The following is a 57,671-nucleotide window of genomic DNA, read 5'->3' as shown; positions in this document are numbered from 1 at the left end:
AAACGTAACTACCTATTTTTCACATCTTAATTTGCCATATCGAAGCTTCATCACTGGTTCACTTTCGTTCAGCTCCATCAGTACTCACCTACAGGAATCGATGTTCCCATTTTTCCTTAACCGCTCACCACATCAGTGCTTCCACTAGATGCAGCGTAAGGTGGTTTGATAGCTGCTCCGGCAAGCCGCCATCGGAGGGCCTAGCTATTGATTTCTCAATAGTCCTCCATCCATTTCAAAGCATTCAACCTACTTTTAAGGTCGATTCAAGTCACACACGTTTTAGGGCTTTGCGTTCGGGCGGGTTTCGGAGCACAAAGTTTCAATTTATTACTAAAGTTCATTAGAAGTACAAGGCTCCAATTTTGCACGTCAGCCCGCCTGACGCAAAACCCGTGTTGGTGGCTGGGCTTCCTTTCATCGTCTCATTGATATGTTTTCGTGCACCCATTTTGCTTCTTCGTCTGGCGTTACTTTGTCTAACGTACTACTTATTCTGCTAAAAGTCGCTTGCGGAAAATCGTAAGGTTTGCTGTCGTCAAAATATGGTCCAACTACACCTAAAAACCATCCGTCTTTTGCAGCCCAATGCGGTTCGCTCACTCTGCATTTAAAAACTTCATAGTGAACAAAGTTATTTTGTCCGTCAAAGTCAAAGGTTACACGTTTAATATGTTCAATTTCGTCAGGGCAAGCATCAAGTTCAGTCGGAAACTCTAACCAATTTGCAAGATTACTTTCAGCACCTGAAATTAAATTATTGAACTCCTTCGGAAAAAGATTTGTCTTGTTGTGGTCTGCTAAAAGTTGAAATGCTGTCTGTCTGGTTAATATGTTTTTCGCAAATGGCAAAACATCATTTCCCGTAATTTCTTGTCCACTTTCAAGTTTGTCGTAGAGTTCTTTAACTCTATCAAAACGTTCTGCGTTGAGTTTGTTGTTCTGTCGTTTAACAGTTACAAGTCTGTAAACAGCAAAAACTACAATTGCTAAAACTATCAGTCCGATTATTATAAAAACTATTTTCATTCTTCGTTTATTTTGAATTTGTCTGTCTGTGAAGTGTCAGTTAGCCTTGCCACCAACGATTATATATACTTCGGAGGGGGATTTTCTAGCAGTTCAGTATCCGCCGAGAACCGTAATAGGATAATGAGAAACAGCCTGACTTACAACGACCACCCCCTCTGAGGTATATATGCTGTTATAGGGCGTTTTCCTGTTTTTCGTTTTATTGGTCTGCTTCATCGTCAGAGTACAATATATCTTTCGGCAACAGGTCATTCTGTAAATATTTAATATCCGATTTTGTCCAAAAATTAAAATTCATTAGTCCCATTGTTCCGCTGTCAAACCAATTTCCTTCTTTATCTTGAATTTGCAGTGTCCACTTATATGGTTTTCCATTTTTTGAAAACTCTTTAAGCCTTGCAATTCCTGTCAAACCGAAAACAAGTTGATGAAGCATTTCATTTGTCTCTTCTTCGGTGTTGTCATAGTGCCAATGAAAAGTTCCGAAATGGAGTGTGTTTTCTCGTTGATCGGTCTGCAACAAAATGTCAAATCCTTTGTCGTCACGGCAAAATATTTCGAGTTCACTTTCATTTTTCTTATTGAATTTAATGTCAGGATACTTGTTAAGTTTCTCAACTACTATGTCAATAATATTTTGTTCTGCCATTGGTTTGCTTTGTCAATTTTCTTGCATTCATTTTTTCGTTGTCGGGTCAAAGCCATACATGAAGTTGTTTAAATGTCCATCTGAACTTTCAAGTCCAACAATGTCCATTAGTTCTTCAAAGTAGCTACAAACTCTTTCTCTGTCTTCAGTGTCAAGTTGTAAGTATAATTCGGCAAATCTGTCAAGTCCGATTTTGATTGCATTTTGATATTCTTTGTCTGTTGCATTTCCTTTGTCTGCAAGTTTTTTAAGATCGTCTGCTGCAAGATTGATTTTTTCTGTCAAAACTGGCTTTAGACTTGGTTCACCTATTCCTGGATAAAATAGTTTGTCATCTTGTAGAAATTTTTCTCTGTTCTTAAACTCTTCAAATTTTGTCATTGCATTTTCTGGTGTTTTTATTTGTCCTTGTCCACAAGCTGTAAAAAGAAGTAAAGTCAGTGCAATTATTATGTTTGTTTTAAGTTTCACAGTCGTCTTTTTAAATGCCCTATAACACTTGTGTATACAGCATTCCCCTACCCTATTGCGTCTATATCACCATTGTCTATAGGTCTTCGGGGTTCTGACGACACCAAATTAAGGATTTCGGCGATACCATCAAGTGGGCTCTGGATGTTTTTGTTGGAAATGGACAACACATGGGTATAGATTTCTGTGGTCTTACTGCTCCCATGCCCCAGCAATGCCTGCACATATCGAAGATTTGTGCCCTGTTGGAGCAAGTGTGTCGCAAAGCTGTGCCGTAGGGTATGGACAGTTGCCCAAGGGTTGGAATTGCTTTTCTTGATTGCCCTACGAAACACCGCCTGAATACTGGTAGCAGAATATTGGCCCCCGTCCTGTCCCTCAAACAGCCAATAGGATGGTCTGTATTCCTTGTAATACTGTCTTAGCAGCACCAAAAGAAGGGGCGAAAGCACAGTTTTACGGTCCTTTTTATTTTTTGCCCCTTTGATAAAAATATAGCCTTCGTCAGAGTGGATATCCCGGCTCCGCAGGTTGATCGCCTCACTGATTCTTAACCCGGCGCTGTAGATCAGCATGAGTACCGCACGGTGCTTAAGGTTCTCCACGCTTTGCAGGATTGATTTCACCTCATCTTGGCTTAGAATATTAGGTAGCGTTAGGCTTTTCTTAGGTCGCTGGATCTCATAAACGGTACGCTCTCTGCCCAGTACATGCTCATAATACGCTTTAATGGCATTGATCAGTGTATTCTGGGCACTTTCCGAAATCCTGTATTTGGTGATCTGATGGTACACAAACCCCTCGATTTCTTCCTTGGTCACGTCAAGGATATTCCTGGTTTCAAAAAACGACAGAAACTTGGCCAGTGAGGAAATATAGTTCTTGACCGTGGACGGACTGTATGCTTTGAGGATAAGCTTTTGTTCCAGATCGGCCAATGCCTGCATGGACTGCCTATTCAGGTTTTTGGAGGGAGCAGGTACTTTTTTTTCAGCAGACCTGACTTCTGATTTACCCTGATACAACCGCATGAGCAATTCCCAGTTTTCCCTTGTATTGACTAAACTCCACAATTTTTGGGTTGGATGGTAAAAGCTGGTATTGATGCGCTTCAATTGCTCCCTTTCCAGTTTAAGGGAATAGGGTACAAAGATTTTTATCCGGCTTGCTTTAGGCAAGGGCTGATATATAATGATTTGAGCGGGACTTTCCATGGTTTTTTAATGCCAGTATAGCTTATCCTTTGAATTTAAGTCGGGAGCTAACCGTTTGTAGTCGTTTGTAAACGGTTGTTATCGCTTGCCAAAATGTATGGCCGATCACTTTTTCCAAATTCCAGGATCCGGAGTAATGGAAAATTGGATGAAACAATTCCCGGTAAATAACCTTAAAAAAGAGCCCTAAAGCTCCCCATAATCCGCAAAGGAATAATACCCTTCTTCAGCTAGAATCAAATGATCCAGTACCGGGATGTCCAGGATCTTACCGGCTTCTTTGATTCTTTGGGTCAGCCTTTTATCCTGCTCAGACGGCATTAGATTTCCCGATGGGTGATTATGGGCCAGTATTACAGCGCTTGCATTAGCCTTGATTGCTGCTGCATATACAAGCTTAACATCCACCACAGTCCCTGCTGTTCCACCCGAGCTGATGGTTACTATTCCCAGTACCCAAATGGCTCTGGATAGTAGCATTACTTTGAAGTCTTCAACAAACCCAATCCTTTCTTGATACCACTCCAAACCAATTTTCAAAATTCCATGTCCATAAATTTCGTGTACACCTAAAGCACGAATATTATTTAAAGTCTCTTTCTAAGCAGAAACACTAAAATTTACATGAAATTTACCATCTATTTCACCTAAAAAATGAGCATTCCCTTTTTCCGCAGTAGGATATGTTTTTATCAACTCTTTATGGGACTTAAGTGTCAAACCTAAATTAACTTTATATTTTTTTTTACCCATTAGGCAATAATACCCCATCTAAAGCCCTATAATATTGCTCTGGAGTCCAACGTGAATTCAGATATGCCCCGCTAAATGATCCTATTGAGATAGTCGATTTACTTGCGCTTCTCTTCCCATACCCGTCTGACCATAGAAAATCCCTATTCGTCCCCACTTGCCCGGTAGCCACTTCATTTTGGTTAGGATCCTCACTGTCGCTATGACTTGCAGTTCCTTGGTGAATAGTAACCGGCGCCATCCCATCCGGATCAATAAACCTCATCGGGTTATTAAATGCATAATTGTATGGGAAATGCCGTCTCATCTGCTCTGCCATAGGATCCGCTACAAACCATCTTCCAATAGCAGGATCATATAGCCTAGCTCCGAAGTCATATAGGTTAACCCCTAGGTGGCCGTTTGCCTCCCTCACTGCAAGCTGGCTTCCCGATACGCTGCGCTATCGGGACAGGCTCTCGCTAAAATGATCCTAAGGGATCATTTTTTAACGCTCAGCCCTCATTATAAAGATATGGATTCACTCCTGCCCTGCAAGCAGGCCCCTCGCACCGTCCTCACCATACTGATAGCCAAGACCAGAAAGCTCAACTCCCTAGGGATTCCCGATATCATTCCACTTCGCTTCTTTTATCGGGACAGGCTCCATGGGTTTCCTGGACAATCAATTGCCCTGTGCTCATAATACTGAACTGGTCGAACCTGCCTTTGCCGGTAGGCAGGCCAAACATCGTCAGAACTCTCATTGACCAAGTAGGTTTCTATATACCCATCCTTAGGTATGGCAATCTTTTTGACCAGTTCTTCATGCTTGTTTCTGCCTGCTTGGATAAGACCAGCCTCCACGCCTCCTGGCTCTTTGCTAAAACAGTCCACTGGACTGTTTCTTTACGCTCAGCCCTCCTGTTCATATAAAGTAGAATCTGCATCGTATAGCGCATACCCCATATAAGCCTCCGGTACCGGTTTCTGTCGGAGTTTTGTGATCACCAGTGCTACCACATTGGCAATGGCTATTTTGTTGGGTTCCACCGCATGTAGGTTTTAATCATATTCGGTGAGTTGTTTAACTTTAATTATTCGAACGCACTCCTGAAAAATAGGGTAAACGAATATCAGTGTAGACTAACAACAGGATGGGAACTCATTGCCCAAATATCCCAAATTTTCACTTTTTACATCTACGAGGCTTCCATTATCAAACATAAAATGAAATTTAACCAATCCATGATTTTGGTACCAGCAATACACTATTCCGTCAGAATCTTCAATAATAAGAGTACTTAAATCTATTATATCAAATCCTAACCCTATTAGAGTCTCTTTTTTATCTATTGGATTATTCAAAACAACAACCTCTAAATCAGTTAAATCCTGAATAATTACATAATCATCAAAGTTATTCGGGTTTGAAATAAAATAGCAATACTTATTAACTATCGACTTCTCTCCGTCCACATTAAACAACCTTACATATAAATTAAATGAATCCAAATTAATTAATTTTGATAAATAGTTGTTTTTGTCAGTTACTTTTTCGGAATTGTCCCCAAACAAACTCCAAGGATAAGCTTTAATAAAACTTTCCTGGGAATTCTGACGAAGCACTACGAAATTTGTTTTAGTAGAACTTTTATTATCAACAATATTGATCAATTCAGAATCACCCGAAGAGTCCAAAACACTTATTGTATAATCATCATAGATTTCACTTGGTGTAATACCAAGAAATTTATGAAAAAAATATCCTCTAGTACTGGTTTGAAAAATTCTATACATAGCCGAATTATACCCTCCATTAAAAAACCTAAACAGCATTCCTCCACAGGCCGTGATACATATTGCTAAAACGAGACATTTAACTAGTTTCCCCATATACTTTTCTTAATAACAGATTGCTGACTTGAATTAAACCCTGCCCCTTGTACATACGAACTCCTATAATCCATAATGCTATTGGGATCACTTGTATAGCCTTGAGAATCGTGATCAAACTTAAAAAGACCATGGCCTAACTCATGAACGGAAGCATTACTATATTTCCAAGTATCAACAACTCTTCCTTTAGGCTGCATACTTAGTTCATTATATATAGTAATCGAATGTGGATCACCTAACCTAGCGTATCCACCTGCGCCAAAACTATCCCTTGCTAGATTAAAATTCTTAATTGTAATTGTAGCTGTAGGAGATCCCTGCCACCAAGCTTTCAATCTCCCAATTATTGAGTCATCCTGAATTTTTAACTTGGAATTAAATCCATTTTCGACAAGAGTATTTTTTAAAGTTTTGTAATAATCTTCCTTATCAAATCCTTGAGGAGTCACCCATCTATTTACAAAAATAGTCGGATCCCCAAATGAATTATTTTGCACATTTCCTCCTGTAGTTTGATAACTCCCATAAAAAGAAGAACTGGAGACAGTCGAATTTCTGGCACTACTCTCCCCGTACCCATCTGACCATAGAAAATCCCTATCCGACCCCACTTGCCCGGTAGCCACTTCATTTTGGTTAGGATCCTCACTGTCGCTGTGATGTGGAGTCCCCTGAATAAGTTTAACCGGCCGCATGCCGTCTGGATCAATAAAACCCAGAGGATTATTGAAGGCGTAATTGTATGGGGAATGCCTCCGCATCTGCTCTGCCATAGGATCCAGCACGAACCATCTTCCAATAGCAGGATCGTAGAGTCTGGCTCCGTAGTCATACAGATTCACTCCCAAGTGGCCGTTTGCCTCTTTTCCGTTGTATAAATACGGATTTATTTTGATTCCACCATACTGGTAACCCAAACCACTGAGTTCCACTCCCCAGGGATCGTAATGCGTCTCCTGGACAATCAAAGGGCCGGTACTCATGATGCTGAACTGGTCAAACCAAACATCATCAGAAGTCTCGTTGACCAAGTAGGTTTCTATGTACCCATCCTTAGGTATGGCGATCTTTTTGACCAGTTCTTCATGCTTGTTTCTGGCTTTTTTAGATAAAATTACTTTTCCCTGCTCATATAGTACAGAATCCGAATCATACAAGGCATATCCCATATAAGCTTCCGGTACCGGTTTCTGTTGCAGTTCGGTGATCACCAGCGCGATCACATTGGCAATGGCGATTTCATTCACTCCCCCAGCACTGAGATTCTGTCCATATTCGGTGAGTTGCCGGATCATCTTCTTGTCCATTCCTGTAGGTATGAAGCTGGCTGGAGACAAGCGGATTTTCTTCGGATCCACATATTTACCAAATACCCCTAGTTTCACACTATCCCCCCGTTGGACTTCCTGTGACCGGGAAGGCCCAAGGACCCTGTTTCTATCCGCATTGAGCCATGCAGTGGCGTAGCCACCGGGCGTTTTGTTATGCTCGCCAGCTCCCTGTCTCGATGCGCTGATATTCTCGAAATACTTCTCTTCCTCTTCAGCATTTTCAGGCTCCATCGTGGCTATTCTGCCTCCGGATATCGGAGCCCGGATTACCTGCCTCACATTCCCCAGATGGTCTTTGACAAAGAATTCATATAGGAAAGCTGTGTTTTCATAGGCAGCTCTCCCCTCTTCGTGTAGGATATAGGATATTGCGTTGTTTTCAAAAACAATTTCACCAAGATAATCAATGGTCTTAACTGTGGTTCCATTTGTATTGACTTGGCGAAGTTTCACGCCCAACGCATCATACCAATAATCAATTTTCTTATTGGTTCCGGAGAAAGTGATAGTAACCGGAAGGTTAAGATGGTTGTAGGTAATAGAGGTGATTTCCTTGTCCAGATTCTTGGTCAGGTTACCGTTTACATCGTATTCATAGGCCGCTATACTTCTTTCTTTAAAATCCTGGGAGGTATGAGTTGTGGAAGGAACGGCATCCGCCACTTGGGTTAATTTGTTTCCATTTAAGTTATAAGTATAGGTAAGCTGGTCTACCCAACCATAACTGGAAGAGGTAATCTGATTTCTTCTGTTCATGGTCAGAATATTACCATTAAAATCATAGGTCAAATTATTCACCGTGTACCTATCAGTTCCGGTTGAAGCTGTATATACTGCCTCAAGCAACCTATCAGCTTTATCATAGGTATAGTTATAATTTACTTTGACGTCATTTTGACCCTTCCAGGAAATCTTAGAAATATTCCCGTTCCAATTATTTATGGTACCACCAGATTCATAAAACAATTCCTGTGCAAACACCTTTGAGGCGGAATTACTGACCTGAGGATCGTTGATTTTCTTCAGCCAGCCCCTGATGTTATAGGCAAAATCGGTCACTGCATCCGCTGCGTCTGGATAGCTTTTGGAAGTAAGCTCACCCAGCTGGTTATAGGTATGGGTAGCCAGGGTTACCGTTGCCCCAGAATTGATTTTATGGGTAATATGGCTCAGCGCTCCTGCAGCATTATAGACATAGCCTTTTGTGATGGTATAGGTACCAGGGGTCGTGTGCTGGGTAATAGTTGCCAGCGGTTTGTTTTCAAAGTCGTACTGGGTGGACACCCTGACTGTACCTGCCAGGTGGTGGTCAGATATGGTCTGGATAACCCTTCCCTGAGCGTCGTAATAGACCGCAGTTTCATACCGGGTATTATTTCCCAGGTTTTTTACCAAGGTCCCAGTCAATAATCCGGTGGTCTTGTTACTGCTGTCATGGTAGCCTGTAGGCTTCGCATAGGTGAGTGTTGATTTTCTGAGCGTGTAATTGTCATAATAATTTACCGTCAGCACATCCCCTTCCCCATTGCCGTCCGATGCTCTCGGGAAACCTCCGGCATTTGTGGTTCCTGTCTTGCCTGAGGTAGCGTTGATCACGGCATTGTTATTTTCCAATGTATTGACAAGTGCCTGCAAGGTGTCCCTGTTTCCTGAATAGGTAACCAAACCCGTCATTATCTCCCTACTCAGGGCATCGTATTTAGTAAACTTCCATTTTCCTTCCGCCGCAAGTTTTGCATCCCTCCAGGCGACAAGCCGGTCATTGTTGTCATAGACCATTTCCTCGATTCCTTTACCCGGAAGGCGCTTGACCGTCATACGTCCCCTGCTGTCATAAGAATACATGTAATACATTCCATCGCGCAGACTACTATACGTGGAGTTTGCCCAATCATTGGTGTTATTGCGCAGGGTCTCTACTGCCTGGGGTGGCATCACCACTCTTAACCTGCCAAACGTGTCATAGACATAATACGTACACATCCATCCCACATGTCCGGAAGACGGTGAGGCTGAGGCTTGCACTTTTTTCAGGATAAGCCTTCCAAGCTTATCGGTGTATTCGACTACCCGCTGTTCATTTTCATTGATGGAGGTTTTTTCATATAGGCTGCCCAAAGGATATTCTGCACTGGTTACAGGAAGTCCACTCCCATTCACCGTCCAGATTCGGATACCCTGTGAAAGGGTGTTGGTTTTTTCGGAAAATTCAAGCTCCCGCGTAGATCCCAGCTTCCAGGGATTGCCCGGATTCCCGATTTTAAGAACACGGTTGAGCGGGGAGGTTTCATAGGATTTCTCCGCAAAACCATTGGGATCAGCATATTGAGCTGTATAATAAGAACTATGAAGGGTAGTTGCTGTACTTCTGAAAAGCCCCAGACTGGTGGTATTGTTTGGGAAGGGCAAATAGTCCCTGTATTGTCTCCCCAGCGCATCATATCCAACGGGAGTGATTATATCCGACCCGTTTACAGAAGCCTGTATGGCCACCTGTTGGCTGGGCCTTCCCAAGCCGTCGTAATAGGAAGTCTGTTTATAGGAAGCTTTCTGGGAGGAGTTCCTTAAGGCATAATCCCCGGTGAGAGTATCCCTGGCTGAATATTCCCGGGTCCAGTTGAGATTTTCGGCATAGCGGTTCACCCTGACAGGCATTTTTGAGCTGATGCAACCTGTAGCAGTATAGCGGTAAGCTATGTAATAGGTTTTGCTTGCAGACAGAGTCGGCGTGGTATAGCTTTGCGTACTGGCAAGAAGGGTTGTTTGGTTGCTGTCATACCACTGATAGGTAAATCCGGCAGGAGCAGAATTTGCAGTCAGGGTAACTGCACTGTTTGCAGTGAGGGTCGCGCCAGGTGCCGAAGGAAGTACCGAAGGACAGGGATCCACTGTGCTTCCTGTTACTGTCACCGTCATGTAATCATAGAAAGTCCCGCTTATATCTGAATATTCATAATAGATATTAAAAGACCCGCCTGAAGCCCAGATAATAGTATTAGAACTGATTGTAGTACCTGTTCCGGCCGCTGATCCAATATCCCAAAAATAGCTGGCTGAACTAAAAGGAGCCACCAGATTTGAACCGCTGTAAAACTGTACGGAATAAGCCGTCTGCTGTCCGGCGGTTGCGGTGGACGGACCTACTATCTCAACGTGGGTAATAGCCTGGGAAAAGGCCCCAGTTATCACTGCGAAATAAATCAAGAAAACGAAGGATAATTTCATGGCTCGACCCTTTTAAGATAAAGACCAGGGGCTTCAGTTTCCTTTGGATTATCCAGAGATAGCTGAAGTCCTCTTTTATCCAAAGTGACTGAATAGGACAACATCCATTTATCATCGAGTTGAATTTCCAGAATTCCGTCTTTCCGGATGTTCCATGTACCGTACACCAACTGCGTGTCCCCGTGTGAGTTCCAAGAAGCTTCAAACCTTCCACCTTCATGGAATATATATATTCTCGAACTCATACTTTCAAGCTGGCTTTGAAGATGCTCTTCCTTTAAAGAGTTGAGACTGTTCCTGCCTGCCAGAGCGGATTTCTCCATCTGGAATTCTGAATCCATAAGCCATACCCCCGTCAGAACTGAGACAGCCAAGCTGTCTTGTGATTGGGCTAATCCACCAAACTGGAACATCCCAAAAATGAGCCCTGTTAAAATCAATGATCGATAAGTCACCATACCTTATTTAATAAAATTGTATTCATAGTGCGAAAGGATATGCCCGTCGTTGTTGAGTATGGTTTCCAGCCTGCCCAATCGGTCATACTTATATACCACCGCATGGTTTTTCGCATCCACCTGGGACCATTGTCCCACCCCTGGAACGTAGGTATAGGTATTCATTTCTGATCCGGGTGGATGGATCCTGATTTCATCAATAAGGATGTTAGTCCCGGAGATGGAGAGTGATGTACTGGTTACATCACGTTCGATAAGCTTCCAGGTAGTACTCAGTGTTTCTGTGGCTCCCATGAACGTCCAGGACTGTGATCCCGTAGGTACTTTGGCCCAGAAACTCAGTTTAAATTTATTCGAAGTGGAAGCCCCGGTTACTGTCCGGGTAACCGCGCCTCCAGACAGGCTGTAAGCATTCCTTCCGGTTCTGGCCTCACCCCAGCGGAGCACTGTTTCTGGACCGCTATAGTTCCATCCGCCTTTTTCATTCGTTTCAAAAGAAGTGTAGGCAATCTGGGAAAATATGGCATTTTTAGCTTCTGCAATAGGATAAGCTCCATCGTATGCCCAGATAAAGGAATTTGGCTGGGCATTGGACTTATTGAAAGTAGTGATGTTTCCACGTGTGTCGTAAGTGGAAAATGTCAACCTTGGTTGATAGCGGGAATCGCGGGTTACCGCAGAAGTCCCAGAAACCGCAAGTGGAGCGAAGGAAGAAAGTGTAATTGGCGCAGCAAGCTCCAGAAAATACATTGCTTCAGGTACATAGTAACTTCCCTGCGTCTTAAAATAGGTTAGTTGGCTACCCACCACTTGGGCACTGGTACCGTTTAGATTCTGGATAAGCGTGTATTGTTCTACAGGTTTCAGTATGTTTTTTAAGGTGAGCTGCTTCAGAATATTGGGATATCCTGTATAGGTAGTTGCTGGATTGATCACCTGAAATGGATATCGGAAACGGGTCACCACTACTTCAGGATTTGTACTGACCCTTACCTCTTCCTGGGTAAGTTGGAGGTAAGTGGGATCGTAGCTCTTCAGAGTGGTTGTAGTAAATGCCCCACCTGTATTGATAATTGATTCTGTCCGGGAAGTTTCCACATACAACCCTGTCTGCTGCTCCAGATTTCTGATCTGATAAGTCATAACATCCACAGAGGTCCCATTTTCATCAATGCAGGTTGAGTTAAAAGGAGGAGTATAACCTGAATCTATATACTGGATGACAGCCTGGCTTATTTCGGCATTCTGCCCTTTCAATTTAGTGTATGCAATAACTGTTTGGGAGACATCAGTACCTGCGGCATTTTTAACTGTCTTTTTTGTCAACTTCCCTCTTTCCCAACTACTTGAATTACGATGGGTTTTATTGGAAAAAGGAACAATCATGAACATATCCGGTATATGTATATTATTGTCAAATTCGTATAGGGTTTTTCCGTTCGTCCCGTTAATGTTTTCATATTCGCTGACCTTTAAGTAAACCACAGGGCTATCATCATATCCTGCACCTATGGCAGAGTTTGAGTAAAACATCCTGATCCTGTCCCTGCGGCTGCAATTTGTAACTTCACATCCTGTTCTGGACTGGGACTCAGTGACAAAATAAAACAGGCTCTGGGTGAAATTTTTGGTACCTGTACCCGATTCCCCTTCACCATACCTGTATTCCTTGGTATATACAACAGAACCAGCCGTATTAGTAATTTTCTTAATGCGCAATCCACCCCCATACTTTGTAACTGTACCGTCTAGGTATTTGTGGGGCTCATAGAAAAATTCTGTGTATCCTTTTGTCGGATGGGTAATGCGTTTGAGCATCCCTTCTTTTAGGAAAGTAGTGTCACTTTCACGGTTAGCACTTCCTATTGTAATATTGGAAAGGGCTGTTGAAGTATTGGGTTGATATTGAATGGTCTGCTGAGGAATGAGACTTGTATTTGTCTTTCCGTTATAAAAACCAAACCAATCCCTTCTTTTACTATTATTTGCCTGGTCCCAAGAAAAAGAAGTGGTATGATAACTGAATGACTGTTTGTTGATCACTGTATTGGCACCGTCCCTCTCTATAAGTTCGTCCAATTTTAGTCGTGATACTCCTGTGAAATAACTTTTGGTAAGCTGGTAGGTTTTTATAAGCGTATACTCTGTACCGGTTTTACTATAAATCTCTATTCTATCCAAAGCATTCAATCCGACAAGATCAGACCTCTTTGCGGTGTTGATTATAAATTTAACCTTGCCTGTTTTATATTTAATTTCATCAATGCCAAGGCTGTTTGAATGTGAACTTGTATTGACTTCCTGTTGGATATAGGTTCCACTTCTGCAGGGAAGAAGGGACGGGTTTGTCGTATTACATTGGTCAATAACTGTTATGTTATGCTCTATGTCCACCAGAGATTGGGACCCTAGGGGTTGGTAAGTGATTTCCACCTTATCATCAGAGTTAGGGGCAAAAATCTCTACCAGATACCAAGCCGTTCTTCCGGCAACAGAACTACCTCCACCCCCGCTAGTAGTTGTGGATTCAGTGTAATTTGAATTGGCTGAATTTCTTCCAAATCTATACCTGATCCCATTTTCATCTGTGATATCAAAAAAATTAAGACTAGCCCCAGGTACAAGTTTAATGGGGGCCTCCGGGAAAAGATATGGAGCCTGTCCATTCTGTCTGAGATAAAACTTCCCACTTTTACCCGGGAATGAGTAAGAGAATATATCAGCCTCCCTATCATACCCTGGTTGCACGCTGTTCTTTTTATAGAGCCAGTTATTCTTATCAGTTTGCGTGACACCTGTACAATAATTTCCAACCGAATAATTATTTGACGCAGTAAAAAAATATAGATCATCACTCATTCTCTGGATTTGACGTGTGATTTGCCCTCCTGCAATCACAGACCATCCAAGCCCTGCCCAACTTGCCTGATCGGTATATTTTATTCCAGAAGAATGGTAATTAAGAGAAATAGGCAACTTGATCGGCCCTGCCTCCACAGTATATAAGGGGATGGAAATATTAGGAACCCCAGTGTATAGATTGACATGGTAATTCCCATAGCGTTCAATACCTGAAGCATTTGGTGACTTCTGGATAGGCTTTGGAAAATTTCTATTTACCTGCGTCTGAACGTCAGAAGGAAGCTGTCCGAAGGCTTCAGTTAAGAGTATCCAGGATAATAGCTGAAATAGGAGAAATGATTTGGGTAAAATTTTTGATTTCATCGGTTGTAGTTGAAATATTTCCCGCAAATGATGAGAAAATCAATCTATTAAAAAATACCCTATACACGGTATTTTTAATTCGTAAAAATAAAATTATACAGAATTAAATTTGGCTACATCCCGTATAATCAGTGTCATGAAATCCATTTTAATGTACAGATCGTTAAAAAATACACTTCGAAAAAAGAAAAAATACGATTAATTTCACCAATCTATATTTCATCCTATTCCTAGTAATAATTACATAAATCAGGCTATTAAAAATGGAATTTTATTATCATGAGGAGGAAAAATCCATAAATTTATTTTTAGTAAAAAATAATAAAAATAAAATTTTTGCTATTTCTCACTAAAACAGAGATACACTGCAATACTGTGATAATTAAACCACCGTAAATTCATAATATTCACAGTGTAATTAGGCAAAAAAAGAGCCCTAAAGCTCCCCATAATCCACAAAGGAATAATACCCTTCTTCAGCTAGAATCAAATGATCCAGTACCGGGATATCCAGAATCTTACCGGCTTCTTTGATTCTTTGGGTCAGCCTTTTATCCTGCTCAGACGGCATTAGATTTCCCGATGGGTGATTATGGGCCAGTATTACAGAGCTTGCATTAGCCTTGATTGCGGCTGCATACACAAGCTTAACATCCACCACAGTCCCTGCAGTGCCTCCTGAGCTGATGGTTACTATTCCCAGTACCCTATTGGCTCTGGACAGCAGCATTACTTTGAAGTCTTCAACAAAGCCAATCCTTTCCTGATCCCAGACTTTGGCAAACACTTCATGAACCTGTCTTGAACTTGCTACCCTAGGTCTTTGAGATGACTTTACCTTGGCACTGTAGCCCAGCTTGATCTCTGCTACTTCATACAAATCAATTTTTCTTTCCTGAGTCTCCATAATCTTTTTCGTTTTTGTGGAACAATGAATTATGAAGCTCCACCAGGCCTTGGGCGACAAAGACCGGAAGGAAAAGGAATAAAAAGCGCAGGGAAGCAAGCGGCTTTATGCCGGAAGCTTACGGTCGCCCAGAGCCCAGAGGACTAACTTTGTGAGGAATTCAGGGTAAAAAAACTGTCTTTTATCCAAGAGGTTTTATGAATGACCTATCCCGCGCCACCAAACCGATCGGGAGAATCACGCTAAAAAATTCATGCCTCCTACTGGATACTTATAAATTGGGAATTTCACCAGTCTTCGAATTCACAAGTGGGATACCTAGCCCATAAACTTGTTAAACAATAGAAGAACAAGCACTTATCTTGTATAGAAATTTGATTACCATATTTTGATTTCCGAGCAATAGTTTTAATCTTAACCATAAAAAAAAGACAATGACAACAATTCATATGCCTACCGACCCCGAAGTTTGTTTCCAATTGGATCCTGATGTCACAATCCCGCAGCCAGGTGAAATATTGTATTTAAAATTCGATGATTACATAACAGACGAATATGAATGGGAGCTGGCCCAAAGTACCTTGAGCAATGATGTAATGGTAGTTGACCGCAAGGAAGAGAACCATGTATGGCTTCGTGAAGGGTTTCCTTTGTAAACTTATTAGAGGTAATAAACATCATAGCTTAACCTTGTACTTCCCTATGGATAGCTTTTAACTATTTAGCCAAATTCCTGTGCCGGAAATAGATTAAAAATTCATCATCATCTCCGGAAGCTCTTCATATTTTTCCATTAGGATGACTTCAGGAACATCGGAGTCCTCAACCCTGGAAGTAAGCAGGCGACTGACTGTATGCGACTCCATGCCTTTTGCATGGAAAGGCTTCATGAGATCTTCAATATCCTGCTTCTTCAGCTCTGGTGAAATCCACTTTTTGGCCTTTGTTATATCCATGATAAAGGGCATCCGCTTTTTGGTGTTATGGATCTGTTCCATAAGCTGATTTGCAGGAGTGGTAATGATGGAACAGGTCTTTTTGATTTCCCCGGATTCCTTGTCCGTCCATTCCTCCCATATTCCCCCTAAGCAGAAATAGGATCTTTCTTTAGGATAGATAAAATAAGGATAGGTCTTTTTTTCATAATGCCTCCATTCATAAAATCCGTTTACCGGGATAATACATCGTCGCTTTAAGATCGCAGCCCTGAAGGAAGGAAGCTCAAAGATGGTCTCGGATTTGGCATTGAGGGTTTTATTGGCAATATCAGCTGCCTGTTCCACAGACTTCACCCAAAAAGGAATCAATCCCCATTCCATTTCCTGAAGTTCGTCCGGTTTGTCATTGGCCAGAACCACCAACTTTGGATGGGCAAATCCATTCAGATGATATCCGGTATTTTTTATGGCAGTTTTCTTCCCCCTCTTCGCCTTAAATTCATCAGCAAAGTCAATTTCAAGTTGCTCCCCTTCCTGATTTACATTGTAGCACATGGCAAGGTTTTTAAGTGATATTTATTAATAAGATAAACAACAAAACCCAAAAACCATAAATACCCTAACAACTACTATCCAGTGAAACTGATGCTGCAAACACTCAGACCGGATCAGTCTTGGGAAACTCCTCTTCTTTCCCCGGAGGCAGTTCTTCCCCTTCCCCCGGAAATGTAGGATCTTCCACCTCTCCTGGTGGCTCTTCAACTGGCACTTCCTCTTCATCCGGCAGATATTCCTCCTCTTCCGGAATCTCCTTGTTAGGGTTGATCTCATCATCATCAAACAATGGGAAATCCTCTGTGGGAGGAATTGGTAAGTCCTCATCATCCTCATCAGGTTGGGCAAAAACTATAGTATCCCTGGAGAATGAAGTAAATAAAGCAGATGGGCCTGCCAAAAATTGTACAAATCTCCCCAGAGAATGTATCTCAGGAATTGAAGTGGTGTGGTTCATGATTTCTATCAGCTGGTTGATCCTTAACCGCATACAATACCCATGCAAATAAATTCCGTTGCTGCGTATCCCCCCGGGTACTGTGCCAGGGGAATAAAACCTGAACTACCTCAAAATTATATACTCCATTTGGGGTATTTAAAACCACATTCCGAGCATGGTAGAATCCTTTTTCTCTCCCCTATACCAGCCTCCTGTTTCAAACCGTCGCCTTCTTGTCCTTCAATCCCACTTTCTTCATAAAATTCACCTCCAAGGCATAAACCCCGAATTCCTGCACCACCTTGCCTTTTAACCGATAAAACCCCTTTCCCTGAAAAGGAAACCGCTTTAATGTATTGGGGAAATGGACTGTGTCCAGCCAGTCCCCTTTTGGATCCAAAAATGTCCCAAAAGCCATGTATTCCCTGTTGACCGTACGTACATCCTTAGTGGTAACCAGCTGTCCGAGCATTTCCACAGGTTTGCCTAGTATCCCTGGCAGATCGGCGGCCATCACTGTTCCCCGCCCATCGTCGGCACACAGTCGGAACATATCAGTCAGGGCAAAACCCAGCACATTGATTTCATCAATGGCATCTTCCAGAGGATAATCCGGAAAATCTGGAAGCACAAATTCCATTGGCGGTTCTCTAAACAGGGCTGGAGCATCCATTGGCTCTGTCTGCCTTTTCTGCAGAAAGTTCGCCTGCCACAGCAGTTTCTTCTTCCCCAGTCCTGTAAATCCAAATGCCCCTACACTGATCAGGATATTCAGCATTTCAGGGCCCGCATGGGTACGTTCGATAAAGTCATGAAGTCCCAGATAAGGGCCTGATCTTGCCCGCTCATCCAGCATCCTTTCACAGAGTGATTTTTCGAGTTGCTCTACGTGGATAAACCCCACAAACACATCATCCCCTGAAATATTGGTGAGGTAATCACTGCTGTTCACACAAGGTGGATGAACCTTAGCCCCTGTCCGCTTAAGCTCATGGAAATAAAACTCAGTACTGTAAAATCCACCGAAATTATTGATGACCGCCACCATAAACTCTTTAGGATAATAGGTCTTTAAGTACAGGCTTTGATAGCTTTCCACCGCAAAAGAGGCTGAATGTGCTTTGGAAAATGAATAGCCCCCAAAGGATTCTATCTGCCGCCAAACTTCTGCAGTCACTGCTTCTTCATAACCCAATCCCTTACAGTTTGCAAAGAACTTTTCCCTGATCTGTATAAATTTGTCATGCCCCCGGTATTTACCGGACATGGCACGCCTGAGTATATCCGCCTCCCCCATGTCCATGCCCGCAAAATGGTGGGCCACCTTGATCACATCCTCCTGGTACACCATCACCCCATACGTTTCCTCCAGCAGTTCCTTCATTTTCGGATGCAGGTAAACGATCTTTTCCGGATCATGGAACCGCTCGATGTATTGCTTCATCATGCCTGACTGGGACACTCCGGGTCGGATAATGGAGCTGGCAGCTACCAGCGTCAGGTAATCCTCACATTTTAGCTTAGTCAGCAGCTGACGCATTGCAGGGCTTTCTATGTAAAAGCATCCTATGGTGTCCGCCCGTTTAATCTGGTCAGCCACCTTGGGGTCTACCATAAACTGCTCCACCCGATGTATGTCAATATCGATTCCCCTATTCTGTTTTACCAAGCGGATCGCCTCCTTGATATGTCCCAACCCCCGCTGGCTGAGGATGTCCAGTTTAAAAAGACCGATCTTTTCAGCCAGAAACATATCGATCTGGGCGGTACAAAATCCCTTTGGTGGCATTTCATTGACTGTATATTGGTAGATCGGCTTTTCTGATATCAACATGCCCCCCGGATGGATGCTGTGGTGGTTCGGGAAATTCTCCAACAGCTTGCCGTACTTGAGGATGGTACGCTGGATCTTATCCTCGTTTAGGGGCTGGTCTTTGCCCCTGACCAGCTGGTCTATCTCCTCCTTGGGCAATCCAAACACCTTTCCGAGTTCCCTAATCACTGCCCTACGTTGAAATGTGCTGTACATACCCAACAGGGATACATGGTCTTTGCCGTAGCGCTTGAAGATGTAATCAATCACCTCGTCCCGGTCTTTCCATGAAAAATCAATATCAAAGTCCGGAGGGGAAGTCCGGTGCGGATTTAAAAAGCGTTCAAAGTACAGATCCAGTTTGATCGGATCCACATCCGTGATTTTCATGCAATAGGCCACGATGGAATTGGCTCCACTCCCCCTACCCACATGGTAAAATCCCCGGTTCTGTGCATAGCGGATCACGTCCCATACAATCAGAAAATAGGCATTGAAATTCAGCTGATTGATGATCTTCAGTTCCTTGAAGACACGTTGCCTGGCAACCGGGTTATTCCCATAACGGTAATCCAACCCTTCCATGGCGAGTTTTTCAAGTAAAATCCTGTCATCCTCCGGGGAGGCTGAAAAACACCGCTTGTTCTTGTCGGTATGCAACTCTGTATGGATACAGCAGGCATCGATCAACTGGAGGGTGTTGGTGATCATAACCGGGAAATTCCGGAATGCTGCCATCAGCTCCGCTTCCGGCACGAACATTTCATCAGGAGAGGCAAAGTCAGTTGCACCCAGCTTGGTGATCAGGGTGTTTTTACCGATAGCCCTAAGCAGCCGGTGTACATTGAAGTAGGTTTTGTCCTGGAACGTGACGGGGTGGCGGATTAGCCACTTCTTGGGAAATGCCTGGAGTTCCTGCTTTTTAATCCGGTTCAATTCGCCGGCGAGCACACCAATGAATTCATGATCCTTTAGTTCTTCTACTGCATATTTTCCTACTGGATAAATGATAAACACCTCTAAAAAGCAGTCTGGCCTAGCTGGAAACAAAAGTTCCTCCTGCAGGTGCATGGAAAGGAAACGGTTGATTTCAAGCAAACCTGCATCGTTCTTTGCCAGAAGCGTATAACAAAACTCATCCCCGTTTCTGATCTCGGTCCCGGCAATAGGCTTGATGTTTTTTTCCCGGCAGAACTCCACAAAATCCCATAGATCCGCCGTACTGTTGATATTGGTAAGGGCCAGAGCCTGAAATCCCAAATCCGCAGCCGTATACACCAGTTCCCTGGTAGAAAATGTACCGTAACGGTAACTGAACCATGTCTTGCAATTCAAAAACATATCATATGCCGCTTAAAGTGATAGCCCTGGTGATACTGTGTGCCCCGTAGCGGTTTTTAATCCAGTCTATGGCCTGGTAAAGGCTTACCTCTTCCTCGGTATGCTCAAAGAGATCGATCTGCTGGCTTCCCTGTACCAGATGGCTGAGTTTTACCCCTACCAACCGTACCAACATCCGTCTGTCGTAGAGCTTTGTAAAAAGCTCCTTGGCACGTTGCAGCAACACCTCATCCGAACTGTTGTAGGAAATCATACACTGCCTGCTTACCGTATCGAAATTCGAATAGCGGAGTTTCACGGTGATACAACCGCAAAGTTTCTGTTTCTGCCTCATTTCAAAGGCGACCTTCTCGGTCATGCGTACCAGCTGGGCATGCAGGAACTGCATATCAATCGTGTCCGATTCAAAGGTCGTCTCAGTTCCTATACTCTTCTGCTCGGTATAAGGAATCACAGGGGATTCATCAATTCCATTGGCTTTGCGTGAAAGGTCTATGCCAGATTTGCCAAGCAGATTCTGCATCATCCGAAGCGGGATCTCGGAAAGCAATTTGATATTTTCCACCCCCATCCGCTCAAGTAACGCTGAGGTTTTCTCCCCCACTCCCGGCATCCTGCGTATAGGCAACGGTGCCAGATAAGGCTTCTCATTACCAAAGGGGACGGTCATCTGCCCGTTGGGTTTGGCATCATGGGTGGCAACTTTTGACACCAGTTTGTTTACCGCCAGTGCATAGGAAATAGGCAGCCCGGATTCGTTGTAGATTTTGCTTTTAAGCTCAGCGGTAAACTTGCCACAACCAAAAAAACGGTCCATTCCTGTAAGGTCCAGGTAAAACTCATCAATGGAAGCTTTCTCCAACAGCGGAACCTGATCCTGAATCACTTCAGTCACCAGTCGGGAGTAGTGGGTGTAGCCGTCAAAATCCCCTTTGATGTAAAACGCATTGGGGCATAGCCTTCTTGCCAGCCGCATGGGCATGGCCGAATGTACCCCGAAGGTTCGTGCTTCATAACTGCAGGAGGACACTACCCCCCTGTCCGAGCTTCCACCGATGATGACGGGTTTATTGTTCAGGGCACTGTTTTTCAACCGCTCCACGGATACAAAAAAAGTATCCAAATCCATATGCACTATATGCCTTTCCATTTTCAATAATTTGTAGTATGTTTGATACGATTAGTATCAATAGTCAACTTCTAATTGTATCAAATAAAAATGAGAAGTCAAAAATATTTCTGGGCTGCCAATCTCAAATTCCTCAGAAAGAGAAGAAAATTCAGCCAGGATGAGCTTGCTGAAAAACTCGGGATGACCCGGGTGAAGCTCAATTCATTGGAAAACGGACACACTAAATCACCCTCCATCGATGATTTATTGTTGTGTGCGGACTTTTTCAGAATGAGCGTGGATACGCTGCTCAGGATAGAGCTATCCAGACTCAGCGAATTGAAAATCCGTGACCTGGAAGCGGGAAACGACATTTATATGGCAGGTTCCAAGATGCGGGTGCTTGCCACTACTGTTAACTTAACCAATGAGGACAACATAGAAATGGTACCCGTTAAAGCCAAAGCCGGGTACATGGAAGGTTATGGTGACCCGGAGTTTATCAGTACACTCCCGGTATTCAATCTACCTACTTTCCCCAAGGACAAAAAGTACAGAATGTTTCAGACAGAAGGTGACAGTATGCTTCCTATTCCTGACGGTGCATATGTAATCGGATCATTTTTGATGGACTGGAAACTAGCCAAGGAAACAGCCTGTGTGGTAGTAACTGAAAATGAAGGCATCAGTTTTAAGATGGTGAGCTTTAGTGAGGAAAAGAAAAGTTTCTCTTTGAGATCATTAAACCCGCTTTATTCAACCTATGAAGTAAATGCTGAAGAAGTACGGGAAATCTGGAAGTTTGAGGCAACACTTTCAAAAGAATTGCCGACAGAGACACTTACGCTACAGCAGATAGGATTGGGCATAGCTGAGATAAACAGAAAGCTGGAAGATTTAACCAATTGACGCGTCAAAGTGATCCATGCTTCTGGTCTTCAGTTTTCTGCTTAAATAAACTGGCTAAACATCCATATGAGAAATAAAATCCAACCTGTTAAAATAAAGACTGTCTATCTACCCATCTTTACCGGACGATTTAACTACAATGAAAAGATTACGCATACTCTGTACTAAAAAATTAACCCAAGGAACTTTTGAAGGAGACATTACCCATATCGGAGGTGTAAACGGAACAGGTGAGAAATGGAATATTTCAGTGAAGGAAGCGGTGGATGGAATCATGTCCGGAGCATTTGAATTCTACATCGTAGAGCAGTTTGAAGAAATAAACGTACAGGTCACCGGGGAAATCGAAAAATCACTGACTGCAAAAGGACAGGGATATCTTCATAATCTGTTGCTTGACCTTCCGGATTGTCCTTAGGTATCAACATATCAATTGGTTTAATAATTAAATCCGGGACTGTCATTCATTCCATCGCTCTACCTACTTCTTCAGTGTAGGCACATTTCAAATTTCCCGTCAAATTTGAGGAACGGAGACTACAGTAGTTTTGTCTCCAATTTGACATTGGTGAAAAACTATCTAACATGGGTAATTACAGCTTTGATGGGAATTTTTAACCATTGTAAGATGCATCACATCAATAAGGATAGTTACCGCACTTTTAAATAAGTCTCGGGACCAAGACAGTCACTTAAAACTTGCATTGAATCTATACAGGGATACGTTAACAGGAATGATTCATTGATTTTACCTAATACTAAAGAACCAGTAAATTCCTGATAGTAAGGATCTTTACTACTAATCAATTGATCCTTCCTAAAACAGTCACCAGACAATTCGATTGAGGGATCGGGGCCAAAAGCAGAAGTGAGAACCATTTTAAATACTTCTCCTCGGAGAGAATATGTCCCCTCGTTATAAGAACTCAGGCACCGCTCCTCAGTATCTGCCGGTGTGACAAAATTCTCAATTAACACATTGCCCGATCTGCTAAATGTCATTACAAGTACTTGCAGGTACCTTGGTGGATCAACATTAGATAAACGCGTATTTTCATAAACTCCCTCTAAGTAAATCTCCGGAAGATCATCTTCTTTTTTACATGAAAAAAATAAGGACATTAGTAAACTAAGAAGTGAAAAGAGTTTTTTCATAGTGTATTTAAATTGATAGTGCCAATTTATAAAACAAGCAGCTGTAAATGTAACAGCCATGACAAAAAAAAGGGGATCTCTCCCCTAGATCTAAAATGGAGGCTCCATCAGAATGTAATCCACCGCCTTTTGAGCTTTGCTCGCAGCCTCTATCAGTAAGTGCTTATCGTTTCGGAGTTCGTTCAGCCAGTGTTGGATGTAAGCTGCCGAGTTCTCCAGCAGATTCTGATCCAATATCCCCGTGAGGTTGTTCAGATACCCTGCGCCCATCTCAGCAATCAGCTCCTCCTTGCTGTAAAACTCAGAGGCAAACTGTTGGGGTTCTGAAACCCCTATCCTATTTAACCTGGAAGGGTGGCCTGTGCTGTGGACTAGCTCATGGTACAATACCCCAAAATATTGCTCAGCCGAGTCAAACAGGTTTCTCTCCGGCATCGTGATTTGATCCAGGTCTGCCCGGTAGTAAGCCGAGGAACCAGAATGAATCAACTCAGGAGCCCTTAACATTTCCTCATAAATCCTTTGGCATTGCTCATTTTCGGGTAGCGGCTCAGCTTTGCTTATTTCAGGAAATTCCCAGTCTATTCCCTCAATCTGTTCTATGGGAAACACTTTGAACTCCTTGAGAAAACCCGATTTACTCACCAGTTTGAGATCATATTCCCCTATCCTATCTTCTGGAATCACCTTTCCCGTCTTCTTATCCCGAAAGGCAAAGTTCCAGTAGCAGATGGGTAGTGCCTTTGCCCCTTTTTTGATTTTTCCTCCCAATCCATTTGCCTGTTTGAAAGTCAGGTAGTAAGGATACTGATGGCCACAGGATAGTAAAAGCCAAAGATTTATCCCTCTATAAGGCTTCTTGGTCAGGTAATTTGCCGGCATTCCCATCTCATGCCATGGTTGTCTCCAGGGAATCACTCCCTGCTCCAGTTTCTCAATAATCAGATCGGTAAACTTCCGGTAGATATCCGATGATCCTTTTGCGGGTTGTGTAGTGCATCCCTTGTTACTTGCAAAATCATTTCCCCCTTTTCTCTTAGTGGATGTCTTTGCTGATGTTTTTACTTGCGTCTTCATAGTCTTTTGTGTTTTGGTTTGACAAATACTTATGAAGCTGCACCAGCCTGAGACCGGCACTAAGTGCAAGAGGAAACGGAATAAACCAGCAAAGGCAAGAGCGCCGGCTTTATGCCGTAGTCTCTTGCCTCGTGTGACGGGATCAGGCTAAATTGGCGGAAGAAGGAATGGAAAAAATAATAAGTCCTATTATTGGCTTATTTGAAATTTCAAAAAGTCTGAATGATAGAATTGTATAAATTCCATTTGCAACGGCTAAAAATCACATACAAAAGGCTAGAGGATCATGAAATGCTCATTAGTAGAAATACCTATGTATAGAAATCTGGAATCAATCGCGATTTTACAATAATGAATACCTACGAATAGCTTCCATGGATTTTCCGAAACGGAAAGTTCATGGAAACTAAAAAAAGAAGAAGAGCCCTCGAGCTCCCCATAATCAGCAAAGGAATAAAATCCTTCCTCAGCAAGAATCAGATGATCCAGTACAGGGACATCTAAAATCCTGCCTGCTTCTTTAATTCTTTGAGTTAATCTCTTATCCTGTTCTGAAGGCATCAAGTTTCCACTCGGGTGATTATGGGCCAGTATTACAGAGCTTGCATTAGCCTTGATTGCAGCTGCAAAAACCAGTTTTACATCCACCACAGTCCCTGCGGTTCCTCCCGAGCTGATGGTTACTATTCCCAGTACCCTATTGGCTCTGGACAGCAGCATTACTTTGAAGTCTTCAGCAAAGCCAATCCTTTCCTGATCCCAGACTTTGGCAAACACTTCATGAACCTGTCTTGAACTTGCTACCCTAGGTCTTTGGGATGACTTTACCTTGGCACTGTAGCCCAGCTTGATCTCAGCTACTTCATACAAATCAATTTTTCTTTCCTGAGTCTCCATAATCTTTTTCGTTTTTGTGGAACAATGAATTATGAAGCTCCATCAGGCCTTGGGCGACAAAGACCGGAAGGAAAAGGAATAAAAAGCGCAGCGAAGCAAGCGGCTTTATGCCGGAAGCTTACGGTCGCCCAGAGCCCAGAGGACTAACTTTGTGAGGAATTCAGGGGTAAAAAAGTTCAGTTGAAATCTATTCAGCCAACGGCATAACAGGAAGCTCCTCATATTCTTCCCTAAGAATGACTTCGGGTACATTTGAGTCCTCAGTACGGGAGGCAAGCAGGCGGCTCACTGTATGAAAACCCATCCCACTCGCCCCAAAAGGCTTCATCAGGTTTTCAATGTCCGCCTTCTTGAGATCCGGAGAAATCCACGCCTTGGCATCAGCAACATTAAGGGTCGGTTGCCAGCACCAGCAGGTGGGGATGGGCAAATCCGTTCAGGTGGTATCCCATCTTCTCAATACTCCTTCTTTTTTTGGCTTAGCATTGAATTCCATACTTAAATCCAGCTCAATTTGCTCCCCTTTCTGATTGACATTGTAGCACATAGTATCCCCTACTTTTATACCTACCTAAAAGATAAACAACAAATTCCAAGAACGATAATGGCCCATGCATTTATACTAAACGAAATGATTCGCAGAACTCGATAATTCTTCCTCTTCATATTGTCAGACAGGATCAGTTTTCGGGAACTCATCCTTCTTTTCAGGAGGCAGTCCATCACCCTTCCTTGGAAAACAAGGATCTTCTTCAATTTGATCTGGTGGAATTGTATCGGGAAAGGGTCAGGGAGATCGGGAGGATTGAGTTGAATAGTAGCTTTCGGCCTGTTACTAAGGAAATAAAAAAACGTCGATGCCCCATGGAACATCGGAATTATCCATGCATGAATGTCCGAGACAAGATAGGCAGCTGTAGTCTTTCTAAACCAATCTTTATTTGACCCTGTTCCGTTTGTTTTCCCCGGGTTTTAATCGGCCACAGGATTGGCTGCCATAATAATAAGACGTATATTTACTCTGGCTTTAGGGGTATTCTGAGAAGAATTGAGATAGTCCCTTCGAACCTGATCCGGTTGACACCGGCGTAGGGAAAAGCAGACAAAGCACCGTCCGGTATGCTGTCTTTCTTTTTATCCAAAGGAATTCCTTTAGCCATTTTCACTTTCCAAAAGTAAAAAACAATGGCAAAAAATCTCTGGAAACACATTCAGAAGGTACGGCAAACCTCTCCCCTAGTCCACAATATCACCAATTTCGTGGTCATGAATAATTCGGCCAATGCTTTATTGGCTGTAGGAGCATCACCTATTATGTCTCACGCCCATTCCGAAGTTGAGGACATGGTAAATATCTGTCAGTCGCTGGTCATCAACATTGGTACATTGGATGAATATTTTGTGAAGTCCATGATTCTCGCCGCGCAAAAAGCCAATGAGTTAAACAAACCTTGGGTATTGGATCCTGTTGGTGCCGGTGCTTCTCCTTATCGAAATGAGGTTCTGATGCAACTTTTGGCCTATTCCCCCACGGTAATAAGAGGAAATGCTTCTGAAATTATGGCACTTGCCCAAGCTGACCGAGTCTCAACCAAAGGGGTTGACAGCACCGCCAAAAGTGATGAAGCGATTCACGCCGCGGAATACGTTCATCAAAAATATGGATCAATAATCTGCATATCGGGAGAAACAGACATCATCGTGGGCAATTCCCGGCAGACCTTCATCAGTAATGGTGATGGGTTGATGACAAAAGTAACCGGCTTAGGATGCTCTGCGACTGCGGTGATCGGTGCATTTATCGCCGTCATTGAAAACAGGGAAGAAGCGGTCTGTGCAGCAACCGCCCTGTTCAGCATCAGTGGTGAATTGGCAGCCCACCAAAGCAAAGGCCCGGGAACCCTACAGGCCAACCTATTGGATAAGTTGTATCACCTGACAGAAGATGAATTTGTCGCGGTCTTGAAAATCAGAAACAATGGATAGAAATCCATTCCCATATAAACTGTATTTGGTCGTCTCGGAGGCTGCTTGCAAAAAGGACTTTTTGCATGTGATTGGGCAGGCGATTCAGGGAGGTGTTGACATCGTACAGTATAGGGAAAAGGGACTAAACCCGGAAGAGTATGCATCCAAAGCTTTGCAGGTCAAAGAAATCACCGATAAGTATAATGTCCCTCTCATCATTAATGACAGCGTCTCAGTGGCGAAAAAAATCAACGCTTTTGGGATACATGTAGGCAATTCGGATATAGCCCCAACTGTAATTCGGGAAATATGGAAAGATTGTCAGTGTCTTGGATACTCCATCGAGTATATGAATCAATTGGAATCTAAAGAAACCGCAGCCGCGGACTATTTGGGGGTGAGCCCGGTATTCTCTACCCCGACGAAAATTGACACCATCACAGAATGGGGCATTGAGGGAATGAAAACCATCAGAAAACTCACTACGAAACCACTTGTTGCTATTGGTGGACTCAATCAAAGCAACGTCTCTGAAGTAATGAATGCGGGAGCGGACTCCATTGCCGTGGTCTCCGCGATCTGCGCTGCGGATGACCCACGGGAAGCTGCCTATTCACTGAAGGGGATATTAATGAATTCACTATGAAAAAATACAGTTATCCTTCTGTTTTGGCGATTGCCGGATTTGACGGAAGCGGAGGGGCGGGTATTCAGGCTGACATCAAGACCATCTCTGCCCTGGGGTGCTATGCTACCTCTGTTTTGACAGCTTTACCCGTTCAAAACACCCAGGGTGTGCGGTCTATTTTCCCCATTCCCATAGAGGCAGTGGCGGAGCAGATGGAAGCCGTCTTGGATGATATTTTCCCGCAGGCCATAAAAATAGGAATGGTGCATACGGGCGAGCTCGTGGATACGATTGTTGAAATACTGGCAAAATACCCCAAGGTACCGCTGGTTTTCGATCCTGTCATGGTGGCCACGAGTGGGCATAGATTGATTGAGGAGAAAACAAAGTCAGTGATTGTCGAAAAGTTGTTTCCCATTTCAACACTCATTACTCCCAATATGGATGAAGCCGGGATATTGGCCGGAATGAATGTAAACACGGTAGAAGACATGTACCTAGCAGGTGAGAAGATATTGAAGCTGGGCAGCAATGCCATATTGCTCAAAGGCGGACACCTGAATCTCCCGAAAATCACATCACTGTTTTTTGATGCGGACGGCAGTGTGAAGTCATTTGAACATGAAAAACTCAAAACCAACAACACGCACGGTTCGGGTTGTACTTTATCCTCAGCCATCGCTGGTTATTTAGCGCTGGGAAATGATTTACCAACAGCTATCCAACTTGGAAAGAACTATGTTCATCAGGCCATCTTTGCCGGCAAAGACGTGGTAACCGGCAAGGGGAACGGTCCGCTCAACCACTTTTTCAACCCTCAAAAACTTATAAAAAATGACATGGTCTGATTCAGCCTGGACGCAGATCCAGCCAATTTATCTGCGAATCCTGGACATGCCCTTTATCCAGGAATTGATTGATGGCTCATTGGGTGAAGAAAAATTCCAATTCTACATTGCCCAGGACTCAAACTATCTGGAACATTTTGGAAGGGCATTGGCAGTGATAGGGGCACGCTCCCATGAAACTGGTGATTCACTTGCCTTCATCAGATTTGCCGAAAATGCGATTATTGTAGAAAAGGCATTACACGAATCCTATTTTAATGAATTCGGGATCAAGGGCAAAGTAGCAGCCCAGCCTGCCTGTCACCATTACATTCATTTCTTAAAAAGCACCGCTGCTTTTGATGCGGTGGAAGTAGGTATGGCCAGCGTTCTTCCGTGTTTTTGGATCTACAAGGCAGTTGGGGATTACATTCTGGAGAATCAATCCTCCTCGACCAATCCCTATCAAAAATGGATCGATACCTATGGAGGGGAGGAATTTGCGCAAGCAGTAATGAAAGCGATTACTATCTGCGACAAGGCAGCTCTCGGTACAACGGAAAAAACAAGAAACGATATGATGGAAGCATTTGTCACAGCCACCCGATTAGAGTTTGACTTTTGGGATAACGCCTATCAGTTGAAAACTTGGGTTTAGTTGCGAAGTAAGAGAGAATGTTAAACCCGGATTCTAAGACTTTGAGAAAGTAACGTATAGTAGCTAACTTTTGGAGGCAGCATGAAAGCCTAGGCATTAAATGGTGATTTTATCCCTTCCCGGATTCTGGTAGAAATGCAAAACCCCAACCGATAAGGTCAGGATTTTGAAACGTTAATTGGTGACCATGCCTTGGTTGAACCAACAGTCCCTCATAAGGGCTTTCACTATCGTTTAGTCATGGATGTTCCGCCAGTTCCGCCCAGATCAGGAGAACAACTGTCGCTTGTCCTGTTCTGAAGTCATCAAGTTGCCAATCGGGTGATTATGGGCTTTATGTAAAACTTTACATAAGACCCATTATGCAAAGTATTTATTTATGTGAAGTAATATTGTTAACTCCTTCATATTCAGGTATCTGATAGTGATTTATTTTACAGTCAAATGGTTTGTGATAACTGGGCGGGATTTGTAATTCCACCCTAATATCCTTATCAATTTGAAATTGGCTTTTCTACCTCACCCCTGCCCTCTCCTGAAGAGAGAGGGTGATCGGCTCTGTTATCATTTTACTATCTGATTCAGAATTAAATGGTTTCCGGGTTTATGGCCGGATGGGTGATAAAAGTTGGTTGTTCTACCTCCTCCCATCCTTCCCGATATCGCTGTACTCATCCTTTATTTACAAATTATTGCCAACCGCCTCCCAGAGCCCTATAGAGGTCAATGGAAGCGTAAGGCTTAGATCTAGTTGGCTTTGGAGCAGAATGCCCTGTGCTGTTATAACTTCAAGGTAATTAGCGACCCCGTTTTCGAACAAAAGGGCAGCATTTTCCACGGTATGCTCAAGAGCCTCAACACGGGAAAAAGCAATATCCAGTCGCTGTGTGGTTTTTTCTATTCGCATCAGCGCATCTGACACTTCCTTGACAGCAGCCAGGGGGTGTTTCCTTGAATGGGTAAACTTGTTTCTCCCGCTGGATTTGTTCAACCAACTAGGTTTTCGTTGCGTGCGTAGCACGCAACGAAAACCTAGTTCTCAAGTTTGGCTAATTTCTAGCATGAAACAATGCGGAGAGGATAGGATTATCTGATTTTTTGAGGGTTTGCATTTTTTTCTGGATGTTTACGAAGTCGGAGAAATTGATTTTTGAAGTGTGGGCCCAGTTTATTGCCCTGAATTGGTTGAGGATGTCACCTGTTGTTGTACGGATCGATTTTTCTGATTTATACCACTTTGGACGGGGGAGGACTTGCGTTTTTGCAGTTTCTGAGGCCAGCAGAAGCATGGAATAGACGGCGGTGAGGAATGCGGGGACTTTTTCACAGGCCTGCTCGGTTCTGACCTGGGCTTCCCCGCATCCCAAAATAGTTTTCTCGTCTTTGAAGTTGACCTCTATGCCCCATCTCCAGAGATAGGCTTGCAGCAGTGTGCCCAGGTCCAGCTCCGGTTCGGTACAGACCAGATAGGCCGGATCCCGGTAGAGCAGGCGTGACTTGAGAGTTTTGCGGTAGGAAACCGGACGGATGATAACCAGTTTCAAATCTTTGTTTCCGGCTTTTCTCCAGCGGACAGTCGGGATAACTTTAAGCTGAAACCCGTGAACTTTTCCAGCCGCCCATGCCTGGACTTTTACCCAGGAATAGTCATCGGACTGGCGGATTTGCTCGGGAGTCGGAAGCGGTTCTCCGTAGACTTTTTTCCGTCCCTTACCGGATGTGGGAGGCTCTGGAGGCAGGTAGAGGCTACAGTCTTTCCGGATTCTGCCGATCAGAATGGTGTTGGCAGGGAGCTTTTTCAGAACCGCTTCGTTGGTATAGCTTCCGTCCACGCTGACCACCAGTTCCTTGTCGGTAAAGCCATCCTGATCGAGATTTTCACGCAAGAGCCTGATCCGTTGGGCACCGATGACGCTGAGCTTGGCTTTTTTCTGGGTTTCACGGAACAGTTGCCAATCCTGTTCCCCTGCCGCTTTACCGGGCTTTTTTACACTGGGGCAATGATGTAGATCAACGGGGATGGCCCGGGCCTGTACCGGGCCCATTTTTGAAAAACAGGATAATGAAAGCTGGATGAACCGCTGCCCCCAAACCAGATTAGTCTGGAAAGGTGGGCCAAGCGCATCCCTGAGCCAACGGGCACCAAACACGTTTCTTCCTTTTTTTGGTAACAAGGTGTCATCCATGTGGGCAAAAACATACCGCTGTACCGGATCGGCCAATGTGACAACTTTCCTTCGGATGACACCGAAAATCCCGGCAATATCCATCCTGTCCCCTTTGAAAAGGCGATAGGCGGCCGACCAGTCCTTAAACTGATCACCACTTGCGGTCAGCCAACCTGTAATGGTGGAACGCCCCATACAGGAAAGCACCCCGTTGACCAGCCTTGCGGCTCTTTGCCAGGTGCGAAACTGCTTGAAGCAGGATTGGCATTCTAAGAAAATCCCTTCCAGTACTCCCTTCAGATCTTCTCCGGGAGTTTTTTTTTAAGGTCCGCTACGGACTGGTCACTGCGCTGCAGAACCAGTCTCTGGTGGTCGTCGATGATCCACTCCACTACTTCTCCTTGATGAAATTCGATGGCCTGGGCAACGGCAGCAGGAAAATTGACATACCACTGTTCGCTTTTTGCTCTTTTGATGAGTTGTACTTTGGTTGGATATCCCATATCTAGTTTATTAACTAGATATAATAATCTCAAAAAAAGGCCATAAATCCAAATTATGGCCTTTTTATTTTAAGTATCTAGTAAATAGCCAAACGAAAACCTAGTTGTTACCTGCTGGCTTTTTTTAACTCATTTCTGATAATTTTAAGACTCGATTATCAACAAATATTTCGGGATCAACTTTTCTTTTGTATAAGCTTTCCGTTGTCCATTTCAATTTTTTCGATTTCGCTAATCATTTTTTTAGATTAACTGAGCGGTTTATTTTGTCTATTAAATAAAAATCGTCTTCGTAAAAATCCTCCTCTTTTAGAAGTGACCAAAAACTTGCAGCAATCATTACCCCTGCAGCAAATCCAAGCATTGAATTAAGAACCCTTTTGTTTATTGATTTGAAAAAGAAAACCATTGATGAGCCTGCTGCTGTAACAAACCATGTGAATAACGTAGCTACTAGTGCTAATAATACAGGATTATAATTTAATAATTCTTCCATATCCCATTCATCATGTTTTACCAATAGTAATCAAATATTATTTATCTATTGAGTTTATATTTAATGTAGGATTAGCCTTAATCATACTTTAAGATGATAAAATAGATTATCGGCAATAAAAGTTTACGGTCAACAAATTTCCATTTGTCGCATTTAGTCTTAATTCAGGATCAAAAGGTATCGATCATATCCGGATCTATGTCCGGAAGAATGGTAAAAGTTAGTGCAGTTCGCAGGTCCTTTCAGTCTCTGTACTTGAGGGTCTCAGGCGATAAAGAACAGGGGAAAGGAATAAAATTATATAATCCCATCACGCAGGCTGGCTACTTCACTAAAATAATTTGCCATGGAGTATTTTTATAAACACACCTCATTCCTTCCCAAAAGCCCTGTTTCCCGATACGCTTCGTAACAGCCCCTCCTTAGAAGTGTCCCCATGACATTATCTTAAGCACCGGTTCTAGGGTGTTTTTTGGCGAAAACCAGAAAGCTATCCACAATATAGGGATTTGCCATGGAAATGGCTGGAGTTAGGAGGAACCTGTCGATCTCTGTCACTGGTCAGTTGGAAAGGAAATTAAATACTATATCTGATTATTGATTGCTCATGGCGGCAGGAAGCAGCAACTCTTAAAGCTGGTTTTTTTCCCGCCGTACATTCAAAACCATTTCACAATTTCATCGGCAATCAGTTCGTGTCCCCGGCGGTTGGGATGATTCACATGCGACATGTAGGCTTTGATATTTCCTTCTTCCAGAGCCTTCTTTTGAAACTCCGCAAAGGGATCTGCCAGTCCTACGCTGTATTTGGCCGCTAGTTTTCTTATCTGCTCTGCATGCTGTTCGAGCTGATTGTCGTGTGCCAGGATATCGTGTCGCTGGTCAGGCGACGGTGTCACGAGAATCACCTTGAGGTTTGCTTCCAAAGCCTCCCCTATCATTTTTCCCCAGGCCACTTCGGCTCTTTCCAGGCCAATGCCCAGATCATTCAGCGCATAGTCGATAAACAACACATCAGGTTTATGTGGCAGCACATCCGTGGCCACACGCGGCTGCCCTTTCTCGGAATACTCTCCGCCAATGGCCGTCACGATGACGTTCACCACTGCATGCGGATACATTTCTTTCACTTTCCCAAGTACAATATTAGGGTAAGAATCAAGGGTATGGACCTCAGAATTGTGCCAGTACCCCGCCGGTACAGAATGCCCGTGAAAGACCAGATTGATCGTCCTGTTGTTCGGCCAGCGAGTGGTCAGTTCCTTTTTAAGGTCTGAAAGATAGGCGGCGGTATCTGCCCCTTTTTGGTCCTGCGACACAGAATATCCGGACATCAGGAAAATCAAAAACATGAAAATTATTGTTCTCATTTTAAAACTGTTTACCAAGATACCACCAGCTCGCCGGTCACACCTTCCACTACATAACTGTTGCCAAACTCTTTTTTACCTTTTTTCGATGATATCTTGCCTGTTTTCCAGGGATACCCACTATTCAGGTAGAAACTGATCTCATCTTCCTCGATTCCTTCGTCGGGATATATCCTCACAGTGGCATTTTCGAGTCCCGTAACCTGCAGCCTCCGGGTAACTCCCATTTCGCCGGAATGCATTTCTTTACAAGATACTATTCCGCTTTCTTGCCGCACAAAAACGCGGCACTCGCGGTTCCATGCCGTAGGAAAAGAGTAAGTCGCAAAACCATCTTCCAATTCCGTATCATAGCCCAACAATACAGGCGCTCCCTGACCAAATTTAAACCGGTGATCAACGGTAGTGTTAGGCACATATCCGGCAAAGAAAAAACCATTGTTGCTGCGTGAAATGCTCAACACCGGACTCTTTATCGCAGGATTAAGTTTGTCAACGGCATATTCCAACCCGAATTCTTTGAGCACATACCGCAAGTAAGCGGGCCCTGTGAAATATTTTGTCGGATCATCAGGCTTCAGCAGCCGCTCTCCTTCAAAATGGCTGGAGTTGGTTCCACGCAGGTAAACGATCCTCCCTTCTTTCCAATCGGGATCCTGCCTCACCCAGAGTACATCGCGCGAATGACTCCCCTGCGACATTTTTACCAAAACACGCGTATGCGGATCCTTGCTGTCATTTATCTTGCTTCGCAAACCGCCACCAGAAAACAAGGCATCGTGGCGGATCATTTTCGGAAATTCCTCTTTCAGAATATCATTTTCATAATTTCCTGAAATACCAAATTCTCCTTCGAGCGGGTTTTCATTCCTTAGATTGATCAGCGAAAGAAACTCCTGACCGGCAAAATCCGCCGGGCCATAGACGATTACCTTCCCACCGTTTTTCACAAATCCCATCAGTTGTTTTTCATACTCTGATCCTGCATCCGGGACAATGCTTATCAAAACCGATTCTTCGAATAACTTCGGCTGGTTTTGCAGAGCGGATTTGAAATTCCCGGTAGAGATCACGGTATTCAAAGGCAATCCGTTGTTAATGGCCTGGCGGATAAACCAATCGCCATAGTAAATTTCGGCTAGACGGCTTGGCTGCATATGTGTCCACTGATGATATTCTTCAAAGGGATATACCCAAACCAAGGGGCCTGGAGCCGTAGGTGCGTCATACCTTGCTTTCATGATATGCGAAATTACCTCGTCAGGAACCTGAGTTGGCATATTCCCAAAAGAATCATCTATTGTTAAAAAGTTCAAATGCGTAGGTAGTCCCACTTCCCCCTTACCGTTGATCCGGGCAACCGACATGGGCAGATAAATATCATGAGGCTCCCGGCCATAGCGATCGAGCCAAGGGCTGTTGAGCCACCAGGGATCGTGCGTGTAGTACCGGAAAATATAACGGTCATCCGGTAGCTCTGCCATCCGTGACAAGTATCCTACCAACTCCAGTCCAAAATCGCCGTCAAGTGCCGCCCAAGGGGAATTGGGAGGCGGTAATAGGTTAAAATCACCTTCATAAATCGCCTTTAGATCTACGCCGTCTTTCGCAAGGTCAACACCTGTGGAAAGATTTGTGCCGCGGGTCTCGATCCTGAAATCAGGACATTCCTTGCGAAACAAGCTCCAGAAGTCAATGATTTTTCTACGGGTATCTTCCAGCTTATCCGCATTGAAACCGTTACCTGTAAAAATTGTTCCTGTAGATGCCCATGGCTCCATGCCAAATCCAAACCCATTGCTGAACCAGATATAATCAAAGTCCAGGTCAGACAGGAAATGCTGACTTTGGCGCCCAAAGAAAGTACCAAAAGGCATACCTTCGGGAATGCCCTCCGGAAATCCGGCATAGGCAGCGTCATCGGCATTCAGTGTAGCATAACTGAACACAAATGACTTGTGACCCATCGCGCTACCTTCCAGTATTTCCGGATGCTTTTCATACTTGAAAGGTGATTTGGCAAATTCGGGTCCCGGATCAAAGGTAGCTCCGATCCTCACGGGTTTTCCGGTGATTGCCTCTCCTGTCTCTTTCAATGTTTTGACAATAAGTTTTAGATCTTTATAGGTGAAAGCCGGGGGATTTTCCATGTATAAATAGGCTCGCTCGTGAAGCGACAGCTCTTTTGGTCCTGACCCAACCTCATGTACCGTGTTCGGGTTTCCTATATATTTCGACCACTCGAGCGCCTGGTTAAGATCTCCAGAGTAATCGAGTATCTCCGAGCCATCTGACGTCCATAGCATCACTGAAACGGTATCGGCATGTCTGAGCAAAGAATGCCACTGTGTAAACATTTCCGCCGCCACTTTTTTAAAGTAGGCTTCATCGTTCTGCTTGAAAGGCTTTAGGGATGCTTCCAGTGTAATGTTGTGAAACGGAGTTCCTTTTAGAGATCCCTCTACCAGCGGAAGCGGATTCTGTGCAAAGGTTTTATTGGAAAGGCCGCCAAATCCCTCCAGCAGCAGTATACTCAACACTAATACTTTTACTTTTAACATAGGTACATTTACATTTATCTGCATTGCAAAAAAAGGTTTATTCAAGGGCTGTCAAAGCCGTTGAAGACATGGTATTTGCCACTGAAGATACCAGGGGCTTTGTTTCATTTCGGGATTGACCTCGATTTTCCGCTGCGAAAATGGAACTGATTTTCCTGATGGCGACAATACCGAAAAGCAAAGGGTTTTCCACTGCCATCCAAGGATTTTTTTTCTGTTCTTTATTAGTGACATAGCTTTATTGTAATCGGATCATGAACTTGCTACTTACCTTTTCTCCACTCCCGTAGTTATATAAAGTGACAACGTAAAATCCGGGAAGAGTACCTTCTAACCTTACTTCAACAGCTTGTAGACCTTTTGTAAATGAGCGGGACTCATCCCCCAGCCTTTTACCAAACATATCAGTAACCGTAATTCTGCCCCGGGTGTCTTCCGGGACATCTACTCCAATGGACATGAGTCCCCCTTCATTTTTGTAAACTGTCAATTTGCTTTCCATTCTGTCATTGAACATCGCCGTAATTATTGGATTCAAAAGCACACTGTCCTGAGCTATCTGCGGGCTGTCCGGTGACAAGGTGATGTAATCTATCTCTACCACATTACCAAAAGAAGCCTGACTCACCGGGCTGGGCACATCGAACCGGATAATCCTGATATGGCTTTTTCCCGTCCACGACGCTTCCTCGCTCAACTCTACGGTATATTCTTTATAATCTGAATGGTTAGCTAAAATATCAAACTCGACAAAATGGGCAACATTGTCACCTACCGGCCCCCACCAATAAAATCTGGCTTTCGAGTCACCGGTTACGTTTTTCATTTTAATGGTGGCATATTTATAGACACTTGGATCTATTGGTTCCGCATCTGGCACATCATACCGGATGTTGTGGTAGGTTTGAGCAGTAGTGAGCGAAAGAACACTGTTGGAGGTGCTTGCATTCGTATAATTCACAATATTCCAGCCCTCTACCTTGTTGTTTACCACGGGCTCCTCAAAATGCCAAGTGTAGGCTTGGATTTCTGGAATAGAAGAGAGTAATTTAACCTGATCGACACGGACGTTTTCACCTAGCGATGCGGTGCTTGCCATAGCAGGCAAATCAAAACGGATAATACGGATACTGGTCTTTCCAGTCCAATCGGTATTTTCGCTTAGATCTACAATGTATTCTTGGTAATCCGTATCGTTAGCCGAAATGTCGAACTCCACAAAATTGGCAACATTGTCACCAGCTGGCCCCCACCAGTAAAATCTAGCTTTGGTATCCGGCGTCTCATTTTTCAACTTGATAGAAGCATATTTACTGTGGGACGGATCGATCACATTGCTTGCGGGCACATCATATTTAATGTGTTGGTAGGTCTGGGAAACGGTTAAATTCAAAATTCCATCCGCTGAATTAGCATTGGTATAATTCACAATGGTCCAGCCATCGATGCGGTTATTTTCCACTGTTTCGTCAAATTCCCAGATGTGCGTCTGATAATCTCCCTGCCCTTCACATTCAGAGTTAGCTGTCTTATATAACTCCAAGGTGGCCATTTGCGGCCGATCAACACCACTGATAGGCTCTACCGCCAGCCTATAGCTTCCCCACCTCGGACCCGCCGCCCAATAGGTACCATTTATGCAATTTTCCTGCAAGTAGGCCAGCATGTTGTCGAGCGCAACCAGCCATCTCGGATCATCGTCCGGCACCCCATATTCTCCTATAAATCCTCTGAAACCGTTCTGTTTAATCCAATTTACAAATGGTGCGGTTCTGGTAATGCCTATGTTTGGGTTGGCCCCCTCACCGTCATAGTCTTGGTCGTATTTCCCCGAAGCATCATCGTCAAAATAGACATGCCCTTCAAAGATCAGGTTGTCGGAGGGGTCGTTCAGGTTTTTAAGGTTATCGCTTGCCGAAGGCCATCTTTCTGCCGAACTCCAGCTGTCTCCGGCCACAACTATGGTCGTTTCTGCATCTACATTCCGAATCTCGGTAATTATTGCCTGGGCAATGCCTGCCCAGGGAGTCGTGTGCAACATCCCGTGGGGCTCGTTCATGATGCCATAGCCCCATATGTTCTCTCTCGACTTAAATTCGCCGGCAATCTTTCCCCATACATCGGCAACGGCAGACACGGGCAACGCAGGATCTCCGATGATATATTCGGTGGTATCAATTTTCCTGCGGCCGTAATTGTGCATATCCAGCAATACCCACATTCCCCTGGCCCGTGCGGCGGTCACAAAAGTTTTCATCCTGCTCAGCTCCACGACATTCAATGGCCCATTCAGCTGCTGCTGAATCCGTTCCCATTTAAAGGGCAACCTTATCAGATTCAAGCCTTTAGATTTAAAATAATCCAGTTCTTCTTTTGTGGGATAGCTATAATCCGAGCCATAAACACCCGGCATATCATCTCCAAACTCGGCTCCGGCAAGGTTTACTCCGAACGGCGAGGGCAACAAAGGCGCCATGGGTTGCACAGGTTCCGGTTCCGGCTCCGGCAGCACTTCTGATGACATCTTTATGTAATCGATCTCGATCACCTTACCGTAAGACGAGGAATACAACGGGCTGGGCACGTCAAAGCGGATAGCACTGATAGTCCCTTCCCATCTCGTATCCCTGCTCAAATCGATTTTGTATTCCTTGTATATGGTATCATTGGCTGATATATCAAATTCTACAAAGGCAGCAGTGGCCTGGCTTCCCCACCAATAAAACCGCGCCTTGGTATCGGCAGTAGTGTTCTTCAACAGGATAATAGCTGTTTTACTTTCGGCAGGATCAATCGCATTCCCTGCAGGAACATCGTAGCGGATATGGTTGTAGGTCTGTGTACCCGTGAGATTTAATATTCCATTGTCTGTACCTGCATTGCCGTAGTTGACAATTGTCCAGCCTTCCACCTTATTGCTCACCACGGGGTCTTCAAACTCCCAGACATGGGTTATGCCTACATCGGGATCGTCCATTGCTCCGGTGCGTAGACGAAATTGGCGGGCGACAGGTTTATTGATGAGGTAAATTTCGTTTATAACGTTTACCAACTGTTGCTCAATAGTGCTTTCAGCAGGTTTGTTGATCAGGTAGCTATCAAAAAGATTTTTATTGTGCGTATATTTTAGATCATTTGTATTCTTCAGGGTTTCAATATAGGTTTCAATATCTTCAAAAGTGCCGTGTTTCACCGAATCAGGCAGGTAGTTAATCTCCACTCTTCTTATATCCCGCAGTTTTCGCTGGAGGGACCGGAAAAAGACCGTTTGTTCCCTGACCTGCTCGGCCTGTTTATATTGAGGTGTGTTTTTTTCCAGTGCCAGATTGACGCCGGTCGCCAGATCTTCATGGGAGTAATTGGCGATGAAGACATCGTCAATAGTCAGGGCATATTCGCCTACGGGCAATGCTTTTACCTTGAGAGTTTCGGCATTCAGTTCCTGCATAAAAGGAACCAGCTCCAATGCTGAACTTGCCTCCGGGGCAACCGGAAACGGAAGGCTGTTGGCCAGGTAGGAAAAAGAAATCAAACTATCAGAAGCCTGAAAGTTCTCAATACTGCAGTTTTTACATGGTTTTAATGTTGCTGCATCTATTCTGATAGATCCCACTGTTCTTGGAGCACCTGTTTGCTTGAGGAACTGGTATGCCATGATAAAATTCCCGGGAGTGCCGGGATGAATTCTGTCGTTGCTGATCAAAGTAGCTTGTGGGTTCCCTACCTGTATCTGCTGGTTCAGGGTGTTGAGGATACTCCAATAATCTACAGTCTTCAGGTTATATTCTGTCGCCAACTCATCGATGACATCGGCGCACTGCTTTAGGGCATCGTTTACACCATACATGTTTTGGGCAGGTAGGTCGCCTGTTTGGTCGTATATGGACGGCTTCTGCAAAATCACCTCTGTATTGGCCGCCAAAAGACGTTGGATCACCGTCTCCATATAACTCCGATAGTCGCTTATCGCCCGTTCCTTTTTTGTTTCAATATCAGGATCTCCCTGATTTTCTTCCGAGTACAGTGCCCGGTTCACATCGTTCATACCAGCCATTACGACCGAATAACCGGCCGGTTTGTCAAGGATATCCTCATCCATGCGACGCAGGAAACTGTTGGCATTGTCTCCCCAGATCCCGGAATTATAAAAGGTAACATTTGCCTCCGGAAACCGGGTTGCGTAGTAGAGCATGATGAAGTTGTGAAATTCACCTGAATGGGTGATGCTGTTGCCGACAAAGTTGACGTGATCACCATCCTGAAAGACTACTTCATCTGTACTCTGGGCGCAGCAGACGTGATAGCTTACCAGCATCGCCAGACTGGCCAATAAGGCTGCTTTTCTAAACATATACAGATTATTATGAGTTGAAACTAAATATATAATAATAAAGAAAAGAAGAGGAAGAAGACCAATCACATCATTTCACTGTCATTAGTCCTGTGGCCCTTGCTTTCCCCTTACTTATATTGCTATCAATTGCTCCTAGAAATGTCTTTATTTCTCTGTTGTGGCCTCGTATTCTCCCCAACCCTCCTGCAAAAGAAAGTACACTCGGCAGAAATGTTTTTTGCTCCAGTGTTCTCTTGCCAGTTCGAGATAAGGACCGCGCTTCCGGAAGCTTTCTTCTTTTTCCACCGCACGGTCTTCCATAGCTGTCAGTGACTTCTCGAGATCAGCCAGCCACTCTTTGTCCACTTTTACCTTGCCGCCGGAAATACCCTGAGGAGTGTCCGATGAACTGACAAATGTTCTTAGCTCATATGGAGCGAGCTTCAGATGTAAAGTTTTGGACTTTGCATAAACCTTATTTTTCGCAGGTTCCTGTATTTTTCCTGTTTCATTCAATCTTATGCTGATTTCCACAGCTGCAGGAATGGTATTCAGCACGTAGAAATACAATTTTCCATCAACAATCTTTTGTCGTACCCGCACCGGGTCAGCAAGACCGGGGATATCTTCAAATTTCGTCGCCGGCAAAGCCTGAAAAGCTTTCGAAAATTCCGACAGCTCTTTTTCCATCCCAAAAGTGCCCACCACATAGCCTCCTTTCACGATGCTTGCAGCATCGAGATTATTGAGTGCAATAACATAAGGCTCCAGACTATGGAAGCCGGAGGCATTCAAAGTTGATGCCCTCCAAACCATTTCACTTACCCCCATTTCAGTGAGTCCTTCCATCGGTTTTTCCCGTCCTATTGCATCTTCCCAATAACGATCATGGATCGTAACACGAATGTTTTCCAAGCCCTGCATGGAAGTCACCATCTCCGGGGCGGTCATTACCGTGCGGTCTATATTGGGAATGGCGGGAGGATAATGTGAACGCTTCCATCGAAGATCCGCCGGCACCAGCGTATGGTTGATGACGATGTTCTTTTCGTTTTTATATAGGGCGGGATCAATGCCCATTTCGCGCATTACTTCTACCGGAGGTTCATTGAGGTAGTCTGCAAGTCGCTGATTGTGCATCAGGTGAACAAAAACATTGAGCTTGAGTTTTAAATCCGGACGATAAGCGGCCAGTTTTCTGCCCATCGCAGCATAATGCTCATATAAGATTTGGCACCGCCAGTCGATCCAGGCTTTCTTGGCTTCAGCATTTCCCATAATCCATTCAGAGCTTTTCCTAAACCGACTGGTATCACCGGAAACGTACCCGGGAATTTCAATACCGGAAGCTTCTTGAAAGCGCTGTAAATTAGAATCGTTATAACCGGAAGCCAGAGAGCCAAAGGTGAAGAGTTTAGGCTTGGCCATTACAAGAGAAATTCCGTCAAAAGCAGGTTCCTTCGCATAGCGCTCCGCAATTTCCATGACAATAGTATCGACAGCATGCATTACCCTCGGATCTGCAGCATTGAAGTTGGGGTCGTTGCCATGCCAGTAGCCGTACCACAGTTTTCCGTCTTTGTTGATGTTGATGACCGTTTCTTCACCGCTGTTGATTCTTTCCCAATCAGCCAGTGCATATTTATTTAATCTGGGCAGGGTATGGATGTGCAGGCCGGCGGTAAATTTCATATTTTGTTCACCCAGACGCTTGATGAGGTATGCCGGGTAACCATCAGGATGTGGGCGTTGTCCGCCTTGCGCGCCATCAATATCTGGCTGGAAGGGCTCTACCGATGTCCCATATAACGGCCCTGCATACCACGCCAGCGGGTATTCAAACTCCTTCTGCCCCATGGAATGCAGGTATTGCATAAGGCGATCGGTAGCGATAACAAACCCCTGATGGTCTCTTCCCGACCCAAAGTTGTGGAACAGCACTGGGTCTTCATAATACAAGCCGCTGCTACGGGAAGGTACACTTCCGTGGAAATTGCTCTCCGAGGACGCGACTTTAAATTTATCAATCTTATAAATTTTGATGTCTTTCACTGCCGCCGGATACCCCTTTTCCGCTGTCATAAAGACAAACGCCTGTTTTTTCGAACGAGGCCAAAACACGATCTCAAATTCTTTATCAGCATTAGTCAACGGGTATTCTTCACCGGTTAAGACACCGGTATGCGATTGGAAGTCTATGGCGCCATTGAAATGCTGCAGCATAATTTCCATGGTCCGCGGTTTATCATCCGGATAAGTGACGATTGCCAGGTGCGGCTCTCCGACTGCATCTACTTCAAAATCCATTGCAAACCGGTCGTTGAAATGCTTTCCAGCCTCCCTATAACTGCCAAAAGAAGTTTCACAAACAAGGGTGCCTCCGGATTCTGCAATAGGCTCTTTTTCAGTAGCTTTTACATGAGAGACCAATTGATAGCTCCAATCCTGCGCCACCGCCTTTTCTTTACTTTCGAAGACATGAAGCGGCGTAACGGTTTGTTTTCTTTGGTTATTCTCAAGGTATGTGATGGTGAAAGAAAAAGTACCTGTTTTATCTGTTTTCACCGGAATCTGCAGGGTTGTATGACTCGATTTTTTCAGCGACTGCTCTTCCAAATCAGCCTTAAACAGTTCGTCCCCATTGTGATCGGTGAGCGTGCATACGATGTTCGTTAGTGCTACCGGATGATCCGAAGGGTTGACGAGTTCCGCAGTCAGAATATTCTCCTTGCCTGCCGGAATAAAGGGATCTTTAACCGAAATTTGGGCAGAGAAATGCCGGTATTTAAGGAATTCTTCTCCCGCTTCTACTTCTGTGAATTCTCGGTTGTAAATAGTAAATTCGTCGATGGCAACATGCGATGCTTCTTCTCCGCCGGCGTTACCTGCACCTATAAAAAAGCTGTCGTAGCTTTTGGGAATCCACCGTGGCATCCATCCGGTAGATGCGGCTTTTCCGTCCACATAGATAAAAGCGCCCTTCTTCACATTCCAGGTGATGGACAGGTGGTGCCATACATTTCCTTTCCAAGAGTCGATCTTGTGATAATAAATGAAGGAATCCCTGGAGTCTTTCAAGCTGAAACGAATAAAACGGCCTGGAAAAAGCTCAATCCGAAAATTGTTCTCACCTGCATCTTTTGGACCGTTTTCTGAAAATAGCGTCAGGGGCCCTTGCTCTGGCATTTTGTCGCCTGTCTTCAGCCAGAAGCTGATCGTTCCTTTTTCTTTATCCAGATTTTTCAGCGAAGGATATTGCAATACTTTGCCCGCTTCAAAAAAAGCAGCTTTGCCGTCCACACCAGAGATCAACTCCGGAAAATTTTTGTTCAACGGATCGTTTCCCCCCATTGCAAAGGGTGAAAAACCTTCTTCAAAATCAAGAAAAAACAGCTTTTGCAATGGTTTTTTCGCAATGCTATCGTCGGCGGCTATATTTCCGGAGAATATAATAAAGACTAAGAAAATAATTGTACGAACTGTGTTCATGTTCAGATGTTTTGATGTAGGAAGGCCAAAGCCTTCCTTGGAGGTGAGCTCTGCTCCGGCCTTAGGGATTGCTTTAGTCTTCACAATTTGCTATTCAACTATAACTGCTTCAATGTTTAAGTATTCAGCGATCTTCCTGATCGTCTTCGCATGGTGACCTACTCCCAATGCAAAATGATGGGTTGGTCCTTCCTTGACCCATTTCGTAAGAAAGGTCCTTACATCCGGTTTAAAGTAACCCCGGGTATTGGTATTTCCTGTTGGCGGTATTGGACCTTCCACCGATTCTCCTTCTGCGATAACAAATTTGAATTTGCCCTCATAAGTGGAGGTGATGCTCAACATCGTAATAGGGCCTTCCTTGATTTTAAATTCCACTCCTGCACCAAAACCCGGCTTTCCATGATATTTCTTCAAGCTTCTCAAAACCGGTTTACCTTCCGCAATGGAAATATTATGCGGGCCGTCGTGCCCTACAAGAATAAAATTCTCCTTAAAATCAACCGGGTGAAATTCTGCGAAGCTTCCGCCGATCCTGAGCCTGTCCATAATGAACATTGCCAGACAGCATTTCAAATCGGATTCGCCGCACATGGGAAAACCAGCGCTCGTCAGCAGGGAGTTGCCTACGATTAGATTAGACATTACCAACTGGGTGTCGCTGTTTTCCTCTCCATTATAATAATAGGCAAGCCCGTCCAGCTCCTTATCTTCCACAAATTTTTTCAAGGCTACCGATACGCTCGCCGCGACCTCCAGGTCTTCCTGCTTAAGTTTTTCCGAAATCGGGTCAGAAACCGGATCCGGCGTATCAAAAAATGCGAGTATGCGCTGCTCTTCAGTTTCTATTTCATTTTCATTTACTTCTCTCTGGTATTTGGTGACGATCTCATGGGCTTCACACTGCACAACGTGCACCCCAAAATGCGCTGTGAGCATGGTGGAATCAGAGTGCATATCGAGCATGGCTTCAATAGGATGTCCTATATGTCCGATGCGTGCTGTTTTTAATCCATTTAAAACCCTCGCAATGTTGCAATATTCTCTGATCTCCTTTTCCGACTGAGGATCATCGTGCAACGTACCAATGATGACTTCAGGGACTTTTTTTCCCATTCTCACCGCAACACCGGTAAACTCCGGCAAGGAGCAGACGTCATCGTTGTAAAGTTGCATATAAGTTGAGGCCTTTGAATAATCCATTGCCTTGTCTGGCTGTAAGGCCACCAATACGATGGGTACATCCAGGTTCTTGATGATGACACCGAATGTGCTGGAGGTGGCGTAGGTGAGCATGTCACAAAAAATGAGATCCAGATTGGCTGCTTTAAGCTTTGGCACAAGGTCGTAAGCGCTTTTTGCGTCGTCAACCAACCCAAATTCTATTATGTCTGCTTTATTTTTCTTTAATTTCTCTACAAATACGTTTTGTTTTTCCAGCAAATCTTCCAAGAGACCGTCGAATTGCGCCCAATATTTGAAATATCCGACCCCAAAAACACCTATTCTGGGAACAGTTTCCTCCCTTCTTACCACCTGTCCGTTCATGCCGACCTGTTCCCCTTTTAATAGTTCATTCATAATTCTTTGTTTAAGCTATTTTTATATTATTAACGCACTAAGTATTATTCTACATTCCAATCCAATTCCGTATTAGCCATGGTGTTTTCTTAAAACACCCCGTTTGCTTATTCTAAATTTCCCTTCCTATAGGTCAAAAAGATTACCCGGAAGAACTTTACCCGCTAGTACATTGGCGTTTTTCCTACTCAACCGTAATCGTAAACTGCCTGATCACCTCTTTATGGTCATCTACAGTGTAGTTTGATCCCATGAACGTCACGGTGTATGTTCCCGGAGTATTGTATACAAATTCATACCCTTCCAGCGCGTTCGAGCCAATGTTCTGAATAGGGAGGCCTGTATCCGGCGGAACCTTGGTGAAGTTCAGTGCTTTGGTGATCATCCAGTCTTCACTCTGCGGCGCATTGAAGCCTCCACCGATGATGTATGCTTGGGTATTGTTGTTTCTGAGGATCCATTGAGAGGCATCGTTGAGAATGCTAAACGTAGACCAGCTTGCAGAAGGCATCGTCACTACCGGCAGCGCATTGCCATCGTCCATAACCGTATTTGCCACAAAATCGTGGATTATCCAGTTGCCCGGAATATGAGTATCACTAGTCTCACCTATAAATTTGAATCCGAAATACAAGGGTTTTCCAGGGTCAATGTACCCGCTCAGATCCAGAACGCCCGAGGGAGTTATGGTGGTGTTAGAAGCAATATCGGCTTTCTCAGTAATATCTGTCCAAGTAGCATTTACCACACCGGCAGAATCCATGGAAGCCAGGTCGGCAGTCACCATAAGTCTTAGAGAACCGAGTTGGGTTCCCCCACCTCCGTACTGAGTCACCAGTTCAATCTGCGGAACGCCGTCCTTGATTTCCGTCCTGTTCCGGAATTCATAGTCTGCGCCAGGAAGACCGGAATAAAAGGTAATGTTACCGGCATAACCGGTAAAAGCGAACCTTACTGTATCTCCTGTTTTGTAGACAGGCCCCGCCTGCAATTTTACATCAAAGTCAGGAGCATCTACCTCTAATCTGTATTCACACGAGAACAAAATGATCATCAACGGTATAAATGTATTTAAGAACTTCATATCTGTCTGTTTTAATATCCCGGGTTTTGGGTTAATGCTTTGTTTAAAGCCATCTCCGCAGTTGGAATAGGCAGTAAATAATTTCTCTCAGAAATGTTGGTAGGAGCCAACACGTGTCCCTGGGCGGCATCATTCTCTAATGCCCACACTCTGTATTCTTTCATCCGTCCGACAAAAGTTCCCCAACGGATGTAATCAGGCCTTCTGGAGGCCTCGAAACAAAACTCCCTTGCGCGTTCATCAATTATTGCCTGGAAAAATTCCGCTTTGCTCATTCCTGAGGGTAATTCCGCGTCCACCTCCGGATTCGGGGGTACCGGAAGCAATAGGCCGTAGGCTCTCCTCCTCACCTGATTGATGGCATCATATGCAAGGCCGGTTGGGCCGTTCACTTCATTTTCAGCTTCTGCGATCATCAACAGCACATCAGAATACCGGAGAATAGGAAAATTTTGTGCCGACACTACCCTGTCTTTGGGAGTTAGGGTTTCGTACTCTCTTCTCCACTTACCCATTGTTCTTCTCCAAAGATCCGGATTGTAAGTCTGTACAGCAGGGACGCCTATATAAGTAAAAGGAGCAATGTTCCAGTCCCTTCGCAGATCCGGTGACTCTTCCGGTGACTCAGAATTTTCATCTCCGGTTTCATAAAGGTCATATAACCATCTGGTAGCCAGAACAGACCCTCCACTATAGCCTATCTGTTCATCTGCGCTTCTTATACCTCCACGCGCTCCGATGTAATAGGTATACTCTTGAGATCCCGAAGACAACAGGCCGTAGAATTCTACTTCCCAAATACTTTCCTTGTTGTCGTACTCATCCTTGGCGTATTTGATAAAAATGTCCTTATAGTCAGGGTTAAGTGCATGAAAATTCGATTCCTGCACTTTTTTAGCCCACTCCAACGCTTCGGCGTACTTGGGCTTATCTCCCAATGGGTAACCGGCCATGGTTAAACACACACGGGCAAGGATTCCCTGGACAGCCGAACGGGAAATCCTCCCTCCCCCGCTCAAGTTTTCCGCCTCTTCTACCAGACCCTCTGCTGCTTTCATATCTTGGAGTATATGTGCATATACCTCTTCGATAGATGATCTCGGGACGTTGACGTTACCGATATCCGGTTTTTCGGTAAGTAGCATGGGCACACCTCCATAGTTTTTTACCAACAAAAAGTAATAATACCCTCTGAGGAATAGCGCCTGGCCTTTGATTTTGTTCCTTGCATCCTCATCCAATTCGGGATTATCCACCTTGGCAAGTACAAGGTTCGCCCTGTATATACCCTGATAAAGGGTCTTCCAGAGATTGGTAATCTGGGCATCTGTAGGTGTATAAATGTATGCCGTGGTATTAAGTTGGCCGGTATTGGTGTATTCAATGTCCGTGCTGACATTTAGCCAATAGGGAATTACATCCCCATAGGTGGCCTGGCTTCCCAGCACGTCATAAACACCGGACAGACCCGTTTCGAGCTCCGCAATCGTGGAATATTCCGGAGCAATAAAATTGGTGGGCTCTGTGCTGAGGAAATCTTCGCAGGAGGTGCAGAAAATTCCCAATAGAAAGATTAATGTATATAATTTGAAATTCATGACCGTTCAATTTTAAGTTTAGAAAGTGGTGGATAATCCAACGGTGAATGTCCTAGCCAACGGGTACGCGGCAAAGTCAAATCCGGGTGTAAGTGCCGAATGCCGGGTCGAAACATCAGGGTTTGAACCCGAGTAGTTGGTCCAGGTATACAGATTTTGTGCTGACGCATAGAGCCTCATGCTTTTCAGCCAAACCTTATTGAGAAACAACTCGCTGAAGCTATAACCCAAAGAAACCGTTTTCAACCGCAAAAAAGAGCCATCTTCGACCACTCTGCTGGTGTACCAGGTATCCTTTTTCCCTGCGGTCCTGAAATACTCCTCGCTAGGATTTTCGGGGCTCCATCGGTTCTCATAGACGGCGTACTGGTTCAGGGAAATCAGGTTTCTTGCGTTACCTTCGAAAAACAAACGGTTGGCGTTTATAATATCATTGCCATAAGACCATTGGAAAAAAACATTGATATCAAAACCTCTATATTTTAAGCTGTTGTTAAACCCGCCGCTATGGAAGGGGATGCCCCTTCCTATTACCGTGAAATCCATTTCATTCACCAACAGGTCACCATTGATGTCACGGTATTTAATGTCGCCTGGTTGTATATTTGCCCGGGGTTGCCCATTGGTGGGAATGTTGTCTTTCAGAACATACTCGCCCAACACCTGATCGAAATCCCCGTACTGGTACACACCGTCCCAGATCAGTCCATACATTTGGCCGATAGGCTGTCCCACCTGTGCTATATAGGGATGGGTATTACTGAAATATTGGTCAAAGTTCACGTTTTCAAGCAACGAGGTCTGACCCTCGTTCAGCTCTATCACTTCATTGCGGTTAAAAGTGATATTGAAGTTGGTTCTCCACTCAAAATCTCCTTTTGCGATGTTTACGGTGTTTAGTGTAAGCTCTAGTCCCTCGTTCTTGATCTTACCGATATTCTTGTAGGCGGAAGCTGAATTATAAATATTCGTTAACCCTGTGGAATAAGGCAGATCAGCATTCAACAATACATTTTTGGTCATTTTACGATAAACATCCAGCGTAATCTCCAACCTGCCTTCCAGTACGGACAGGTCATAACCTATGTCCGTCTGCACGGTAGTTTCCCACTTAAGGTTTGGGTTGCCGTAATTTTCAAGTAATGCTCCTCTAATCGGTTCACTGTTGTTGAACGAGTACCCACCGGACCTTGGAATGGTTAGTGTCGACAAATAGGCGAAATCTGATACACGGTTGTTCCCGGTGGCACCATGGCTCAGCCTCAGTTTGGCATCGGTGATAAAGCTGATACCCTTCAGCAAATCCTCCTCCGACATGCGCCATGCCAACGCTGCCGAAGGAAAGAATCCCCAGCGATTTCCTGGTGCGAACTTTGACGATCCGTCATACCTCGCCGATGAAGTAAGCATGTATTTGGATTTATAACTATAATTAAGCCGCCCAAGAAAAGATGCCAGTGCCCAGCTCGATCTGCCTGAAGTCCCAAAATTCTCAGCAGCCTCATCTAGGCCATCAACCGCTGTACCTTCATTTAAGACCTGAATGGCAGAAAACCCATAATTCCCATCTTCCTGCTTTTGTATCGCCGTTCCGATGACAGCATTGAAGCTATGGATATTATTGTAGGTTTTCTTGAAGGTGAGTGTATTGGTATTGTTCCAGTTGTTTACCGGCCGGAAATAAATGAACCCATTTTGCTTTTGATCTCTTCTATCGTTCCCTGCGGTCGTCAAAGAATTGAAAAAACCTTCCCTCCTAACCATAATATTATTAATACCACCGGCCAGTTTCAGGGTAAGTTCGGGAATGATCGAGTATTCGAAGAACCCGTTGGCCCTGAGGTTGTTCACTGCCGTTACACGATGTTCGTTCTTTGCCGATAATATTGGGTTTACCCTGAAATCCGTAGAGGGAATGGTAGGGTCAAAAAGTTCATCCATGACGTTTTCATTTTCACCAGCCACCGGGCGGAATCCCCATACCGAAGCCATCAAGCTCAGATTTCCGTAAGTCAGGGAATTGGAAGAAGACTGCGTCATGATAGCACCGTATGTTTCCTCGCTGCTGTAGGCTATATCTGCGCCCACTTTAATTTTATTATTGATTTCCTGATCTAAGGTAATCCTTCCGGAATACCGTCTGAAGCCTGAATTGATGGCTATTCCTTCTTGGTTAAGTATATTTCCAGAAATAGAATAGTTTGTTTTACCATTTCCTCCCCGAATGGAAAGCTCATGGTTAAGTACGGGGGCATTTTGGTAAATCTGATCCTGCAGATCTATACTTTCAACGTTGCGATAATCTTCCAGCGATTTTCCGTTCGTGAAATAAATCTTGTCGGCTACTTCAGGATTTAGCTCACTTTGGTACTTCACGAATTGGTAAGCGTCCATCAGCTTGATGGGATTTGGGTTTTGTGAAATCCCGTAGTACATATTGTAAGAAATTTCCGGAGCTCCCATCTTTCCTCTCTTGGTTGTTATAATAATAACCCCGTTGGCTCCACGTGCACCATATATTGCCGTTGCAGAAGCATCCTTGAGAACCGTCATTGATTCTATATCATTAAGATTCAAAGAATTGGCATAGGAATCTTCCATTGGAAAACCGTCAACTACATATAGCGGTGCTGTAGAACCGGTAATGGAACCGACTCCCCGGATGATGATGTTGTTATTGGATCCCGGCTGGCCATCATTACCTGAAACCGTCACTCCCGCAACCCTTCCGGCAAGTGCCTCATCAAAGGACTTGACCGGTGCCTTTTGTACGTCTTCCATATCGACGGTTTCAATGGAGCCAGTCATGTCTTTTTTGGTCGTTGTCCCGTAACCAACCACTACTACCTCGGTTAGAGAGGTAATATCAACCTCCATAACCAGATCCACGACTTTCCGGTTGTCAATGGGTATTTCCTGGGTACGGTACCCAATAAATGAAAATACAAGTGTTCCGGGGCCATCAGGTACTTTTATTGTGTAGTTCCCCATGACATCCGTAACGGTACCGACAGCGGTACCTTTTAGCAGAATACTTACACCAGGAAGGCCTTCTCCGCTTTCTCCGTCGGAAACTGTACCCTTCAGGGTAATTTCCTGGCCAAATCCGGCTGATGCCCACATGAAGAACATCATCAGAAAGATTGGTTTGTAGAAATGTTTCATAGCTTCAATAATAAATTTCAACGTTAACGCACTAAGTAAAATGTCACTAAAATCCTTATGCTCCTATCTTAATAGAACTCGCACAGCTAAAGGGTTTAAGTTAGGGATGAAAATGAGCATAATGAGAAAAGTAAGAGGGTACATGATCCCTGCTACCAACCATAGCGGCCCATAGGAATAATTTTGCACGACCATTCCAATTAGAGGATTGACCAGCACTCCAGCCAATGCCCCGGCAGTTCCGGACAGTCCCACTACCGTTGAGGTCGCATATTTTCCAAATATATCCGAGATGGCAGTGATATAGTTGGTGATCCAAAATCCGTGGGCAAACATCATTATTGCCATAAACCCAACAGCAAGTTCCACCGACGAAACCCGGGAAATAAAAGGCGCAATCAGGGTGAGTAGGGCTGCAGACCCCATAACCCATTTCCGGGCAGCATTTACCGAAAGGTTGTTCGCAATCAATTTATCGGATATCCATCCCCCTATGATGTTGGAAACTCCAAGCGCCATGAACGGTATCCAGAAAAGCTCTCCAATCCTATCAAAGGATAGTCCACGTTCCTCACTTAAGTACTTGGGCACCCAAAACATGAGAAAATAGAACACCGGATCCAATAAAAAACGCATTAGGACTAAGACACGTGCCGATCTGTTTTTTATGATCTCACGAAATGATATTCCTTCTGCCCGTTCGACCGGGGCATTTACTTCTTGGTCCTGAGTGGCGCCGCCCTTGTTTCTCCATGAGATTGCTACCCATGCCAACACCCATAGAATGCCGAACAGCCCAGGAATAATGAAGGTCCAACGCCAGCCATAGGTGGAAGAAATAAGAATGGTAAGAGGCGGGGCCACTACTGCGCCGATTGCAGAACCGCCAATGGCAATCCCGTTTGCCAGTGCACGTTCTTTTCTTCCAAACCATTCATATACCGTTTTGGCAGCACCGGGAAAGCATCCCCCTTCCCCTATTCCGAGCAGAAACCTAAAAGCAAGTAAATGATAAAACCCGGTTATCACCCCATGTAAAACACTTGCTGTAGACCATATCCCAACCGAAAGTGCAAGCCCAAGTTTTCCTCCGATTTTATCAATCAACCGTCCACCGATAGTAAACATCAACGCATAGCTGATAAGGAAACTAGTATTAATTATGCCGTATTGCACATCAGTAATGTTCAGCTCATCCTGTATCTTAATAATGGTCATTGACAGCACCTGTCTGTCGAGAAAATTAAGACCTGTAGCTATGAAGACCAGGATAAGTATAAACCATCGTATTTTTGCTTTCATCAGCTTAACGCTCTAAGTATTATTTTTCAATAATAGAAGTTTGATTTATTAAAAACAAATAATCGAGATTTAATTTTCAATTTTTAGCGCAACCCCGATAATTATATCAATTAAATAGGTGTTTACGAAATTTATGGATGGCAGAAGAGCGTTCGGCAACAAAAAATATTAACGCACTAAGCATCAACAACGTAATTCCATTTGTAGGAAAAGTATTTATAAAAAAAACAGTGCCAAGCTATTTTTCACAATAGATAATCATTTGTCTGCATGGTTTGTTTCTGGAGTAGACGATTCGCTATAATATTCGGGATTGGCGACAATGGCAAATTTATATTTGTCTCCACGATAGTAAGATTTCTCAATTTCAACGACTGTATCTGAATAACACAGAACTACACTGTCAAGCACAAAGGCAGGCAAAGGATCCGAAACTTCAAAATTATTTCCTTCTGCTTGAGGCATCAGGATCATTGTGCTAAGGTTTTGTTTAATATCTGAGATCTTAAGATCGTACTTGTCTTCGTAGATTTTGAAATATGAAATCTCGGTAGACATCTTATTAATCTTGGGACAAAGCTTGAGAGAAATGTACTTAATTTCATCTTTCAGCACAATATCGTTGGCATAGCGCACTTGATGGATTTTGAGAATAGGGCCTTCCATGATATAGTGCTTTCCACTGATCTCAGAGGAAACCCCGTGATTTAATATTGTTTTTTCCAGTACAATATTTTTCGGATTAAAACCTTCTGCCTTCAAACTCTCATTGAACCCCCTCCGGGTAGAATCAATAGACCCCAGAGTGCGGAGAATGCGATGATCTTCGTTCCTGTTCAAAACAAAAGTCCCTTTTCCCTTTATTCGCTGGGCCCAACCTCTAGATTCGATTTCCAGAAGACTTTTGCGGGCTGTAGTATTGCTTACTTCATATCGTTTTATCAGTTCATTCTCAGAGGGCACCCTATCTCCCGGTTGTAATTCCCTGGATTTTATTTTCTCAATGATATCTTCACTAATAGATATGAATTTTGGTTTCATGTTATCGTTATTTTCAAAATGTTGCCCCACTTACTTGATATTTTTTACGGTTTGCCTTACTACGAAAGTAACGAATGTAAAGTAAAGTAGGGTGTTGGAGACAATACACATTGGGGTAATAGCCTTAAATTTTCAGAATTCTATCCTATAGACTATGCTTATTTCTGAAGCATTCCGAATGCATAGGACAGATCCAATCCGGAAGTCGTAAAAGATAATAACTTCCCGCTTATCCCCAGCTCATCATCTATGGCCGATATACGTAAAAAATGTTTGTGCATCACAAAAAATTGTCTGGCCAGGGATTCTGGGATCATAGGATGGTGGTGGATATAGAAATAACCACTAAAATTATCACTTCATTTCTCAATACGTAATGCCTCTTTTCACCCCAAAGGAAACCGATATGCTAACCGAAAAGGATGGAATTAATTTTGAATAAAGGGCTATTAAAGTGGGACTTTCGTCCCACTTCATTTTACCTGAGTGTAGTTAGGATCGACCTCAATTCCTGTGATTCAATGGATGAAAGTGGTTTTAATGGACTTCTTAAATTTCCACCTTCTTCTCCTATAATCGTTAACCCTGCTTTAATTGATCTGGGCAACCCTTTGTTTACAATAAACCTTAATAAATGAATCTGCTCGTAGAATATTTTTTGGGCTAATGGTAAATCGCTTTTTACCATGGCTTCATAAAGTCCTAAGTTCAGCTTGGGTATCAGATTAGGAGCTGCTGTGCACCACCCGGCTGCACCTGCTGCAAATGCAGCCAGAGCTAATGGATTTGAACCATTATAAAATGCTACATCTTCCCCCAGTTCTTTTCGTAGGTAGTGCATCCGCTGAACATCTCCGGTACTTTCCTTTATCATAGTGACATTGGGTATCTGAAGCAACCGTTTAAGCAATGCAGGAGACATATCCACTCCACCGGTGGCAGGATTATTATAAGCCATGATCGGGATAGAAACCTGTTCGGCAACAGCATCATAGTGCTTAACTATTTCATCATCGGTTAATTTCCAATAACTCATTGGAATAATCATTAAGGCAGTTGCCCCTGCTTTTTCCGCAAACCTGGCGTGGTAAACGGTGCGTTCTGTTGTCAGGTTGGAAACGCCCACCACTACAGGAACACGTGCATTTACTTGTTGGATAGTAGCTTCCGTAACCGCTTCTTTCTCTTCATCGGTAAGATATGGAAGAACTCCTGTGCTCCCCAGAGGCGCGATGCCGTGTGAACCGTTGGCAATAAGCCTTTCTACCATAGTCTTAAAAAGCGGAATATCAACTTTCTCATCTATGTCGAATGGTGTAATCGGATAGGCAATAATTCCTTTTAAAGGTATATTTTTCATCTATATATAATTTCTTTTAATGGTCAGATGGAATCTCGCAGGATTATAATCATCTCTGTGAGTGTCGTTTACGACATACTCGATTTCATCGTATGAATCAGTTTAGTTTGAAAAAATGTCCCTTTCCAGGAAGGGACATTTTTAATTTACAGGTCTCGGCCTTCTTCTTCTCGAAGGGCTACTCCCAAGTTTTGTAACTGTGGTGCATTTTCGCATGCAATGTATTTTGCTTCTTTTTTGCGGCTGCGGTTTCCGTGCCTGTGCCAAGCCCAGGAAGGAATATATACAGCATCACCTGCCTGCCATTCCACTTTTTCTCCTTCAATTTCTGTCCAGCCCTCCCCTTCAATTACATATAAAACTGTTTCGTAAGTGTGTCGGTGGCGGTTGGTGATTTGGTCATTTAAAAGTCCTCCGATTGTCATACTGACATTTTTGGTCGGTAAGTCAACAAAGAATACGGGATGCTTCCTTTCGGTGGAAAATTGGTCATGTTGGCCGGCCTGCTCCACATTTTTGTGGATGAGCTTAGTGGGTTTTACATACCTAGGACGGTCAAATGTTTCATGAAAATCCTTTGAGCTGAATTGCTTTTCTTCAAGTTTCATTTTCTGAAAATTTTAAGTTGTTGCGTTATTGCGAAACAAAAATCTGAAATATTTGGACTATCTTAGTGGCTCAGTTTTAAATAAAACAGATAGTCCAGATGCTTAGACCTTGGGAACTCCAAATCGACCTTGACTTGAAGGATACAAAAGCTGTTTATTTACAGATAGCTGATGCGATTATAGATGCCATCAAAAAGAACAAACTTAAAAGCGGTGATTGTCTGCCAGGTAGCCGTAAACTTGCCAGCCTATTAAAAGTTAACCGTAACACCGTAGTGCAAGCCCTTAATGTACTTTTGATCGAAGGTTGGTTGACTACGGTTGAGCGTAAAGGAATTTTTGTAGCGGAAATCCTTCCTGCCGGTTCAAGAGTTTTTTCTCAGGATATTGATTATCCGACGGAGAAGAATAGACCAAACCCCAAACCTTCTATCGTGTTTGACGATGGTTTTCCAGATAGCAAACTTGCCCCAATTGATGCGTTAGCCAAGGCTTACAGAGAAATTTTTAGCCGAAAAGGAAGAAGGCAACTGATGGGATACTCAGAGGCTCAAGGCGATTACCCATTTAGAGAAGCCATCAGCCAAATGCTGAATTTCAAACGAAATCTTACTACAGATCCAAGCCAAATTGTAGTTACACGTGGTAGCCAAATGGCGATGTTCCTGACTTCCCATTGTATAATTGATAAAGGTGATATGGTGATAATTGAGAATCCGGGCTATAAACCTGCTTGGCTAGCCTTTGAAAATGCCGGGGCAAAGTTGGTTCCCGTCGGGGTGGATGAGCAAGGCATCGTGGTAGAGGAAATAAGGGAGATCTTAAAAAAGCATACCATCAAAGCTATTTATATAACTCCACATCATCAGTTCCCCACTACGGTAACTCTTAGTATAAAGAGACGATATGAACTCATTGAGCTTAGTAATATCCATAATTTCTACCTGATTGAAGATGACTATGATCACGAGTTCCATTTTGCGGCCCGACCGGTTTTTCCTGTTGGAAGTTTGGCACATATAGACAACTATGTTTATATCGGAACAATGAGTAAAATTGTCGCTCCTGCACTGCGGATAGGATATTTATTCACAAATCAAACCTTGACAGATAAAATAGTGGCACTGCGTAAAATAATAGATGTCCAGGGAGATTCCATGATGGAACAGGCTGTATTAGAACTCATTAAAGAAGGGGCGATTAAGCGGCACTTGAAAAGGGTGAGTGCCATTTATTTGAAAAAAAGAGACTACTTTGAAAATCTGCTCACAGCACATCTGAATACCAGGGTGGATTTCCAAAAACCAAACGGAGGCCTTGCCTTTTGGCTGAAACCAAAAAAAGAGATCGATATTTTTGATCTGGCAGCCCGGTTGGAAAGAAAAGGGATTTTAATTTTAACCCCTGACAAATACAGTTATAGGGAGCCGATAATGGGGTTAAGGCTTGGTTTTGCTTCGTTGACAGAAGATCAACTGGAAACGGGAATAAAAACTCTTGTACCACTATTAGACTGATTCATATTCGGGGAAATCAACCTGCAAATCCGTTGT

At 43.9% G+C, this 57,671-nt stretch carries 46 protein-coding genes and 1 riboswitch; of the genes, 8 read left to right on the top strand and 38 right to left on the bottom strand.

Annotated features, from left to right (window positions below):
* Positions 1–417 precede the first annotated feature (417 nt).
* The 13 genes from LZF95_RS16625 to LZF95_RS16570 form a co-directional block, all read right to left on the bottom strand.
* Positions 418–1,029 (bottom strand): FeoB-associated Cys-rich membrane protein, encoded by a 612-nt coding sequence (locus LZF95_RS16625; RefSeq protein WP_192085530.1) that lies wholly within the window; start codon positions 1,027–1,029, stop codon positions 418–420.
* A gap of 202 nt (positions 1,030–1,231) precedes the next feature.
* A complete protein-coding gene (locus LZF95_RS16620) occupies positions 1,232–1,681 on the bottom strand; it encodes a hypothetical protein (RefSeq protein WP_192085531.1) in 450 nt (149 codons plus the stop codon).
* Between the two features lie 27 nt (positions 1,682–1,708).
* Positions 1,709–2,152: a DUF4844 domain-containing protein gene (locus LZF95_RS16615; RefSeq protein ID WP_225586743.1), complete on the bottom strand. Its 444-nt coding sequence runs from the start codon at positions 2,150–2,152 to the stop codon at positions 1,709–1,711.
* A 47-nt stretch (positions 2,153–2,199) separates the two neighbouring features.
* On the bottom strand, positions 2,200–3,366 hold the full coding sequence (locus LZF95_RS16610; protein ID WP_192085532.1) for a site-specific integrase: 1,167 nt from the start codon (positions 3,364–3,366) through the stop codon (positions 2,200–2,202).
* Positions 3,367–3,552: 186 nt separating this feature from the next.
* Positions 3,553–3,894, bottom strand: a complete 342-nt coding sequence (locus LZF95_RS16605) for a JAB domain-containing protein (RefSeq protein ID WP_225587148.1) — start codon at positions 3,892–3,894, stop codon at positions 3,553–3,555.
* A gap of 217 nt (positions 3,895–4,111) precedes the next feature.
* Positions 4,112–4,534, bottom strand: a complete 423-nt coding sequence (locus LZF95_RS16600) for an RHS repeat-associated core domain-containing protein (RefSeq protein WP_192085533.1) — start codon at positions 4,532–4,534, stop codon at positions 4,112–4,114.
* Between the two features lie 196 nt (positions 4,535–4,730).
* A complete protein-coding gene (locus LZF95_RS27585) occupies positions 4,731–4,865 on the bottom strand; it encodes a hypothetical protein (RefSeq protein ID WP_255505011.1) in 135 nt (44 codons plus the stop codon).
* A gap of 148 nt (positions 4,866–5,013) precedes the next feature.
* Complete coding sequence (locus LZF95_RS16595; protein WP_192085534.1) at positions 5,014–5,151, bottom strand: hypothetical protein; 138 nt, start codon at positions 5,149–5,151, stop codon at positions 5,014–5,016.
* Positions 5,152–5,244: 93 nt separating this feature from the next.
* The gene (locus LZF95_RS16590) at positions 5,245–5,994 is read right to left on the bottom strand and encodes a hypothetical protein (protein WP_192085535.1); all 750 of its coding nucleotides are present in this window, start codon (positions 5,992–5,994) and stop codon (positions 5,245–5,247) included.
* Entirely contained in the window at positions 5,982–10,553 is a 4,572-nt protein-coding gene (locus tag LZF95_RS16585; RefSeq protein WP_225586744.1) for a DUF6443 domain-containing protein, read from the bottom strand. Before LZF95_RS16585 ends, LZF95_RS16590 begins: the two co-directional genes overlap by 13 nt.
* On the bottom strand, positions 10,550–11,011 hold the full coding sequence (locus tag LZF95_RS16580) for a hypothetical protein (protein WP_192085536.1): 462 nt from the start codon (positions 11,009–11,011) through the stop codon (positions 10,550–10,552). Before LZF95_RS16580 ends, LZF95_RS16585 begins: the two co-directional genes overlap by 4 nt.
* A 3-nt stretch (positions 11,012–11,014) precedes the next feature.
* Positions 11,015–14,236 carry a hypothetical protein gene (locus LZF95_RS16575; protein ID WP_192085537.1) on the bottom strand — a complete coding sequence of 1,074 codons (3,222 nt, stop codon included), beginning with the start codon at positions 14,234–14,236 and terminating at the stop codon, positions 11,015–11,017.
* A 436-nt stretch (positions 14,237–14,672) separates the two neighbouring features.
* Entirely contained in the window at positions 14,673–15,143 is a 471-nt protein-coding gene (locus LZF95_RS16570) for a JAB domain-containing protein (protein ID WP_192085538.1), read from the bottom strand.
* A gap of 434 nt (positions 15,144–15,577) precedes the next feature.
* Here LZF95_RS16570 and LZF95_RS16565 point away from each other — a divergent pair, with 434 nt between their 5' ends.
* Positions 15,578–15,799: a hypothetical protein gene (locus LZF95_RS16565; RefSeq protein ID WP_192085539.1), complete on the top strand. Its 222-nt coding sequence runs from the start codon at positions 15,578–15,580 to the stop codon at positions 15,797–15,799.
* A 93-nt stretch (positions 15,800–15,892) separates the two neighbouring features.
* Here the strand turns inward: LZF95_RS16565 and LZF95_RS16560 are convergent, their stop codons facing one another.
* From LZF95_RS16560 to dinB, 4 genes are all read right to left on the bottom strand, one after another.
* Positions 15,893–16,636, bottom strand: coding sequence for an SOS response-associated peptidase (locus LZF95_RS16560; protein WP_192085540.1), 744 nt, complete (start codon positions 16,634–16,636; stop codon positions 15,893–15,895).
* A 103-nt stretch (positions 16,637–16,739) separates the two neighbouring features.
* Entirely contained in the window at positions 16,740–17,093 is a 354-nt protein-coding gene (locus LZF95_RS16555; protein ID WP_192085541.1) for a hypothetical protein, read from the bottom strand.
* A 199-nt stretch (positions 17,094–17,292) separates the two neighbouring features.
* Positions 17,293–20,229 carry a DNA polymerase III subunit alpha gene (locus tag LZF95_RS16550; RefSeq protein ID WP_192085542.1) on the bottom strand — a complete coding sequence of 979 codons (2,937 nt, stop codon included), beginning with the start codon at positions 20,227–20,229 and terminating at the stop codon, positions 17,293–17,295.
* Between the two features lies 1 nt (position 20,230).
* A complete protein-coding gene (dinB, locus tag LZF95_RS16545; RefSeq protein WP_192085543.1) occupies positions 20,231–21,379 on the bottom strand; it encodes a DNA polymerase IV in 1,149 nt (382 codons plus the stop codon).
* A gap of 69 nt (positions 21,380–21,448) precedes the next feature.
* Here dinB and LZF95_RS16540 point away from each other — a divergent pair, with 69 nt between their 5' ends.
* Positions 21,449–22,249 carry a LexA family transcriptional regulator gene (locus LZF95_RS16540; RefSeq protein WP_192085544.1) on the top strand — a complete coding sequence of 267 codons (801 nt, stop codon included), beginning with the start codon at positions 21,449–21,451 and terminating at the stop codon, positions 22,247–22,249.
* A 139-nt stretch (positions 22,250–22,388) separates the two neighbouring features.
* Positions 22,389–22,667, top strand: a complete 279-nt coding sequence (locus LZF95_RS16535) for a DUF3892 domain-containing protein (RefSeq protein ID WP_192085545.1) — start codon at positions 22,389–22,391, stop codon at positions 22,665–22,667.
* Positions 22,668–22,900: 233 nt separating this feature from the next.
* Here LZF95_RS16535 and LZF95_RS16530 read toward each other — a convergent pair whose 3' ends face one another.
* From LZF95_RS16530 to LZF95_RS16515, 4 genes are all read right to left on the bottom strand, one after another.
* Complete coding sequence (locus tag LZF95_RS16530) at positions 22,901–23,404, bottom strand: hypothetical protein (RefSeq protein WP_192085546.1); 504 nt, start codon at positions 23,402–23,404, stop codon at positions 22,901–22,903.
* A 90-nt stretch (positions 23,405–23,494) separates the two neighbouring features.
* Entirely contained in the window at positions 23,495–24,481 is a 987-nt protein-coding gene (locus LZF95_RS16525; RefSeq protein WP_192085547.1) for an ArdC family protein, read from the bottom strand.
* Positions 24,482–24,757: 276 nt separating this feature from the next.
* Positions 24,758–25,378: a RadC family protein gene (locus LZF95_RS16520; RefSeq protein WP_192085548.1), complete on the bottom strand. Its 621-nt coding sequence runs from the start codon at positions 25,376–25,378 to the stop codon at positions 24,758–24,760.
* Between the two features lie 187 nt (positions 25,379–25,565).
* A complete protein-coding gene (locus LZF95_RS16515; RefSeq protein WP_192085549.1) occupies positions 25,566–25,706 on the bottom strand; it encodes a hypothetical protein in 141 nt (46 codons plus the stop codon).
* 691 nt (positions 25,707–26,397) lie between these two features.
* Positions 26,398–26,490, top strand: a riboswitch (TPP riboswitch).
* A gap of 73 nt (positions 26,491–26,563) precedes the next feature.
* Here LZF95_RS16515 and thiM point away from each other — a divergent pair.
* Genes thiM through LZF95_RS16495 form a run of 4 tightly spaced genes read left to right on the top strand, consistent with a single transcriptional unit; the run spans position 26,564 to position 29,459 of the window.
* Positions 26,564–27,364, top strand: coding sequence for a hydroxyethylthiazole kinase (thiM, locus tag LZF95_RS16510; protein WP_192085550.1), 801 nt, complete (start codon positions 26,564–26,566; stop codon positions 27,362–27,364).
* Positions 27,357–27,992: a thiamine phosphate synthase gene (gene thiE / locus LZF95_RS16505; protein WP_192085551.1), complete on the top strand. Its 636-nt coding sequence runs from the start codon at positions 27,357–27,359 to the stop codon at positions 27,990–27,992. The genes thiM and thiE overlap by 8 nt, the downstream gene beginning before the upstream one ends.
* Positions 27,989–28,822 carry a bifunctional hydroxymethylpyrimidine kinase/phosphomethylpyrimidine kinase gene (gene thiD, locus LZF95_RS16500; RefSeq protein ID WP_192085552.1) on the top strand — a complete coding sequence of 278 codons (834 nt, stop codon included), beginning with the start codon at positions 27,989–27,991 and terminating at the stop codon, positions 28,820–28,822. The genes thiE and thiD overlap by 4 nt, the downstream gene beginning before the upstream one ends.
* A complete protein-coding gene (locus tag LZF95_RS16495; RefSeq protein WP_192085553.1) occupies positions 28,809–29,459 on the top strand; it encodes a TenA family protein in 651 nt (216 codons plus the stop codon). The genes thiD and LZF95_RS16495 overlap by 14 nt, the downstream gene beginning before the upstream one ends.
* A 682-nt stretch (positions 29,460–30,141) precedes the next feature.
* Here LZF95_RS16495 and LZF95_RS16490 read toward each other — a convergent pair.
* The 17 genes from LZF95_RS16490 to LZF95_RS16410 all read right to left on the bottom strand — a co-directional run bounded on the left by LZF95_RS16490 (position 30,142) and on the right by LZF95_RS16410 (position 56,118).
* Complete coding sequence (locus LZF95_RS16490; RefSeq protein WP_192085554.1) at positions 30,142–30,450, bottom strand: hypothetical protein; 309 nt, start codon at positions 30,448–30,450, stop codon at positions 30,142–30,144.
* A 58-nt stretch (positions 30,451–30,508) separates the two neighbouring features.
* Positions 30,509–31,906 carry a transposase gene (locus LZF95_RS16485; RefSeq protein WP_192351555.1) on the bottom strand — a complete coding sequence of 466 codons (1,398 nt, stop codon included), beginning with the start codon at positions 31,904–31,906 and terminating at the stop codon, positions 30,509–30,511.
* Between the two features lie 17 nt (positions 31,907–31,923).
* Complete coding sequence (locus LZF95_RS16480; RefSeq protein WP_192085555.1) at positions 31,924–32,130, bottom strand: hypothetical protein; 207 nt, start codon at positions 32,128–32,130, stop codon at positions 31,924–31,926.
* Between the two features lie 235 nt (positions 32,131–32,365).
* Positions 32,366–32,626, bottom strand: coding sequence for a ZIP family metal transporter (locus tag LZF95_RS16475; RefSeq protein WP_225586746.1), 261 nt, complete (start codon positions 32,624–32,626; stop codon positions 32,366–32,368).
* A 659-nt stretch (positions 32,627–33,285) separates the two neighbouring features.
* Complete coding sequence (locus LZF95_RS16470) at positions 33,286–33,996, bottom strand: SGNH/GDSL hydrolase family protein (protein WP_192085556.1); 711 nt, start codon at positions 33,994–33,996, stop codon at positions 33,286–33,288.
* Between the two features lie 11 nt (positions 33,997–34,007).
* Positions 34,008–36,581, bottom strand: a complete 2,574-nt coding sequence (locus LZF95_RS16465; RefSeq protein ID WP_225586748.1) for a hypothetical protein — start codon at positions 36,579–36,581, stop codon at positions 34,008–34,010.
* A gap of 214 nt (positions 36,582–36,795) precedes the next feature.
* A complete protein-coding gene (locus tag LZF95_RS16460; RefSeq protein ID WP_192085558.1) occupies positions 36,796–40,908 on the bottom strand; it encodes a cellulase family glycosylhydrolase in 4,113 nt (1,370 codons plus the stop codon).
* 147 nt (positions 40,909–41,055) lie between these two features.
* Positions 41,056–44,463, bottom strand: coding sequence for a LamG domain-containing protein (locus LZF95_RS16455; protein WP_192085559.1), 3,408 nt, complete (start codon positions 44,461–44,463; stop codon positions 41,056–41,058).
* A 6-nt stretch (positions 44,464–44,469) separates the two neighbouring features.
* Positions 44,470–45,960: an L-fucose/L-arabinose isomerase family protein gene (locus LZF95_RS16450; RefSeq protein ID WP_192085560.1), complete on the bottom strand. Its 1,491-nt coding sequence runs from the start codon at positions 45,958–45,960 to the stop codon at positions 44,470–44,472.
* 184 nt (positions 45,961–46,144) lie between these two features.
* Entirely contained in the window at positions 46,145–47,044 is a 900-nt protein-coding gene (locus tag LZF95_RS16445; RefSeq protein WP_192085561.1) for a DUF5017 domain-containing protein, read from the bottom strand.
* Positions 47,045–47,055: 11 nt separating this feature from the next.
* Positions 47,056–48,642, bottom strand: coding sequence for a RagB/SusD family nutrient uptake outer membrane protein (locus tag LZF95_RS16440; protein WP_192085563.1), 1,587 nt, complete (start codon positions 48,640–48,642; stop codon positions 47,056–47,058).
* Between the two features lie 18 nt (positions 48,643–48,660).
* The gene (locus tag LZF95_RS16435; protein WP_225586749.1) at positions 48,661–51,807 is read right to left on the bottom strand and encodes a TonB-dependent receptor; all 3,147 of its coding nucleotides are present in this window, start codon (positions 51,805–51,807) and stop codon (positions 48,661–48,663) included.
* A gap of 63 nt (positions 51,808–51,870) precedes the next feature.
* Entirely contained in the window at positions 51,871–53,109 is a 1,239-nt protein-coding gene (locus tag LZF95_RS16430; RefSeq protein ID WP_192085567.1) for an MFS transporter, read from the bottom strand.
* Between the two features lie 258 nt (positions 53,110–53,367).
* Positions 53,368–54,150, bottom strand: a complete 783-nt coding sequence (locus LZF95_RS16425) for a GntR family transcriptional regulator (RefSeq protein WP_192085569.1) — start codon at positions 54,148–54,150, stop codon at positions 53,368–53,370.
* Positions 54,151–54,308: 158 nt separating this feature from the next.
* Positions 54,309–54,467 carry a hypothetical protein gene (locus tag LZF95_RS16420; protein WP_192085571.1) on the bottom strand — a complete coding sequence of 53 codons (159 nt, stop codon included), beginning with the start codon at positions 54,465–54,467 and terminating at the stop codon, positions 54,309–54,311.
* A 161-nt stretch (positions 54,468–54,628) separates the two neighbouring features.
* Entirely contained in the window at positions 54,629–55,510 is an 882-nt protein-coding gene (locus LZF95_RS16415; protein WP_192085573.1) for a dihydrodipicolinate synthase family protein, read from the bottom strand.
* Between the two features lie 146 nt (positions 55,511–55,656).
* Positions 55,657–56,118, bottom strand: a complete 462-nt coding sequence (locus tag LZF95_RS16410) for a cupin domain-containing protein (protein WP_192085575.1) — start codon at positions 56,116–56,118, stop codon at positions 55,657–55,659.
* A gap of 98 nt (positions 56,119–56,216) precedes the next feature.
* Between LZF95_RS16410 and LZF95_RS16405 the strand changes: the two genes are divergently transcribed.
* Entirely contained in the window at positions 56,217–57,635 is a 1,419-nt protein-coding gene (locus LZF95_RS16405) for a PLP-dependent aminotransferase family protein (RefSeq protein WP_192085577.1), read from the top strand.
* Positions 57,636–57,671: the final 36 nt, after the last annotated feature.

Origin of the sequence: Algoriphagus sp. AGSA1 (genome assembly GCF_021390545.1) — a bacterium.
Taxonomy (GTDB): Bacteria; Bacteroidota; Bacteroidia; order Cytophagales; family Cyclobacteriaceae; genus Algoriphagus.
The sequence above is the reverse complement of the archived record's forward strand: the minus strand, read 5'-3'. Positions and strand labels throughout refer to the sequence as shown.

Bases quoted from the DNA above. Each gene is read 5' to 3' on its own strand.
- LZF95_RS16535 (WP_192085545.1), top strand. From the start codon at position 22,389: ATGAAAAGATTACGCATACTCTGTACTAAAAAATTAACCCAAGGAACT.
- LZF95_RS16585 (WP_225586744.1), bottom strand. From the start codon at position 10,553: ATGAAATTATCCTTCGTTTTCTTGATTTATTTCGCAGTGATAACTGGG.
- LZF95_RS16560 (WP_192085540.1), bottom strand. From the start codon at position 16,636: ATGTGCTACAATGTAAATCAGGAAGGGGAGCAACTTGAAATTGACTTT.
- LZF95_RS16550 (WP_192085542.1), bottom strand. From the start codon at position 20,229: ATGTTTTTGAATTGCAAGACATGGTTCAGTTACCGTTACGGTACATTT.
- LZF95_RS16410 (WP_192085575.1), bottom strand. From the start codon at position 56,118: ATGAAACTTGAAGAAAAGCAATTCAGCTCAAAGGATTTTCATGAAACA.
- LZF95_RS16525 (WP_192085547.1), bottom strand. From the start codon at position 24,481: ATGAAGACGCAAGTAAAAACATCAGCAAAGACATCCACTAAGAGAAAA.
- LZF95_RS27585 (WP_255505011.1), bottom strand. From the start codon at position 4,865: ATGAGAGTTCTGACGATGTTTGGCCTGCCTACCGGCAAAGGCAGGTTC.
- LZF95_RS16620 (WP_192085531.1), bottom strand. From the start codon at position 1,681: ATGGCAGAACAAAATATTATTGACATAGTAGTTGAGAAACTTAACAAG.
- LZF95_RS16460 (WP_192085558.1), bottom strand. From the start codon at position 40,908: ATGTTTAGAAAAGCAGCCTTATTGGCCAGTCTGGCGATGCTGGTAAGC.
- LZF95_RS16530 (WP_192085546.1), bottom strand. From the start codon at position 23,404: ATGAAAAAACTCTTTTCACTTCTTAGTTTACTAATGTCCTTATTTTTT.
- LZF95_RS16495 (WP_192085553.1), top strand. From the start codon at position 28,809: ATGACATGGTCTGATTCAGCCTGGACGCAGATCCAGCCAATTTATCTG.
- LZF95_RS16575 (WP_192085537.1), bottom strand. From the start codon at position 14,236: ATGAAATCAAAAATTTTACCCAAATCATTTCTCCTATTTCAGCTATTA.
- thiD (WP_192085552.1), top strand. From the start codon at position 27,989: ATGAAAAAATACAGTTATCCTTCTGTTTTGGCGATTGCCGGATTTGAC.
- LZF95_RS16445 (WP_192085561.1), bottom strand. From the start codon at position 47,044: ATGAAGTTCTTAAATACATTTATACCGTTGATGATCATTTTGTTCTCG.
- LZF95_RS16420 (WP_192085571.1), bottom strand. From the start codon at position 54,467: ATGATCCCAGAATCCCTGGCCAGACAATTTTTTGTGATGCACAAACAT.
- LZF95_RS16515 (WP_192085549.1), bottom strand. From the start codon at position 25,706: ATGAAGCCTTTTGGGGCGAGTGGGATGGGTTTTCATACAGTGAGCCGC.
- LZF95_RS16415 (WP_192085573.1), bottom strand. From the start codon at position 55,510: ATGAAAAATATACCTTTAAAAGGAATTATTGCCTATCCGATTACACCA.
- LZF95_RS16425 (WP_192085569.1), bottom strand. From the start codon at position 54,150: ATGAAACCAAAATTCATATCTATTAGTGAAGATATCATTGAGAAAATA.
- LZF95_RS16520 (WP_192085548.1), bottom strand. From the start codon at position 25,378: ATGGAGACTCAGGAAAGAAAAATTGATTTGTATGAAGTAGCTGAGATC.
- LZF95_RS16565 (WP_192085539.1), top strand. From the start codon at position 15,578: ATGACAACAATTCATATGCCTACCGACCCCGAAGTTTGTTTCCAATTG.
- dinB (WP_192085543.1), bottom strand. From the start codon at position 21,379: ATGGAAAGGCATATAGTGCATATGGATTTGGATACTTTTTTTGTATCC.
- LZF95_RS16470 (WP_192085556.1), bottom strand. From the start codon at position 33,996: ATGAGAACAATAATTTTCATGTTTTTGATTTTCCTGATGTCCGGATAT.
- LZF95_RS16440 (WP_192085563.1), bottom strand. From the start codon at position 48,642: ATGAATTTCAAATTATATACATTAATCTTTCTATTGGGAATTTTCTGC.
- LZF95_RS16580 (WP_192085536.1), bottom strand. From the start codon at position 11,011: ATGGTGACTTATCGATCATTGATTTTAACAGGGCTCATTTTTGGGATG.
- LZF95_RS16625 (WP_192085530.1), bottom strand. From the start codon at position 1,029: ATGAAAATAGTTTTTATAATAATCGGACTGATAGTTTTAGCAATTGTA.
- LZF95_RS16465 (WP_225586748.1), bottom strand. From the start codon at position 36,581: ATGCAGATAAATGTAAATGTACCTATGTTAAAAGTAAAAGTATTAGTG.
- LZF95_RS16435 (WP_225586749.1), bottom strand. From the start codon at position 51,807: ATGAAACATTTCTACAAACCAATCTTTCTGATGATGTTCTTCATGTGG.
- LZF95_RS16450 (WP_192085560.1), bottom strand. From the start codon at position 45,960: ATGAATGAACTATTAAAAGGGGAACAGGTCGGCATGAACGGACAGGTG.
- LZF95_RS16475 (WP_225586746.1), bottom strand. From the start codon at position 32,626: ATGGAAGAATTATTAAATTATAATCCTGTATTATTAGCACTAGTAGCT.
- LZF95_RS16480 (WP_192085555.1), bottom strand. From the start codon at position 32,130: ATGGGATATCCAACCAAAGTACAACTCATCAAAAGAGCAAAAAGCGAA.
- LZF95_RS16540 (WP_192085544.1), top strand. From the start codon at position 21,449: ATGAGAAGTCAAAAATATTTCTGGGCTGCCAATCTCAAATTCCTCAGA.
- thiE (WP_192085551.1), top strand. From the start codon at position 27,357: ATGGATAGAAATCCATTCCCATATAAACTGTATTTGGTCGTCTCGGAG.
- LZF95_RS16610 (WP_192085532.1), bottom strand. From the start codon at position 3,366: ATGGAAAGTCCCGCTCAAATCATTATATATCAGCCCTTGCCTAAAGCA.
- LZF95_RS16555 (WP_192085541.1), bottom strand. From the start codon at position 17,093: ATGAACCACACCACTTCAATTCCTGAGATACATTCTCTGGGGAGATTT.
- LZF95_RS16590 (WP_192085535.1), bottom strand. From the start codon at position 5,994: ATGGGGAAACTAGTTAAATGTCTCGTTTTAGCAATATGTATCACGGCC.
- LZF95_RS16405 (WP_192085577.1), top strand. From the start codon at position 56,217: ATGCTTAGACCTTGGGAACTCCAAATCGACCTTGACTTGAAGGATACA.
- LZF95_RS16570 (WP_192085538.1), bottom strand. From the start codon at position 15,143: ATGGAGACTCAGGAAAGAAAAATTGATTTGTATGAAGTAGCAGAGATC.
- LZF95_RS16430 (WP_192085567.1), bottom strand. From the start codon at position 53,109: ATGAAAGCAAAAATACGATGGTTTATACTTATCCTGGTCTTCATAGCT.
- thiM (WP_192085550.1), top strand. From the start codon at position 26,564: ATGGCAAAAAATCTCTGGAAACACATTCAGAAGGTACGGCAAACCTCT.